Source organism: Streptomyces sp. P3 (assembly GCF_003032475.1).
GTDB lineage: Bacteria > Actinomycetota > Actinomycetes > Streptomycetales > Streptomycetaceae > Streptomyces.
The window spans coordinates 8,193,658-8,248,878 of sequence record NZ_CP028369.1 but is presented as its reverse complement, the minus strand read 5'-3'; the positions used below and the strand labels follow the sequence as shown (position 1 = coordinate 8,248,878).

The following is a 55,221-nucleotide window of genomic DNA, read 5'->3' as shown; positions in this document are numbered from 1 at the left end:
GAGGCCACGTGGCGGGTGAGCGCGTTGATGCCCGCCTTGGTCGCGGCGTACGCCGGCCGCTTGGCGTCACCCGTGAACGAGGCGATGGAGGAGGTGTAGACGATCGCGCCTCCGCCGCGGGCGAGGAGCGCGGGCACGGCGTGACGGGAGACCAGCATGTGACCGCGCAGGTTGACGGCGACGGTGCGGTCCCAGATCGCGAGGTCCATGTCGACGACATCGGTGTCCTTCTGGACCGCGCCCATGTCCCCGGCGTTGACGTGCACGGCGTCCAGACCGCCGTAGGTTCGCAGCGTGGCCTCGACCAGGTGCCCGACCGAGGTGTCGTCGGAGATGTCGAACTCCACCGCGACCGCCTCGCCGCCCCCGGCGCGGATGGCGTCGGCGGTCTCCTCGGCCCCGTCCGCGTTCAGATCGCCGACGACGACCCTGGCTCCTTCCCACGCCAGCCTGCGCGCCGAGGCGGCACCCAGCCCGGTGGCCGCACCCGCTACCAGGACGACCTTGTCCTTCAGACCTCGCACGATGTCCGCCTCCGCTCTCCTGGACGCCCCTGAGCAGGCGAGTGCCTGAACTTTCCGCGAACGCCCATCATCACAATGCGGGAATACTGTTCTACGATGACGAGAATACTAATCTCGCAGGAGTGCGCCAGGGAACGGGCGGCTTCGGGCACTTCAACAGGACGGGAATGGGATGGGGTACGTAGACGCGCTGTTCGACCTGACCGGCCGGGTGGTCCTCGTCACCGGCGGCAGCCGGGGGCTCGGACGCGCCATGGCGTTCGCGGCGGCACGCTGCGGAGCCGACGTCGTCGTCGCCAGCCGGACATACGACGCCTGCGCCGCGGTGAGTGCGGAGATCCAGAAGGAGACAGGGCGTGCGGCACTGCCGTACGCCGTACACGTGGGCCGCTGGGACGAACTGCCCGGTCTGGTCGACGCGGTCCACGAGCGGTTCGGCAGGATCGACGTACTGGTCAACAACGCGGGCATGTCCCCCGTGTACGAGGATCTGGGCGAGGTCACGGAGAAGATGTTCGACTCGGTGCTGGGCCTCAACCTCAAGGGTCCCTTCCGCCTGTCCGTGCTGGCCGGGAAGCGCATGGCTGAGGCCGGCGGCGGTGCGATCGTCAACGTCAGCTCCACCGGTTCGATCCGGCCGCGCCCGGCGATCGTGCCGTACGCGGCCGCCAAGGCCGGGCTGAACGCGGTGACCGTGGGTCTGGCACAGGCGCTCGGGCCGACGGTGCGGGTCAACACGCTGATGTGCGGCCCGTTCGCCACGTGGGCCACCCGGGGCTGGCAGGAGAACCCCGAGCAGCTCGCCGAGGGGGTGCGCCCGCACGCGCTGCAACGTGTCGGCGCCCCCGACGAAGTGGTGGGCGCCGCTCTGTACCTGATGTCGGACGCCTCGTCGTACACCAGTGGGGCGACGCTGCGGGTGGACGGCGGGATGCCGTAGCGGCCCCCCCCTGAGCCCGGGCGGCTTCTAAGCCGTGTCGTCGTGCTCCCCGAGGCGAGGCGGCGGGCCGTACGACGGCTGGTGCCCGGCGATCCGGAACGGGCTTGCGACCAGGCGGCGTTCGCCGGCCCGCACGACCGCGTCGGGAAATTCGACGAGTGCCTGGGGCAGCGTGCGTACGGCGGCGGCGGGAACGCCGAGCGGGCGCAGCCGGCGTTCCCAGCTCACCGCGAAGTCGGCGGCCAGCGCCTTCGTCACCGCGGCCACCACTTCTTCGCGGCGGGCCGCGCGCTCGGCCATCGTCAAGTAGCCCTCGATGCCGGCCTCCGCGGCGAAGGAGCGCCAGAAGCCGTCGTGGGTGATGAAGAGGGCCAGGTGTCCCTCGGCGGTGGGGAAGAGCTGGGCGGGGACGTAGTGGGCGTGGGCGCCTCCCAGGCGGCGCGGAGCCTTGCCGTCGTTGAGCCAGGCCGCGGCGTGGTAGTTCAGCTGCGAGAGCATCACGTCGCGCAGCGACACCTCGATCTGGCCGCCGCGTCCGGAGACGATCTGGGCCAGCAGGCCCAGCGCGGCCGCCATTCCGGCCGAGTTGTCGACCGAGGAGTAGCCGGGCAGCGCGGGCGGGCCGTCCGGGTCGCCCGTCATGGCCGCGATGCCGGTGGCGGCCTGAACGACGTAGTCGAAGGCGGGCATGTCGCCCGCGTCCATGCCCCAGCCGGTGAGGGCCACGCACACCAGGCGCTCGTTGTAGGGCTTCAGGGCCTCGTAGGTCAGGCCGAAGCGCTCGATGGCGGACGGCTTGAGGTTGACCAGCAGGGCGTCGGCGTCGCGCACCAGCTCGTGCAGGCGGTCCTGGCCGGCGGGGGCGCTCAGGTCCACGCGGACCGAGCGCTTGTTCCGGTTGAGGCTGGCGAAGTAGGCCTCGGAGACCTGCCGGGACAGGTCGCCGCCGGGCGGTTCGACCTTGGTGACCCGGGCGCCCAGGTCGGCGAGCAGCATGGTGGCGTACGGGCCGGCCAGGATGTGGCCGACCTCCAGCACGCGCAGGCCGGCCAGCGGGCCGTTCACCGCAGATCCGCCGCGATCGCGGCGACGGCGTCACGGGTGCGCAGCTTGGAGGCGACGAGTTCGTCGCGGCCGCTGCCAATGGGCAACAGGCGGACGGACAGGTCGGTCACGCCCGCGTCGGCGAAGCGCCGGAAGCGGGCCCTGATGGCCGCCTCGTCACCCGCCGCGCACAGGTCGCCGACGTCGCGGGCGTCGCCGTACTCCAGCAGGCGCTGGTAGTTGGGGGACACCTCGGCCTCGCCGAGGATGCGATTGGCGCGCTCGCGCGCGGCGTCGACCTCGTGCGGTGCGCACAGACACACCGGAATTCCCGCGACGATGCGGGGTGCCGGACGGCCCGCGGTCTCGGCAGCCTTGGTGATCGTCGGGACGACGTGCTCGGCGACCGACCGCTCGTCCGCCATCCACAGGACCGTGCCGTCGGTGTACTCCCCCGCGATGCGCAGCATCACCGGGCCCAGCGCGGCCATCAGGACCGGCAGGGGGGCGACCGGAGCGATGGTGAGCGGGTTGTGGACGCGGAAGAAGTCGTTCTCGACGTCCACCGAACCACCCCCGGACAGCGCCGAGTTGAGTACCGCCAGGTAGGCGCGGGTGTACGCCGCGGGCTTCTCGTACGGCAGGCCCAGCATGTCGCGGACGATCCAGTGGTGGGAGGCACCGACGCCGAGCGTGAGCCGTCCGCCCGCCGCAGCCTGCGTGGACACGGCCTGACGGGCCAGCGCGATGGGGTGCTGGGCGTGGACGGGGACGACGGCCGTGCCCAGTTCGACGCGCTCGGTGGCCTGGCCCATGAGGGCGATGGCGGTCAAGGCGTCGAAGTCGGTCGGTACCTGTGGCACCCACACGGTGTCGAAGCCGACCTCCTCCGCCCAGCGGGCGTCGTCGACCATGCGGGCCGCCTTGTGCGCGGCGTCGCCCCGTTCGGGGCCGCTCATCACTCCGACTCGCATGGCTAGTCCTCCGGGGCTGTCAGGACGCGGATGTCCGCGACGATCGCGTCGAGCGGGGTGCCCGTGGGGTACACCCCGGCGGCTCCGGCCTCCCGCAGCCGCGCCACGTCCGAGGCCGGGATGGTGCCGCCGACCACGACGGGGATGTCGTCGCCGCCTGCGGCGCGCAGCGCCTGGACCGTGCGGCGGGTGAGGGCGAGATGGGCGCCGGAAAGGATGGACAGGCCGACCAGGGCGACGTCCTCCTGCACGGCTGTGGCGGCGATGTCGTCCACGCGGTGCCGGATGCCGGTGAACACCACCTCGAAGCCGGCGTCACGCAGCCCGCGGGCGACCAGTTTGGCGCCACGGTCATGTCCGTCGAGCCCGGGCTTGGCGACGAGAACGCGCACAGGTGTGGTCATCAGAACACCACCGGCTGCCGGAACTCGCCCCACACCGCGCGCAGAGCGTCGGCCATCTCGCCGACCGTGCAGTAGGCGCCCGCGCACGCGACGAGCGGATCCATCAGGTTCGTGTCTCCTTCGGCGGCGCGCCGCAGATCGTCGAGGCGGGCGCGCACCTCAGCCGCGCTGCGCTCGGCCTTGACCCGTGCGAGCCGCTTGAGCTGGCGCTCTCGGCCCTCGGCGTCAAGTTCGTAGGTGGCGAGGTCGGGCGGGGGCTCGTCCACGGTGAACCGGTTGACGCCCACGACGGGCCGCTCGCCGGAGGCGGTCTCCTGGTGCAGCCGCCACGCCTCGTCGGCGATCAGCCCTTGGAGGTAGCCGTCCTCGATGCAGCGCACCATGCCGCCGTGCGCTTCCAGATCGGCCATGATCTCGACGATCCGCTCCTCGGTGGCGTCGGTGAGGGCCTCCACGAAGTACGAACCTCCCAGCGGGTCGGCGACCTTCGTCACGCCCGTCTCGTGCGCGAGCACCTGCTGGGTGCGCAGGGCGAGCGTCGTGGACTCCTCACTCGGCAGGGCGAACGGCTCGTCCCAGGCCGCGGTGAACATCGACTGCACCCCACCCAGCACCGAGGCGAGGGCCTCGTAGGCGACGCGCACGGTGTTGTTGCGGGCCTGCGGGGCGTAGAGGGAGGCTCCGCCGGCCACGACGCCGAAGCGGAACATGCACGCCTTGTCGGTGGTCGCACCGAACCGCTCGCGCACGATGGTCGCCCAGCGCCTGCGCCCCGCACGGTACTTGGCGACCTCCTCGAAGAAGTCGCCGTGCGTGTAGAAGAAGAAGGAGACCTGCGGGGCGAACTGGTCGATAGTCATCCGGCCGCGTTCCAGGACGGTCTCGCAGTACGTGACGCCGTCGGCGAGGGTGAACGCCATCTCCTGTACGGCGTTGGCGCCGGCGTCGCGGAAGTGCGCGCCCGCGACGGAGATCGCGTTGAAGCGGGGCACCTGCGCGGCACAGAACTCGATGGTGTCCGCGATGAGCCTCAGCGAGGGCTCCGGGGGCCAGATCCAGGTGCCGCGGGAGGCGTACTCCTTGAGGATGTCGTTCTGGATGGTGCCGGTGAGCTTCGCACGGGGGATACCGCGCTTCTCGGCCGCGGCGACGTAGAAGGCGAGCAGGATCGCCGCTGTGCCGTTGATGGTGAAGCTGGTGCTGATCCGGTCCAGCGGAAGGGCGTCGAAGAGGATCTCGGCGTCGGCGAGGGTGTCCAGCGCGACCCCGACCCGGCCGACCTCGTCGGCGTACTCCGGGTCGTCGGAGTCGTAGCCGCACTGGGTGGGCAGGTCGAGCGCCACCGACAGGCCCGTGCCGCCCTGGTCGAGGAGGTAGCGGTAGCGGCGGTTGGACTCCTCGGCGGTGCCGAAGCCGGAGTACTGGCGCAGGGTCCAGGTGCGGCCCCGGTAGCCGGTGGGATAGTTGCCGCGCGTGAAGGGGAACGTGCCTGGGTCGGGGGGTTCGGCGCGGCGGTCCCCGGGGCCGTACACCGGGTTGAGTGGGATGCCGGAGGGAGTGCGGAAGTCCTGGGTCATGTCAGTTGGTCCTTCATCACCTTTCCGGTGGCGTTCAGCGGCAGCTGCGTGCGGAACTCGACGTGGCGGGGCACCTTGAAGCCGGCCATCCGCTCGCGCGCCCAGGCGATCAGCTCGGCCTCCGTGATCCCGGCGAATTCGGTGCGCGGGACGACGAAGGCCTTGCCGACCTGGCCGAGCCGCTCGTCGGGCACGCCGATGACAGCGGCCTGGGCGACCGCCGGGTGCCTCAGCAGAAAGCCCTCGATCTCGGCGGGGTAGGCGTTGAAGCCGCCGACGACGAACATGTCCTTCTTGCGGCCGACGATCCGCAGGCGGCCCTCGGCGTCCAGTGCACCGAGGTCGCCGGTGTGCAGCCAGCCATCGGCGCCCACGGCCTCGGCGGTGGCCTCGGGGTCGTCGAGGTAGCCGCGCATGACGGAGTAGCCGCGCACGAGCACCTCCTGGTCCTCGGCGACGTGCACCTCGAAGCCCTCGCACGGTCTGCCCACGGTGGTGGCGACAGCCTCGTAGGGGTCCCCGGGCCGGGACGCGGTGACGGTGCCGGCCTCGGTGAGGCCGTAGCCAGTCATGAGGTGCGTGAACGGCAGTTCGGTGGTGATGCGCCGGACCAGCTCGACCGGGATGTCCGCCGCACCGGTCACCGCGACCCGCAGGGAGGACAGGTCGCGGCCCGCGCCGGCCTCCAGCAGGGCGTGGTACAGGGTCGGCGGTCCCGGCAGGACGGTCACCCGCTCCTTCTCCACGAGGTCCAGCACCCGGTCCACGTCGAAGACGGCCACCGGGAGGACGGTCGCGCCCCGGATCATCGACGCAACCAGGCCCGCCTTGTAGCCGAAGATGTGGAAGAACGGGTTGACGATCAGGTACCGGTCGCCCTGCCGGAGCTGGGCGAGATCGCACCACTCCGTGTACAGGCGCAGGGTCTGGCCGTGCGTCGTCATCACGCCCTTGGGCCGCCCTGTGGTACCGGAGGTGAAGACGATGTCCGCCAGGTCGTCCTCGTCGGCCTTGGGGTCAAGAGGATCGCCGGAGTCGAGGAAACCGGAGGCTTTCAGGTCGATGACCGGAACGCCGGGCGGGCCGGTGAACTCCCGTTCCAGGAAACCGTTCTGGACGAGCAGCGCCTTGGCGCCGCTGCGTACGACGATGTCGTGGGCCTCCTCGTCGAGGAAGCGGGTGTTCACCGGCACCAGCACCCCGCCGGCCGTGAGCAGTCCGAAGGCGGCGACGATCCACTCGGCCGAGTTGGGCGCCCACAGGGCCACCCGGTCGCCCGGGCCGACGCCCGCCGAGGCGAACGCCCCTGCGGTGCGGCGGACCCGGTCGGCCAGGTCGCGGAAGGTGAGGCGCAGTTCGCCGTCCACGACCGCCTCGGCGTCGCCGAACCGGTCGGCCGTGCTCAGCACCAGTTCGGGGATGGTGCGGGCGGTGGTCATGCGTCGATCAGCCGGGCCAGATTGCCGCCCATGACCCTGGCCTTGTCCTCCTCGGACAGCTTCGGGAGGTGGTCGACGTAGGTGACGGGGTCGGCGAGGCCCTCGGGGTGGGGGTAGTCGGAGCCGAACAGGACCCGCTCGATACCGATGAGGTTTCCGAGCTCGGCCATGTCCTCCTCCCAGAACGGGCTGATGTGGATGTGCCGCTTGAAGACATCCACCGGGTTCTCCCGGAACTCGTGGGGCATCTTCTTGTGGACGTCCGCGAGCCGGCTGAGCAGCGGTTCCACCCACGAGGCGCCGTTCTCGATGACAGCGACCTTCAGCTCGGGGAAACGGGACAGCGCGCCGTGGCAGATCAGCGAGGAGACGGCGTCCTCGATCGGCCGCCACTCGTTGACCTGCCGGAAGGCGTTGGGCTTGAAGGGCAGAAACTCGCGTCGCTGGCCCTCCCAGTCGTTGGCGTAGTTCGAGTAACCGCTGTCGGAGGAGTGGAGGGCGACCAGCACGCCGGTCTCCACCACCCGCTTCCAGAACGGGTCGAACTCGGGCAGCGCGAAGGACCGGGTGCCGCCGAAGCCGGGGACCGGTGCGGGGCGGATGAGGATGGCGCGGGCGCCGCGTTCCACGACCCAGTTCAGCTCCTCGATCGCCTTGTCGACGATCGGGAGGGTGATGACGGGGACGGTGAAGATGCGGTCCTTGTAGGTGAAGCCCCAGGTGTCGTGCAACCACTGGTTGAGGGAGTGGACGACGACGTGGATCAGCTCCGGGTCGTCCTTCATGCGCTCCTCGATGAGGCTCGCCAGCGTCGGGAACATCAGGCTGCGCTGGATGCCGAGCTCGTCCATCAGCTGAAGACGTGGCGCCGGTTCACGGAAGGCCGGGATGGAGCGCATGGGCTCGCCGAAGATCTCCCGGCGGGTCTTGCCGTCGGGGTTGCCGACCCGGAAGTACTCCTCCATCGCGCCGGGGCGGGCGACGACTTCGAAGGTGGGGTTCGGGATGTACTCGCTGATCTGCCCGCGTATCGCGATCTTGGTGCGACCGTCGACGTTCACGTACTGGATGGCGCCCTGGTACTCCTCAGGGAGGTACTTGGTGAGCGCTTCCTGCGTCTCGTAGAGGTGGTTGTCCGCGTCGAACAGCGGATACGCGAGTTCACGAGAGGGCATGAGATCCTCCTTCACCGTTTGCGAGAATCGTATTCTCACATCGTGGGAGTGGCAATGTGCTTGCGAAGGACGAACTTCTTCACCTTGCCGCTCGGGGTGCGCGGGAAGTCCTCGACCTTGTGGACCATCTCGGGCCACTTCTGCCGGGCCAAGCCCGCGCGGCCGAAGTGCAGGCGCACCTCGTCGAGGCTCGGCGCCGACCAGCCGGGCAGCATGCGCAGGACGGCGGCGGCCCGCTCCCCCAGTCGCGGGTCCGGCACGGCCACCACGGCCGCCTCCGCCACACCGTCCAGCCCCAGCAGGACCTCCTCGACCTCCAGGGCGCTGATGTTCTCCCCGCCCCGGATGATGACGTCGGCCTTGCGGTCGGTGACGGTCAGCCAGCCGTCGGCGTCGAGCACGCCTATATCGCCGGTGCGGTACCAGCCGTCGGCGTCGAAGGCGGCGGCGGTGAGCTCCGTGTCGGTGTATCCGAGGCAGAGGTCGGGACCGCGAGTGAGGATCTCACCGTCCTCGGCGAGCCGGACCTCCGCACCGGGCAACGGGAGGCCGTCGGTGTGCAGGCGTTTGGCGGCGGGGCCGTCGTACGGGGTGCAGGTCACCGAAGGGTGCTCGGTGGAGCCGTAGGCCCGGAAGACGGTGACGCCGAGGGACTCCAGCCGGTTCGTCACGGCGGAGGCGATGGAGGCGCCCCCCAGTCCGGCGTACTTCAGCCGCGCGACGTGTTCCTCGGTGCAGTCGGGGTGGTCGAGCAGACTGGTCATGTAGTACGTCGCACCGCCGCCGACGGTGAGACCCTCGTCCCGCATGAGGGCGAGCGCCCGGGCCGGGTCCCAGGAGTCGCCGAGGTTGACCGGGGTGCCGTCGAGGACCGGGATGAGAAACGCGTTGATCATGCCGATGAAGTGGCCGACCGGCGCCACCGTGAACTGCCGTCCCCGGTCCGGGGGATAGCTCGCGGCCAGCTGCCGGGTTTCATAGCCGAGGGTGCGGTGGCTGTGGATGACGCCCTTGGGGTCCCGGGTGGTGCCGGAGGTGAAGGCGACGAGGGCGTGGGTGTCCGGGTCCACCGGCAGGACACCGGCCAGCGACTCGTCGGCGAGCAGCTCGTCGAAGTCCCGCCCGACGACGCCGACGACCGGCACCTCGGCACACAGGTCCGGTCGGAACTCCGTCCGCCCGAAGCGCTCGGCGGCGAAGAAGGCCTTCGGGCGGGTGGCCTCGACGATGTAGCGGACCTCCTTGGGCCCGTAGAAGTGGACCACCGGGACGATGACGGCACCGAGGAAGGCCGAGGCCCAGAACACGGCCGCCGCCTCCATCCAGTTGGGCAGCTGCATGACCACCACGTCGCCCGGGCCGACTCCACGCGCCCGCAGACCTGCGGCCAGCCGCCGCGCCGTACGCTCCACGTCGGCGAACGTGCCCTGCCAGGGCCGCACCTCGGAGTGCACGCGGAACTCCACGTCCCCGGACTTGCCCAACCGGGCCGCCAGCAGGTCGCCCAGGGTCTCCCTGGTCCACCAGCCCTCGGCCTCGTAGCGCGCCGCGAGTCCGGGCGGGATCGACCGCAGGGCGCCGGGGGGAATCGCCGTCATGACAGATACTCCTCCCTCGTTTGGAGAATTGCACTCTCCCATATCGAGAAGGTAAGTTCCATACATGGCACGGGACCATGGCTTCCATCCGGTGCGGATCACCCGGGTCGTCGACGAGACACCGGACACCCGCACCTTCGCCCTCGACGCGCGCTTCCCCTACCGGGCCGGGCAGTTCCTGACCTTCAAGGTGTGCGGGACACTGCGGAGCTACTCGATGTCGTCCTCGCCCGACACAGACGGGGAGGTGTGTGTCACGGTCAAGCGCGTGCCGGGCGGGCTGGTCTCCGGCTGGATGCACGAGCAGCTGAGGCCCGGCGACTCGCTGGAGGCCACCCTGCCCGGCGGTTCGTTCTGCCTGCGCGGGGACGCCGGCGACCGGCCTCTCGTCGCGTACGCCGGCGGCAGCGGCATCACTCCGGTGTTCTCGCTGGTCAAGAGCACGCTGGCGACGACTCGCCGTGACGTCGGACTGCTGACCGCACATCAGAGCGCCGGGGCGGCCATCTTCCACCAGGCGCTGGACGCCCTCGCCGCGCGTCACCCCGGCCGGCTGGACCTGCGCCATCACTTCGACGACCGGGACGGGCTGGTCACCCCGGCGGAGATACGGGCCCTGGCCGACGAGGGGGCGGACTTCTACGTCTGCGGGCCGGAGCCGTTCATGGCCCTGGTCGAGCAGACCCTGACCGCCCACCGGATCGCTCCCGAGCGGATCCTGGTCGAGCGGTTCACCCCGACGGCACCCGTGGAGGCGGCCGAGGAGGCGCCCGCCGGGCCTTCGGAGCCCGTCGCCGGGACCGTCACCGTCGACCTGCGCGGTGAGCGTCGTACCGTGCCGCAACGGCCCGGCGAGACGCTGCTGCAGAGCGCCCGCCGGGCCGGCTTCACGCCGCCGTTCTCCTGCGAATCCGGGGACTGCGCCACCTGCATGGCCCGGCTGACCGACGGCGAGGCCAAGATGCAGGTGAACAACGCCCTGGACGCCGACGAGGTCGCCGAGGGCCATGTGCTCACCTGCCAGGCCGAGCCGACGACCCCCGACGTGACCGTCGTGTACGAGGACTGACCCGGCAGCATCCGCATCCGCATCCGCCCGACGACCGGAAGGCCGCACATGGTTGAGCTGGAGCTGGAGGACGGCCTGGCGGTCGTCACCATCGATCGTCCGCACGCCCGCAACGCCATCGACCCGCACACCATGGGCGAGCTGGAAAAGGCGCTGGAAGCGGCTGAGGGCGCGCGGGCCCTGGCGGTGACCGGGTCGGGCGAGAAGGCGTTCGTCTCCGGCGGCGACCTGAAGGAACTCGCTCGGCTCCGCACCGAGGGCGAGGCTTCGGACATGGCGCTGCGGATGCGGGCGCTGTGCGACCGGATCGCCGCGTTCCCCGGACCGGTGGTGGCAGCGCTCAACGGGCACGCGCTGGGCGGCGGCGCCGAGGTCGCGGTGGCTGCCGACATCCGCGTCGCCGCCGACGACATCCGGATCGGGTTCAACCAGACCAAGCTCGCCATCGTGCCCGCATGGGGCGGTGCCGAGCGGCTGGCGCGACTGGTGGGGCCCGGTCGGGCACTGCTGCTGGCCGGCACCGGGCGGGTCCTGGAGGCTGCCGAGGCCGAGCGGCTCGGGCTGGTCGATCTGGTCCTGCCCCGCACGCAGTTCGCCGACCGCTGGCGGGAGGTGGCCCACTCCCTCGCCACCCCGCAGGCCCGCGAGATCAAGAACCTCACCACCCGGACCCGTCCTGCACGCGAGGCCGCCGAGGCATTCGCCCGGCTGTGGGTGTCCGAGGAGCACTGGGAAGCAGCGGAGAAGGTGATGTCCCGTGGTAAGTGAAGTACGCGTCGACGAGGGGCCGTTCGGGCCGGAGGTCCGCCCCGAGGGCAGGGCCGTGGCACAGACGGTGCTGTATCTGCATGGCGATCCGCGGCTCGCGGGCACTCCGCAGGACGCACTGCCGACCGCCCGGGAACTGGCCCGGCTCACCGGGTACGCGGTCGTCTGCGCCCGCTACCGGCCTCGCTTCCCGCAGGCCTTGGAGGACGTGTGGGCGGCTTGGGAGCACTGCCACGCCGGCGGTCCGGCGACGGTGGCGGGCAAACGGCTCGGCGGGGCCCTCGCCGCCGGCCTACTGCTGCGGCTGCGCGACGCGGGCGCGACGCTGCCGACCTGCGCGGTGCTCTCCTCACCGGTACTGGACTTCACGCTGGACTCGCCCAGCCTGCTGCTCAACGCAGCCGCCGACCGCACCGTGGACGCGGAAGCGCTGCCGGTCCGGGCGGCCACGTACGCGGGGACGATTCCGCGCGACCATCCGCTGCTCAGTCCGCTGCACGGCAATCTCCACGGCCTGCCGCCGCTGCAACTGCACGCGGCCGGCACGGAGGTGCTGCTCGACGACACGCTGTCCTTCGCGACCCGGGCGGCGCACTCCGGCGTCGCGGTGGACATGCGGATCCACGAGGACTCCGCCGCGCAGGGCCTACGGCAGCTGGAGGCGACGGCGCAGTTCCTGCGGGCCTGGTGCCCGGACGGGGCGGTCGTGCCGCGTCGCGGATGAACTCCGCGGCGCGCCACGCCTTCGCGGCCCGTCGAGCACGCGCTGACGGCATGGATGCCGCAATAGCCGCTGTCGAGCGCCGAGCGGGCGAGATGATGGCCGGTGACCCCTCGGAGGTGGGCCGGAGAGGGCGGCGACGGACCCAGCAGGACCACGATGTCGGGCCGTTCCAGGTCAGCGCGCGACTTGCGGAAGGCCATCGCGTCGTAGGCCGGGCTGGCCGGCGGGTCCGGAGGGTAAGCAGCCGCGCGCGGTGCGGACCTGGGAGGCCGGGTGGCCAGGTTTCGGTGGGCGCCGGACGGAGCGTCGGGACGGAACCGCACCACCAGACAACGGAGTTCGCGCAGCCAGACACCGACGTGCGGACGGTCCAGTCATGCCGCCACGCCGACGGCACGCAGCAGCTGTCCGGCATGACGGGGCCCGTGGAACCGGAACCGTCAGGGAGGTGAACGGTCTCCAGCCCCGACGCCGGCGAGGGAGAGCCGGGCCGTCGTTGGCGGCCCGGCGACAACCACACCTACCGTGCAGCGAGTCCTGACCCCCACCACGGGACCCGGTCACCGACATCGTTGGCGGCGAAGAAGTCCCTGACAGCGGTCTTCTCACTCGCGTCTGGCTGATCGTTGACGCAGTCCGCTCCTCCCCAGGCGCCCGACATCACCTTGGAGCAGGGGCTGCCCGGGCCCAGGTCGGGAATCGACAGAATGTGACCCAGTTCGTGGACGACGATGCGGGAAGGCTTGTACAACTGGGCGTCCCCGACCTCCAGGTACACCCAGCCGCGTCCCGCGCCTTTGATGTTGACGTGGGATTGGACACCCCTGGCCGTCTTGTACTCCATGACCCGCAGCGCCGCCGGAGTGTCCTGCTCGACGAGCTTGATCGTCGGGACGGCTTTGTTCCAGATCGCGATCGCCTCGCGGGCCGCGTCGGTATAGGAGCCGGCCAGCAGCAGGTCGATCGAGATGACCTCCGGGGCGGGTTCGGCCGCGCCGGCCGGTGTGCTGACACCCAACAGGGCGCCACATGTGAGGACCGCGGTCGATAACAGGTTCAGTCTTCGGGCCACGGAATTCGCCTCCATTGCATTGACGGATGTGAACGCACGCCAGTGCCGGACCTGCCTGACGCGCTCTCAGTTGGGGTAGTCGTTCTCGCGCAGGTGCTGCACCAGCGCCGCGTAATTCTCGGGCCCGCCCGTCCAGCGCGTGATCCGCAGGTACGGGCACCGGTCGGCGCCGCCCGCCTCGACGAGCAGCACGAGGACCTGATGACTCGAGAGCCGTCCGGCCGGCACGCCGCTCTCGGCCACGGCGCCCGCGGCGGCGTAGTCGTACATCACGGTCCTTTGTGGGCGCGCGATGCCTCGACGGTGCCGCGCGGTCCCCTCCTCGGCTTCCCGTGCGGAGCCGGCCCGGTGGTTTCGGCGGGGTCAGGAGCCCGCTGTGTCGTCGCGGTACACCCGGCCACCCTTCATGACGAAGCACACCTTCCCGGTGACGGACAGGTCGGTGAGCGGGTCGCCGGGCACGGCGATGACGTCGGCGAGGAGTCCGGGGGCGATTCGGCCCCGGTCGTCGGCGTCGATCAGTTCGGCGGCGACGGTGGTCGCGGCGCGCAGGGCGTCGACCGGTCGCATGCCCCGGTCGGCGAGGGCGAGGAGTTCCATGACGCCCTTGCCGTGCGGAATGGCGGGGGCGTCGGTGCCGAGGGCGACCTTGACCCCGCGCCGGATCGCGCGGGCGGTGGACTCGCGGGCACGTGGGAAGACATCGGCGGCCTTCGCCCGGAGCGCCGGGTCCGCGTGCGCGGTGTCCATGCCCTCGGTGAGCGAGGTGGTGGCCACCAGGAAGGTGCCGCGCTCGATCATCAGGTCGAGGGTGGCGTCACTGGCCAGGAAGCCGTGCTCGATGCAGTCGATGCCGGCCTCCAGGGCGGCCCGGATCGCCGTGTCGCCCATGCAGTGCGCGGCGACCTTCAGCCCCGCGCGGTGTGCCTCGTCGACGATGGCGCACAGTTCCTCGTCGGAGTATTGCTGCGCACCGGCGGGGCCGGTGTGCGACATGACGCCGTTGGAGGCGCACACCTTGATGACCCGTGCCCCGTACTTGATCTGGTGGCGCACCGCCTTGCGCACCTCCGCCACCCCGTTGGCGATGCCCTCCTCCACGGTGAGCGGGAGCACGCCCGGCGCGAATGCCTGGAACATGGTCGGATCCAGGTGCCCGCCGGTCGGGGCGATCGCGTGCCCGGCGGGCACCACCCTCGGGCCCTCGACCCAGCCCAGGTCGATCGCCTTCTTCAGCGCGACGTCCAGCAGCACTCCCCCGGTCTGCACGAACAGGCCGAGGTTGCGCACGGTGGTGTAGCCGCGGCTCAGGGTGCGGCGGGCGTTGGCGGCGGCCCGCAGGGTCCGTACGGCCGGGTCCTCCTGGACGGGGATCAGCGGACTGCGGTGGTCGGGGCCGCCGAGGAAGAGGTTGACCTCCATGTCCATCAGGCCCGGCAGCAGGGTGACGTCGCCGAGGTCCCGGACGACGGTGCTCTGGGGCAGCCGGGAGGGCTGGATCTCGGCGATGCGCTCGCCCACCACCAGCACCTGCCCCGGCTCGACGATCTCGCCCTTGTCGACGTCCAGCAGGCGCGCCGCCCTCAGCAGCACGGGCGGCGACTGGGCTGTGTCCCGGGTCCGTTCCGGAGCGGTCATCACACGGCGGGTTCGACGACGGCGTCGATGCTGGACGGACCGCTGTCCGGGACGCGCGGCTGGCCCCAGGCCTCCACCGGGAAGGCGACGGTCACCAGGGCGCAGAACGCCCACAGCAGGCGCTTGTCCTCGTCGCTGATGCCGTCGAGGCTGAGGTTCTCCAGGTACTCGGTGTGCTGCTGGAGCAGCGGATACGCCACGTCGTAGAAGGCCTGGAGCTCCTCCATGGTGCTGCTGACGCGTTTGGCGTAGCGGGCCCGCTCACCGCGGACCGCCCAGTCCGCGAAGGGCTCCAGCGCGGCGAAGTCGGGGGGAAAGACGTTGCCCATGTCCAAGGTCTCCGTGTCTGTTCGGCGTGCGTCTTCGGGCGGTGGGCGTCTCAGGAGACGGGCGCCTCGGCGTTGCGCAGCTGGTGCTCGCGCACGTAGTTCTGCGTGGTGGTGTGCAGATGGCGGAGCAGGACCTCCTGGTCGCAGAGCGGGAACTGGTCCACCGTCCGCGACTCCAGCATCGTCTGGGTCGCTTCCAGGGTGTTGCCGTCCTGGAGGCCGTACTCCTTGAAGGTCACGGCGGCGAGTTCCTGCTGGAGCCGCTGGAAGCCGTTCTCCGGCGGAACGAAGTAGCAGGTCCCCTCGAAAATGTGGGTGTTGTACGACGTCGGCCAGTAGTGGTACGTCAGCACCCAGTTGGGCCGCCAGATCAGCAGCATGAAGTTCGGGAAGAACACGAACGAGTCCATGCCCCAGACCTCGTTGCGCGTCGGGTTGATCGCCGGCGGCAGCTCCTCGGTCGTCATGCCGATGTCGGGGGCGTCCCACGGCCCGAACAGGCCGCTGCGCAGCACTCGTTCGATGGGCTTGACCATGGCCTTCTCCTTGGGGGGCGCGATACCGCCCCACGAGGAGACCATGCTGTGCGGGCCGTCTATGTCGTACGACAGCGCCTCGTAGCCGTACTTCTTGATCTTGGCGGCCTCGCCGGACTCGTACTGGCCGGCATGGAGGATCGGCGCGTGGTAGAACTCGGCGAACGCGTCGATGAACAGCTTCCAGTTGCTGCCGATCTCGGCGCGGTACTTGTGCACCTGGGTCAGTTTGTGGAACGGGTAGCCGTCGATGCCCTGGGCGAACTTGCCGAGGTAGGTCTTGAGGGGCGTGGTGTTCTCCGGGTCGAGGTTGACGAAGATGAACCCCTCCCACACCTCCGTCTGTACCTGCATCAGCCCGTACTTCGACGTGTCGATGCCGAAGAACTCCGACTCCTGCTGGACGAAGATGAGCTTGCCCTCCAGGTCGTAGCGCCAGGCGTGGTACTTGCAGGTGAAGGCCCGGCAGGTGCCCTTGGTCTCCTCGCGCGGGTAGTCGTCCCACACGAGCTTGTTGCCGCGGTGGCGGCACACGTTGTGGAAGGCGCGCACCTCGCCGTCCGTGCCGCGGACCACGACGACGGACGCCCGCGCGGCGTCCAGCTCTTTGGTGAAGTAGCTTCCCTTGCGCGGGAGTTGCTCGACGCGCCCGACGTTCAGCCAGGTCCGGCGGAAGATGGCGTCCCGTTCCAGCTCGTAGAACTCCGGCGAGATCGAGTCCGCGTAGGAGACGGGACCGGTGTCGATCTTGAAGTGCTCGGTCCAACTGCCCTCGGAGGGCTTGGGGAAGTGCGCCATGGGTCGGAACCTCCACTCAGGGTGACCCGGCCACGATAACAACAGTCTCGGTAATGGAGAATAGCGTTTCCGAATCTGCCTAACGACTGCTGTCGCGTATGTTGATGTCATTCTGGCGGGTCGCTACGGTGGTGGCGTCCCGGACGGCCTCGATGGCGACGGTCCTGGACGGCCGCGTCCACGCCCAGCCGCCCTCGTGTTCCGGACGAGGCCCCGAGGACGGATCAGCTCATCACGGTCAGGCCCTGCCCCGCGCCGGGTCGGAGAAGGAGGGCGCGGATGTACGACGGCGAATGGCGGCGGGCCGCGGGCGCGGCTCGGGCGGAGGTTCTCGGCGACGACGGCACACGTCTGCCTCCGGGCGATCCCGTACCCGCCGAGTTCCATGACTACTTGGTATCCATGGCGTGGGGCGCGTGGGCGCGCGGCGGGCCCTTGAGTCACCGCGACCGCAGCCTGCTGGTGCCGGCCATGTCCGCTGCGCTCGGGCGGATGGACGAGTTCCGTCTTCACCTCGGTGCCGGGCCGCGCGCAAGGGTCACCGACGCCGAGGTCGACGAACTGCTGTTCCAGATCGCCGCCTACTGCGGCCCCCCGCCCGGGAACTCCGCCCGCACCGCCGTCCGCGAGGTCCGCGGCGCCCGGGAGGGGGAGTGAAGGGCCGTCCGGCCGTGGTCGGCTGCGTCGGGCTGGGCGCCATGGGTGGCGTGCTGGCGTCGAACCTGGTCCGGGCCGGGTTCGAGGTGGTGGCGTACGACGCCGCCGGTCCTGCGCGGACCCCACTGGGGGCCCGTTGGGCGCCGAGCCCGGCGGACGTGGCGCGGGCAGCGGCAACCGTGGTGCTCAGCCTGCCGGACGGAGAGGTCTGCCAGGAGGTGGTACGGGACCTCGGTGCCGCTCGGGACCGGCAGGTCACCCACGTCGTGGACACGTCCACAGTGGGGGTGGCGGCCGCCCGCCTGCTGTCCGCGATGGGGCTGGCGTACGTGGACGCGCCCGTGTCGGGCGGGGTGGCAGGGGCGCGTCGGCGCACCCTGATGGTCATGTACGCCGGGACGGACGAGGACTGCGCCCGGGTGGAGCCGGTCCTGGCCGGTCTCAGCGACCGGCGGCGCAGAGTCGGTGAACGGCCCGGGCAGGCGCAGGCGCTGAAGCTGGCCAACAACTTCCTCTCTGCGACCGCGCTCGTGGCGACCAGCGAGGCCGTAGCCTTCGGGCGGGCCGCCGGGCTGGACCCGGCCGTCATGCTGGAGGTGCTCAACGCCTCCAGCGGACGCAGCGGAGCCAGTGCGGACAAGTTCCCCAGCGAGGTGCTCACCGGCCGCTACGCCTCGGGGTTCAGCAACGCGCTGATGGTCAAGGACGTGCGGCTGTACCTGGAAGAGGTACGGCGGCTGAGCGGCGCCCGGACCATGGGGACGGTGACGGGCTCGGTGTGGGAGGCGTTCGCCGCCGCGGAACCCGACGCCGACTTCACCCGCATCTACCCCTTCGTCGCAGGGGACTGACCCTCCGTGGCAGTCGTGCCGGTGCCGAGGAGCACCGCCATGGCCTCCCGGACGATCTGCGGATAGCGCTCCGCCTCCGGGTCCACGAGCCAGAGCTGGTGGACGCCTTCGATCAGCGCCAGCACGGCGGCCGCGGCGGTCGGCGCGCTCAGCCCGCTGGGCAGACGCTCCCCGTACCGTTCGATCAGGCTCTCGACCAGGTGGTCCTGCACGGAGCGGCACCGCTGCCGGACGAAACCGGCGGCGGGTTCCTGGCCGGTGACGGCCTCGGCCAGCACCACGCTGTACACGGTGGCGAGCGACGGACGGCTCTGTTCGAAGGCGACGGTCTCGGCGAAGTCGGCGGCCCAGTCCTCGCCGACCCGCCGTCCTGCCAGGTTTGCCCGCGCGAGCTCCTCACGGAAACTGAGGATCTCCAGCAGTAACCGCTTCTTGCTGGGGAAGTAGTGCAGGACGCCCTGACGCGTAAGGCCGGCCCGCTCGGCCACCGCGTCGATCGAGGTGCCCCTGAAGCCGTGGGCGGCCATGACCTCAAGCGCGGCCTCCAGAATCTGCTCACGCCGGTCAGACACCATGTCCTGCCCCTTCCTGCGGTGGAGAGGTGCTCGCACACAGTACGCACGGGCGCGGCCCGGGGGCGAGAGTGCGTTCGTCTTCTTCCCCTCACCGTCCCATCGCGGCGAGAGCGGCCAGGGCGGCCCCCCGGAGTACCGCCCCCTCGCGCACGCCGGCCCTGTCCGCGATCTCGGCGAAGAGGCGCACGTCCTTGGCGAGCAGGCTCCCCGCGTGGGAAGCGATGCGGTCCAGGCCGCCGCCGGCATCGGCGACCCGGTCCAGCGCGAAGCTGGCCGCGCTGGAGCGTGACAGCACGCGGCTCAGCGCCGCTCGGTCGAGACCGAGGGTGGTCCCCAGCCCGAGCACGTCCGCGGCGAGCCCCAGGTGGGCCGTGAACAGCAGGTTGTTGAGGATCTTCGCCAACTGGCCGGAGCCGGTCGGGCCGAGGTGGACGACGGGGTCGCCGTAGGTGGCGAACACCGGGCGGCAGTAGGCGAAGACCTGCAGGTCCCCGCCCGCCATGACGACCAGGGAGCCCTGGTCGGCCGCCCGGCCGCCCCCGCTGACCGGCGCGTCCACGAGAGAGACGCCGCACGTGCGGGCCGACGTCTCCAGGCGGCGGCAGGTGTCGGGGTGCACCGTCGAATGGACGGCGATCACTCCGCCCCGGCGCAGCCCGGCGAGAACCCCGTCCGGTCCGGTGACCACCTGCTCGACATCGGCGTCATCGACGACGCACAGGCACACCAGGTCGCTGGTCATGGCCAGTTCGGCGGGCGAGGAGACCATCTTGGCACCACTGTCCGCGAACGGAATCAGCGTGGCGGGTCTGCGGGCCCACAGGGTCGTCTCGTGTCCGGCGGCGATGATGCGGCGTGCCATGGGCGCGCCCTGCCTGCCCAGTCCGATGAATCCCACGCGCAGCGAAGGTCTGCTCATGCAGTCCTCCGGGGGCGCCAGAACGCAGCGAGCAGTCCGGCGGTCGCCACCACGCCCAGTCCCAGTACGACGCCGGCGCCCGCCCACCCCGTGACCGCGGTGCCGGCCGCCGTGTCCACCGCGTACTCCCCCGGACCCCAGGCGCCGAGCGCGAGGGAGAGCACGGCCAGGACGAGGACGTACTCCCAGCCTTCCTTGAACACGAAGAACCCGTGCGGCCGGTGGGCGAGCAGCCCTGCGACCAGCATGACCGACAGCACCGCCGCGCAGGCCAGCGGCGTGAGCAGTCCGAGCACCAGGAGGGCGCCCGCGCCGATCTCGGTGACCACACTGAGCCACGCCTGCAGGCGCGGCCGGGTCAGCCCCAGGCCGGCGAACCAGCGCGCGGTGCCGGTGATGCCGCCCCCGCCCCGCCAGTGGTTCCAGCCGTGCGCCACCATGACCGCGCCCAGCACGAGCCGGACCACCAGCAGCGCGGCGTCGAAGGCCTCACCCATCGCGCCGTCCCCGTTCCGCGGGTAGCGCGGGCACGCCGAGCGCGCACTCCTCGACGAAGGCCAGGACGTGCAGGTGGTATGCGAGGGCGGTCCGCCCGACGCTGGTGTTGTGGCCCGCCCCCGCCTGTTCGTGGAGCACCACGCGAGGTGAGCCGGTGAACAGCGAGGCGAGGTCCGACAGGCCCTCCGGCCCGTTGATCCACACCTGTTCGTGCTCAGCGAGGGTGACGTGGACCGGCACTTCGACGCGCGCCGCCAGCCGCATCAGGTCCTCCTGCCAGCCCTCCCGGTGTCCCTCGTAGGCGGGCGAGGCCGCGCCGATGCGCTGTCCGCCGTGTACATCGGGCGGGTAGGCCTGCGGCGGGTACCACAGCGCCTGGCGCAGGCTGGGCCGGGTGCGGGTCGGGTCGCTCCGCCACTCCTCCATCGCCCGCACGGCCCGGGGGTGGTGCACCCGGCCCATTCCGGCCAGTTCCACGCCGAGCAGTTCCCCGGCCCGCGGGGCGCTTGCCATGCGCAGCGCGAGTTCGGAGCCCGCCGAGTGCGCCCACAGGAACACGCCCACACCGCGTGCACGGTCCTTCAGCAGCGCCTCGACGGCCCCGTACGCGAAGTCGGTGCGCTGATCGGGCATGCGCATATGGTCCTCGTGCCCGGCGGAACTGCCGTAACCGGGGCGGTCCGGGGCGAGGACGGTGAAGCCGGCCGCGGCGGCGGTGCGCAGCAGGGAGAGCCTCGGGTGCCCGGGGTGGTCGAAGTAGGCCGAGGTGGTGGCGCCACCGTGCAGGGCCACGATCACGGCCTGCGGTCGCGGCACCTCGGCCACCAGTGCGGAGGCGGGGACGCCGCGCACATCGACGACCTGCCGGCGTACGGCAGTGGTGAGTTCGGGTTCGAGTGAGGTCATGCCACGGTCCTGGAAGTCATGCGTCCGTCCTGAGCAGGAGTACGCCGCTGGGGGTGAGCCCGCCGCTGGAGACCACCGCGGTGCGCGCGCCCGCGACCTGCCGCTGCCCCGCCTGGCCGCGCAACTGGAGCACGGCCTCGTGGAGCAGGCCCATGCCGTGGGTGCGGCCGTGGGAGAGCTGACCACCGTGCGGGTTCAAGGGAAGCGGGCCGTCCGGGGCGATGTTCTTGCCTCCGTCCAGGAAGTCGCGGGCCTCGCCGATGCCGCAGAAGCCGAGCGCCTCGATCCAGGACAGGCAGTTGAAGGTGAAGCCGTCGTAGAGCAGTGCCAGGTCCACGTCGGCGGGACGCAGGTCCGTGCGCGTCCACAGGTGGGCTGCCTGGCCGAGCACCTGGGGTTCGTGCGTGAGGGTGGACTGATCCCATTCGGGGCGTTCGACGATCTGCGTGCCGACGGCCTCGACGCGCACCGGTGGCCCGGGGAGGTCGGGGGCGGTCTCGGCGGCGGAGACGACGACGGCGACGGAGGCGTCGCAGGGGACGTCGCAGTCGTAGAGGCCGAAGGGGGTGGTGACGGTGCGCGCGGTGAGGTAGTCGTCCATGGTGAGCGGGTCGCGGTAGATCGCGTCCGGGTGGCGGGCCGCGTTGGCGCGCTGGTTGAGGGCGATCCAGCCGAGGGTCTCCCGAGTGGTGCCGTAGCGGTGCATGTGCCGCTGGGCGTTCATCGCGAGCATGACGGCGGGCGAGACGGCGCCGAAGGGCTTGAACCAGCCTTCCGCGTCCGCCCGTCGGGGCACGGAGATCCTGCCCTGCCGGACGAGCTCTCCGTACGTCGCCTCCCACACCGTGCGGAAGCACAGCACGTGCCGAGCCAGGCCGCCCGCGACCGCGAGCATCGCGGCGATCACCGAACCGCCCGGGCCGGGGGTCTCCCCCGCGCCGTTGTGCCACACCGGGCGGATCCCGAGCGCGGACTCCAGCGCGGTCACACCGCCCTCGGCGAAGCCGCCGTAGGCGCCGCCGCCGGGGTAGGTGCACAGACCGTCGATGTCGTCGAGGGTGAGACCCGCGTCGGCGACGGCCTTCTCGCAGGCCTCGACGGTGAGGTCGAGGGGCGGGACCATCAGACGGCGGCCGATGCGCGAAGTGCCGGTGCCGCTGATGACCGCACGGTCCTCGAACCGGACTCCGCTCAGCGCCGGGCGCAGATGCCTGGCGACCGGGGGGTCCTCGGGCAGGGGTGCGGGCGGGGGCTGCTCGGCGCACGGCCGGAACAGGGGGAGCCATGCCTCGCCGGCCTGCTCGAACACCACCTCCATGCGCATGCCGATCCGCAGGTCCTCCGGCGCGCAGCCGACGACGTTGGTGGTCAGCCTGACGCGCGGGTCCTCCTCGATCGCCACCTGGGCGACGACGAACGGGCAGGGCAGGCCGGGGAACGGGAAACGGTGGTTGACGGTGAAGCCGATCAGGGTGGCGAAGCCCGAGACCTCCCCGACCCCGGTCTCGTGTCCCCGGCAGTGGCGGCAGACGGGCTCCGGCGGGTGGATCAGTGCCCGGCACGCGGTGCAGGTCTGGAAGCGGAGCCGTCCGTCCCGGCCGGATGTCCAGAAGAACTCGGTCTCCTGGCGGATCTCCGGCTGTGGACGGACGGTGCCCCCGGTCTCGCTCAACGGAGCTTCGCCTCCGCCTTGCGGACCGTGACCGGCTCCGCCAGTCCTTGCTCGTCACAGGCCTGTTGAAGGTTCTCCAGGGTTTCCGCCAGTCCGGGTCCGAGGCGGTTGCCCGGCGAGAAGGTCGCCGGGAGGTGGCGCATGCCCTGGATGACGCCGATGGTCTCGTAGTGGACGGTCCCCTCGGGGTCGCACACGAAGTCGGGCATCCGGTCGAGGACCTGGAGGAGCATCCTTTTGAAGACGGTCCGCGCGACGTTGGAGCCGATGCAGCGGTGGATGCCCAGGCCGAAGGCTGTGTGGCGGTTGCCGCCTCGGGCCAGGTCGACCTGGTCGGGGTCGGTGAAGACGCGCGGGTCGCGGTTGGCCATCGCCCAGGACAGCCACAGCCGGTCGCCCTCCTTGAGCTCGGCGCCCGCGATCTCGCAGTCCTCGGCGACGGTACGGCCGTCGCCGGGAGCGGGGGTGAAGTAGCGCAGGAACTCCTCGGTGGCGGTGTCCAGCAGGGTGTCGCGCTCCCGGCTCAGCCGGGTCCGCTCGCCGGGGTGCTGGGACAGCCACTCCAGGGCGTGCGCGGTGAGCGCGGTGGTGGTGTCGAAGCCGCCGCCGATAAGCAGGGCGAGGGCGCCGATCAGGTCCTCCTCGGGCGGGGCCTTGCCGTCGATCTGCAGACGGGCGAGTGCGTCGGCGAGGCCCGGCCGTGGGTGGGCGCGGACCTCCTGGAGCGTGGCGGCGATGTCCCGGATCATCGCCATGTGCCCCTCCACCACCCGTGCCATCTCGGGCGAGCGGGGCGGGGTGTAGACGCCGGCGTGGGCGGGTTCGTTGTACAGCTCCCACTTCTTCAGCGGGATGCCCATCATGGCGAGCGTGAAGACGGCCGGGACGATGTTGGCGAGGTCGTCGACGAAGTCGATCCGGCCCGTCTCGATCTTCTCGTCGATGCAGGCGCGGGCCACGTCATCGATGAACGGGACCCACCGCTGGACTGCCGCCGGGGACAGGTACGGGTTGAGGGCGGTGCGGTAGGCGCGCTGTTCGGGCGGGTCCATCTCCAGGAAGCCGCCGCGCAGGCCCCTGCCGCGGGGCGGAGCCGGGATACTGATGCCGCGGTAGCCGCGGCGCTCGCCGTGCACGTCGTGGTCGTTGGACAGCTTCTCACCGGCCCGGGCGAAGGCGAGCAGCTCACGGTTGCCGGCGGCAACCCAGTGTCCGTCGTAGGTGTCGGTCCAGGCGAGCGGGCAGCCTGAGTGAAACGCCCGGGTCTGCTCCTCGAATCGGTCGCGGTACTCCGGCGCGTGCCGGTCGAAGTGGACGCGGGGCTGTTTACGGGCCTCATCGCCGGTCGTGTCCGGTGCGGTCATGGGCTGTGCTTCCTCTCGGTCCGCCGCGTACGGCTCAGAACACGCCGATCGCGCGTTCGGGGCAGGATCGGACGGCCTCGACCACCGCGTCCTCCTGGTCACCGGGGACGTCCTCGGCGACCGGCGAGGAGTGTCCGTCGATCTCGCTGAGTTCGAAGACCTTGGGGGCGCGCATGGCGCACAGGGTGTGCCCCTGGCAGCGCTCGGGGTCGACGCGTACCTTCACGTCGCTCACCTCCGGTTCATATCAGGTCAGGTCGGCCAGGGACTTGCCGACGTCGGCGAGGGTGGCCGGCTTGCCGTAGTCGCCCTTGTACTTGTAGGTGGGGGCGTCACAGCGGTAGGCGCCGTGGTCGGGTCGGAAGTCGGCCGCCTGCCAGCCCTTGGCGGTCGCCTCGACGATGACGTAGCACTTGGGCGGCTCCTTCGAGGTGAGGTCGAAGGGGGCCTGCAGGCCACCGGCGGTGAAGGCGGTGTTCTTCATGGCGTTCTCGTACACGCACGTGCGGGTGAGCTCGGCGCAGTCACGGGCGGCGGTGGCGAACAGCAGCCAGGCGGAGAAGGCGCGCAGGGCCGGGTAGGTGACCTGCCTGCCGGGGGCGTACTTCTCGAACAGGTCGATCACCTGCTGGACGGCCGGGTTGTCCCCGGCGCTCTCCAGCGGGGCGGTGCCGAGGAGTTCGGCGTAGTTGTGCTGTGTGCCCAGGGCGGCGCCGGCCAGTTGCGGGAAGGCGGGGCCGTAGGCGTTGCTGTTGGCGTCGATCCAGTCGGGGGTGTATCCGATGCCGGTGAGGGCCTGCTCCAGTTTGGCCAGGCTCGCGAAGTCGCCCAGGAAGACGAGCCCCTTGACGCCGTCCTTCTTGAGCGACTGGGCGTAGGGCGTCCAGTCGGAGACTCCGGTCGCCGGGTACAGGTCGCTGTAGGAGACCTTGCCACCGAGACCAGCGACGGCCTCCTTGAACTGAGCTGCCATGACCTTGGTGACCGGAGAGTCGCCCGCGATCACACCGACCTTCCCAGCCGAGTCCGGGTACTTTTCCTTCAGCAGCCAGGAGTAGTAGCCGGCGTACTGGAAGTACCCGGCGGTGGGGCCGGAGGCGAGGACCTGGAGGTCGGAGCCGATGGCGCCGATCTGGCTGGACTGGGCGGGGAAGTTGGGCAGCAGGCACTTCAGCCGGTCCTTGACGCCGAGACTGTCCAGTGCCGAACCGCCGCCCACGAGCGCGAAGTCCGCCTTGCAGGCCTCCAGCACCCGCTGGCGGACCTCCATCAGCTTCGCGTCGCGGGTGACGGGCGCGAGGTCGCGGCCGTTGATGCCACCCGCATCGTTGCACCAGGACGTGAACACCTTCGCGGCGTCCACGAACTCGGACCGTTTGGTGAAGCCGATGTCGGACATGACGCCGACCTGGATCTCGTCGCCGGTGACGCCCTGGACGGAGGAGGACTTGTCGGTGCCGGGGCCGCACACGTCCTTCAGCGTGCCGAAGTCGGAGCTCTTCTCGGCGGCGGGGCTCGACCGCGGTGCGGAGTCGGTGTTGGGGCCGTCACCCGACCGGGTGGAGCAGCCGGCCAGCAGCAGCGCGACCACGGTGGCCGCGCCGATCAGCATCCTGCGCATGGTGCCTCCTCGGGGAGCTCGGACGCCGTCGTCCGAGGGAGGTGAGGGAGTGCGGGGCGGGGGTGGCGTGGGCCGGGCGCCCCGGCCCGACGGTCAGGTGATCGCGCCGCTCGCCTTGAGGGCGAGGATGCGGTCCCAGTCGTAGCCGAGCTCGGCGAGGATCTCCTCGGTCTGGGCGGCGAACTCCGGGGCGGCTTGGAGGCGGGTGTCCTCGACGTCGAACTGGACGGGACTGGTGACCAGTTCGAGCTCGCCGGCCTGCCCGATGTAGCCGTTGGCGCGGACCTGCTGGTCGGCGGCGGCCTGGAGGGTGTCCTGGACGGGTGCCCAGGGTCCGTCGAGCGCGGCGAGGTCCTTGGACCACTCGGTCAGGGTGCGGCTCGCGATCACCTCGCGGAGGATCTTCACCGCCTCCTTCGTGTGCTCGGCGATGGCCTCGGCGGTGGCGAAGCGGGGGTCGTCGGCGAGTTCCGGCCGGCCGATGCAGCGGCACACGTCGGGCCAGAACTTGGCCGGCTGGAGCATGACGAAGGCGATGAACCGGTGGTCGGCGGTGCGGTAGAGCCCGGAGAGCGGGTTGGTGGGTGAGCCGTGGGCACTGGGCGTCACCCCCTCCCAGGGGCGGTCCAGGTGGACGGAGACGGCGATGGTGTGGCCGAGCGCCCACAGGCCGCTGCCGAGGAGGGAGACGTCCACGACGGGGGCCTCGCCGGTACGCTCCCGGCGCAGCAGGGCGGCGGCGACGCCACCGGCGAGGTTGGTGCCGGAAACGGTGTCGCCGTAGGCGGGTCCGGGCGGGCTGATCATGCCGTCGCTGCCGGGCGGGGTGATGCTGGCGGCGGTGCCCGCGCGCGCCCAGAAGGCAGTCATGTCGTAGCCGCCCTTGTCCGCCTCGGGGCCGCGCGGGCCGAGGGCGGTGCCGCGGGCGTAGACGATGCGCGGGTTGACGGCGCGGATGTCGTCGACGTCGATGCCGAGGCGGGCGCGGGCGCCGGGCATGAGGCTGGTGAGGAAGACGTCGGAGCCCTTGACCAGTTCGTAGAGCACCTCGCGGCCCTCGGGTCGGGACATGTCCAGGCCCAGGGAGCGCTTGCCGCGGTTGGCGTGGGCGACGTTGGGGTTGGGGTCGCCCTCCACCCGGAACGAGCCGGTCTGGCGCAGCCCGCGCTGCGGGTCGCCGGTGACGGCGTGCTCGATCTTGACGACGTCGGCGCCCCAGTCGGCGAGCACGGCCCCGGCCGAGGGCACGAAGCCGTACATGGCGACTTCGAGGACGCGGATGCCTTCGAGCGGCTTCATGCCACCTCCTCGGGGGGTACGACGCGGCCGAAGGCCTTCTCCTCCAGAAACTCCTCGAACCCGGCGCGTCCGCTCTCCCGGCCGATGCCGGACTGTTTGAATCCGCCGAACGGCACGTCGGCGGAGAAGTAGTTGCCGCCGTTGATCGAGAAGGTGCCGGTGCGGATGCGGCGGGCGAGGCGGATGGCGCGCTCGTCGTCGGCGCTGTGCACGGCGCCGGACAGGCCGTACTTCGAGTGGTTGGCGATGCGGACGGCGTCGTCCTCGTCGTCGTAGGGGATGACCGCGAGGACGGGGCCGAAGACCTCCTCCTGGGCGATCTCGCTGTCGGGGTCGACACCGGCGAGGAGGGTGGGTTCGTAGAACCAGCCGGGGTCGACGCGCTTGCCGCCGCGGACGAGGGTCGCCCCTTCTTCGACGGCGCGTCGGACCATGGCGTCGACCTTGTCGCGCTGCTGCTCGCTGATGAGGGGACCCATCGCGGTCTCCGGGGCGGCCGGGTTGCCGACGCGGACGCGGCCCATGCCCGCGGCGACGAGCTGCACGATCCGGTCGTGGTCGGCCCGCGGGACGAGGAGGCGGGAGGTGAGGGCGCAGCCCTGGCCGGAGTGGGAGCAGATGGTGAAGGCGGCGAACATGGCGGCCTTGGTGTAATCCGCGTCGTCCAGGACGATCATGGCGGACTTGCCGCCGAGTTCGAGGAAGACCCGTTTCACGGTGTCGGCCGCGGCGGCCATGATGGCCCGCCCGGTGGTGGTGGCGCCGGTGAACGTGACCAGGTCCACGTCGGGGTGGGTGGTGAGCAGTTCGCCGACCTCGGTGCGCGAGGAGCTGAGGACGCTCACGACACCGGGTGGGATGTCGGTGTGCTCCGCGATGAGTTCACCGAGAGCGAGAGTGGTCAGCGGCGTCTGCGGGGCTGCCTTGAGGACGACCGTGCAGCCGGCCGCGAGCGCGGGGGCGAGCTTGGCGAGGGCGAGCTGGTTGGGGAAGTTGTACGGCAGGATGGCGGCGACCACCCCGGCCGCCTCCTTCTCCACCCAGCGGTGGTGGCGCTGGCCTCGGCTCTCCTTGACTCCGAGGTCCTCGGTGAACTCGTAGGTCTCCAGGAGGTCCGCGTAGTACGTCACGAGGCCGATCGGATCGTCCAGCTGAGGGCCGTGGGTGAGCTGGCGCGGTGCGCCGACCTCGGCGATGGTCAGCTCGCGCAGCTCCTCGCGGTGGTCGTCGAGGGCCTGGTGCAGCTGGCGCAGGCAGCGCAGCCGCAGTGCGGTGTCCGTGGCCCAGTCGGTGGTGTCGAAGGCGCGCCGGGCGGCGGCGACCGCGGTCTCGGCGTCTGCCTTCGTGGCGTCCGGAGCGTGGCCGAGCAGGTCGCCGTTGGCGGGGTTGTACGAGGGGAAGGTGCTGTCCGCGGCGACCAGCTTGCCGTCGATCAGCTGGGACTTGACGACGAGACCGCTCACAGCCGCACCACCGATCCACCGTCGACGGCGATGACCTGTCCGGTGACCCAGGCGGCCTCGTCGGAGAGCAGGAACTTCAGGGCGCCCGCCTGGTCGGTGGGCGTGCCCATGCGTTTGAGGGCGAAGGACTGCACCATGGCCGTGCGGTACTCCTCGGGGATGATGCTGCGGGCCGCCTCGGTGTCCGTCGGGCCCGGCGCGATCGCGTTGACGCGGATGCCGCGCGGGCCGAGTTCGGCGGCCAGGGAGGCGGTGAGGTGGTTGATGCCGGCCTTGGCGAGCCCGTAGAAGCCGGTGGCCTGCCAGGCCGCGGTGGAGGACTGGTTGACGACGGCCGCGCCCTCCTGAAGGTGCGGCAGGGCGGCGCGGGTGACGTGCAGGGCGCCGAGCAGGTTCACCTTCAGGAAGCGGTCGAGGTAGTCGTAGTCGACGGTGACGATGCCCTCGCGGCGCATGCCGTGGAAGATGGCCGCGTTGTTGACCAGGTGGTCGATGCGCCCGTACTCACGCATGACGGTGCCGGTGAGCTCCTCGGCCGAGGCGGGGTCGGCCACGTCGGTCCGCACGAACAGGGCGTCACCGATCTCCTTGGCGACCCGCTGCCCCTGCTCCTCGTTCAGCTCCGCGACCACCACGCGTGCGCCCTCGGCGGCCAGTGCCCGGGCGTACCCCTCGCCGATGCCCTGGCCGGCCCCGGTGACGATGATCACCTTGTCCTTGAACCGCATCCGAGCCTCCTCGCTCCGTTGCACGGAAACTACATTCTCTATTTACGCGAGGCAAGGATTCGGACACGAGAATCGGATACTCACAGCATCTGGGGTCAGCTTCCAACACCCCTGCACGCATAAGGGTTTCCGTCCCGCCCACATGAGAATACGATTCTCCAATTCGGAAGGGATGTTTTCATGATCGAATCGAAAGCCTTGAGCCCGGCGCTCGGGGCCGAGTTCACCGGGGTCACGGACCCGCTCGACGACTCCTTCGTCCACCGCTGCGCGGAGGCCCTCAAGTGGCGGGGCGTCCTGCTGGTGCGCGGGCTGCACCTCGACGACGAGCGGCAGCTGGCGTTCAGCCGCCGTCTGGGCGAGGTGGTGGCACTGAACGGCCAGGAGATCTTCCCGATCTCCATCAATCCGGAGAAGAGCAGGACCGCCAAGTACCTCAAGGGCGCGTTCTTCTGGCACCTCGACGGCACCACCGACGACGTGCCGGTCATGGCGACCACGCTCACCGCCCGCGAGGTCGCCATGACCGGCGGCGGCACCGACTTCGCCAGTACCTACGCGGCGTACGAGGCCCTGCCGGAGAAGGACCGGGAGCGCTACGCGTCACTGCGGGTGGTGCACAGCTTCGAGGCCGCCCAGCGGCTGGTGAACCCCGACCCCGGCGAGGAGGAGCTGGCCGCCTGGCGCACCCAGCCCACGCACGAGGTGTCCCTGGTGTGGCGGCGCCGTGACGGCCGCCGCTCCCTGGTCACCGGCGCCACCGCCGACCACGTCGTCGGCATGGACCCCGGCGACAGCCGCGCCCTGCTGGAGGAACTGCTCGACTGGACCACACAGGAGCGCTTCCGCCACACCCACGACTGGGCCGTCGGTGACCTGGTGGTCTGGGACAACACCGGCATCCTGCACCGGGCCCTGCCCTATGACGAGAACTCCGAGCGGCTGCTGCACCGCACGACCGTCGTCGGCGACGAGGCGTTCGCATGAGCGCCGCGCAGGCACCGACGGCCGTCGTGACCGGCGGGGCCTCCGGCATCGGCCGGGCGATCGCACAGCGGCTCATCGAGGACGGCCTGAACGTGTCCGTCCTCGACCTCTCCCCTGCCGAGGAGGGCTTCGGCCTGATCGTGGACGTCGCCGACCGCGCCCAGGTCGACAAGGCTATGGACGCGGTACGCGAGCGCTTCGGTCCCGTGGGCGTCCTGGTCAACGCGGCCGGCAAAGACGGCTTCACCCGTTTCGCGGACCTGCCCTTCGCCGACTGGCAGCGCGTGGTCGACATCAACCTCAACGGCGTCTTCCACTGCGTGCAGTCGGCCCTGCCGGACATGGTGCACGCCGGCTGGGGCCGGGTCGTCAACATCTCCTCCTCCAGCACCCACTCCGGCCAGCCGTTCATGGCGCACTACGTGGCGGCCAAGTCCGCCGTGAACGGACTCACCAAGTCCCTGGCCCTCGAACTCGGGCCGAAGGGCATCACGGTGAACGCGATCCCGCCAGGCTTCATCGACACCCCCATGCTGCGCACCGCCGAGCGGGAGCAGCGGCTCGGCGGCACCATCGAGGACCACATCGCGCGCACGCCGGTCCGCCGGGTCGGCCGCCCCGAGGACATCGCCGCGACCTGCTCCTTCCTGGTCAGCGAGGAGGCCGGTTACATCACCGGGCAGATCATCGGTGTGAACGGGGGCCGCAACACATGACGAGACTGCGCCCCGTCCCGTACGAGGAGTGGGACGGCGAGGTGCTGCGTCCGCTGACGGGCGGGCGCACCGTCCCGCCGTCCAACGCCCTCGGCCTGCTGCTGAACCACCCGCAGCTGGCCAAGGCGTTCCTGACCTTCAGCACCCACCTGCTGTACCGCAGCACACTGCCCGCCAGGACGCGCGAGCTGACGATCCTCAGGGTCGCCTGGCGTCACCGGTGCCGCTACGAGTGGGCCCACCACGTGCTGATCGCACGCGAGGCCGGCGTCACCGAGGAGGAGCTGGATGAGGTCCGCCAGGGTACCGGCACGTTGCTGAACCGGGCGGTGGACGAACTCGAGACCACCTCCTCCCTGTCCGACGAGGTGTACGAGGAGCTGGCGAAGCGGATGGACGAACGGCAGCTGATGGACTTCGTGTTCACGGTCGGCACGTACCGGATGCAGGCCCTGGCCTACAACACCTTCGAGGTGGAACCCGATCCGGGGATGGACAACGGGGGCATGAGCGACCGCGGACCGGCCGCCTAGCGGGGGGATGGACATGCCGCATTCCGTACACCCCGGCCAGCCGCTTCGCGTCGTCCAGTGGGCCACGGGGACCATAGGCGCGCGATCGCTGCGCGCCGTTGTCGACCATCCGCACATGGTGCTGGCGGGAGTTCACGTCCACTCCCCCGGCAAGGCCGGCCGTGACGCCGGCGAGCTGTGCGGGAGTGACCCCACGGGCGTCACTACCACCGACCGTCTCGACGATGTCCTCGCCCTGGGGGCCGACTGCGTGCTGTACATGCCGCGCACGGCCGACCTGGACGAGCTGTGCGCTCTGCTCGCGTCCGGCGCGAACGTCGTGGCCACGACCGGCGGGTTCCACCACCCGGCCGGCCTGGACCCCGCCGTCCGGTGCAGGGTCGAGGCGGCCTGCGAGCAGGGTGGCACCTCGCTCCACGACACCGGCAGCAGCCCCGGCTTCATCACCGAGGCCGTACCGCTCGTGCTGGCCTCGGTGCAGCGGCGGCTGGAGAACCTGACCGTCCACGAGTACGCCGATCTGTCCCGGCGGGACTCGCCGGAACTGCTGTTCGACATCATGGGTTTCGGCCGGGCTCCTGCCACTGTGTTCGACGAACGCCGCCTGGTACACGTCGAGGGCAGTTTCGGGCCCTCGCTGCGCCTGGTGGCCGACGCCCTGGGACTGCCCCTGGACGCGGTGGAGGCTCATGGGAGGTTCGCCACGGCGGCCCGCACGACCCGCGTCGCCGCCGGTGTCCTGCGCGCCGGGACCGTGGCGGCGCAGCGGATGACGGTGTCCGGCCGGCGCGACGGCCGCACGCTCCTGGAGTTCAACGCGACCTGGTACTGCACCGACGACCTCGACCCGGCCTGGGACCTGCGTCCCACCGGGTGGCATCTGACGGTCGACGGCGACACGCCCCTCGACGTCGCCATGAGGTTCCCGGTGCCGCTGGAGCGGCTGGCCGCGGTCTCCCCCGGCTACACCGCCCACCGGGCCGTCAACGCCGTTCCCGCCGTCTGCGCGGCGACCCCGGGACTACGGACCACGGCGGATCTTCCCCCGTTCACCGCGGTGCTCGGCTGAGCCGGGGCCGCCCCGGGGCTCAGCCCTGCTTCAGATGCTGCTTCATCTCGTCGAGGCGGGTCAGGATCGGGAAGCCGTCCACGCTGAGCGCGTTGCCGTGCCCGGTCTGGTGAATGTCGAAGACGGACTGGAGAGCGGTGTGGAAGCCCTGGACGTCGAGGGTCTGGTTGACGGCGCGCTTGGCCTGGCGCAGTCCGAACGGGGGCATCGCGGCGATCCGGTCGGCCAACTCGTAGGTTCCGCTGTCCAGTTCTTCGAGCGGCACCACCTTGTTCACCATGCCGACCTGCTCGGCCTCGCGGGCGGTCAGCGGCCGGCCGGTGAACAGGATCTCCTTGGCTTTGCGCGGGCCCAGCTCCCAGGTGTGGCCGTGGTACTCGACGCCGCCGATGCCCATGTGCACGACCGGGTCGGAGAACTCGGCGTTCTCGGCGGCCACGATCAGGTCGCACGGCCAGCAGAGCATCAGCCCGGCGGCGATGCACTTGCCCTGGACGGCGGCGATGGTCGGCTTGGGGATGTTGCGCCACTTCAGCGAGTACTCCAGATAGTGGCGGGTCTCGGTGTCGTAGATCCACTCCAGGGTGATCTCGCCGGGGCCGGGCCAGCGGTCCTTCAGGTCGTGCCCGGCCGAGAAGTGCCGGCCGTTCGCCCTGAGCACGACGACCCGTACGTGCGCGTCCCGCGCGGCCCGGGTGTAGGCCGCGTCGAGGTCGTCGAGGAGCGCCATGGTCTGGGCGTTGGCTGCCTCGGGGCGGTTGAGGGTGATCGTGGCGATGCCGTTCTGGGCCTCGTACAGGATCTGGTCCATGGCGGGTGTCCTCTGTCCCTCTTCTATCGCGGCAGGGTTCTGTCGCGGCGGGCTTCTATCGCGGCAGGCCGAGGATGCGCTCGGCGATGATGTTGCGCTGGATCTCGCTGGTGCCGCCGGCGATGGTGCCGGCGAAGCTGCGCGCGTACCGCTCGAACCAACTGGAGATGAAGTGCTCGTGGTGCATGTGGTGGTACGGGCCCGTGCGCTTGGGATGCTCGAGTCCCTCGGCGCCGTGGGCCTCCAGCGCGTGCAGGGAGGCGGACTGGACGGCCTCGGAGCCCAGCAGTTTGAGCACCGAGATCTCCGCAGGGTCGCGGTCCGGGCCGAGCTGGCGGTAACCGAGGAGCCGCAGTGCCGTCAGGTCCATGCGGAGGGTGGCGTACCACTCCTGGCCGGCGCCCGCGTCGGCCGCGTCGCGCAGGAGGTCCTCCAGGCGTTCGGCGTACGACAGCCACAACAGGGTGCGCTCGTGGCCGAGGGAGCCGTTCGCCACCCGCCAGCCCTCACCCACGTTCCCGATGAGGTTCCCGCGGGGCACCCGGACGTCGGTGAGGAACACCTCGTTGAAGTCGAGGTCGTCCTCGGCGGCGATCGACCCGAACGGGCGGCGTACGACGCCCTCGGCGCCGGTCGGGATCAGCAGGGCACTGATGCCCTTGTGCTTCGGGGCGTCCGGGTCGGTGCGGACGAAGGTGAGCAGGACGTCGGCGTCGTGGGCGCCGGAGGTCCAGATCTTCTGGCCGTTGACCACGAAGGCGTCCCGGTCCGCCACGGCACGAGTACGCAGGGAGGCGAGGTCGGAGCCGGCCTCGGGTTCGCTCATGCCGAGTGCGGCGGTGATCTCGGCGCGCAGGATCGGCACGGCCCAGCGGCGCTTCTGCTCCTCGGTGCCGAAGGTGAGCAGAGAGGCGGCGATGATGCCGAGGCCCTGGGGGTTGAAGCTGTGGTAGATCCGGCGGCGGGCCAGCTCCTCCAGGTGGGCGAGTTGCTGGGGCAGGCCGGCGTTGCGGCCGCCGTACTCGGGCGGCTGGCCCGGGAGCAGCCAGCCCGCGTCGAACAGCGTGCGCTGCCAGCGGCGGGCCCATGCGGGGACGTGGGCGCTGGAGCCGGCACGTTCGCGGGCCTCGGCCTCTTCGGGCAGGTGGGCGTCGAGGAAGGCGGCGAACTGTGCGCGGAACTCCTCCACCTCGGGGTCGTCGGCCAGCTTCATCACGCGAGCAGCGCCTTCCTGTGAACGGACGCGGTGCCGAGGAGCAAGTCGCAGGCCTGGGCACGTTTGAGGTGGTACTGCAGTTCGTTCTCCCAGGTGAAGCCCATGGCGCCGGAAAGCTGCAGCCCGTGCCGGAAGACCAGGCGCTGGCACTCGCCGGCCGCGGCCTTGGCCATGTGCGCGGCGTCGGCGCGGCGCGGGTCGTCCTCGGCGATGGTCAGGGCGCTGAAGTGGGTGAGGGCGCGGGCGCGTTCGATCGCCACGTGCATGTCGGCCGCCTTGTGCTTGACGGCCTGGAAGGAGCCGAGCGGCCGGCCGAACTGTACGCGCTGCTTCACGTGGTCCAGGACGAGGTCGAGGACCCGCCGGCAGGCGCCCACGCACGTGGCCGCGAGCCCCAGGAGGGCGAGGTCGGGCACTCCGGCGGCGAGGTCGTCGGCGCCGACGTGGGCAGCGTGCAGACGCGGGTCGAGCACGGAGACCCGTTCGGCCGCGACTTCCGCGCCCGGGACGACGGTGACGCCGCGGCGGGTGAGCAGGGCCACCTCGTCGGCCCGGTCGGCGTCCAGGACGTAGCGCCCGATGCCGTCGAAGACGGCGGTGCCGCTGCCCTCGGGGAGGCGGCCGGTGAGCGGCGCGAACCAGGTGGCGGTGGCCAGGAACGGCGTCGGGTCGGCGGCGTAGCCCAACTCCTCCAGAATGAGCGCGAGTTCCAGCGGGGGCGCCTCCAGCCAGCCGAGCCGAAGGTACGTGTCCCACTGCTGCTCCTCGGGCCGCCCGCGCGTCTTGGCGACCGTCTCGCGCACCGAACGCCGCAGCAGCAGCTGCTCCTCGTCGAGTTCGAACTCCACGCCCGGCCCCCTCCGCCGTACCGGTGGCTGCACACCGGGCGTGGGCCCGGATCAGATGCGAGAATACCATTCTCTGTATCAGCGAGTAAGGCTCTTGCTTTTGGCAGAGCGTGATTCGGTAGGGCGTGGGGCTCCTCTTCCCGCCTGCGTGGAGTACCGTTCTTCCATGAGTGCCGTCCCCGCAGAATCCGTCGAGACCCCCGAGCCCGCCTGGCGGCAGCGCGCCGTCGAGCGCTCCACCCGGGCGGCGAAGCTGCGCGCCGAGCAGCGCGTGCAGCGCTTCCTGGACGCCGCCCAGGAGCTCATCGCCGACAAGGGCACCACCGACTTCACCGTGCAGGAGGTCGTGGAGCGTTCCCGCCAGTCGCTGCGCAGCTTCTACCAGCACTTCGACGGCAAGCACGAGCTCCTGCTCGCCCTGTTCGAGGACGCGCTGTCGAAGTCCGCCGCCGCCGTACGGGAACAGGTCGCCGCGGGGCAGGAGCCGCTGGAGCGTCTGAAGATCGCGGTCGAGTGGCTCTACGACGCCTCCACACCCCGCGAGGGCCGGCAGTCCCCGCTCTTCACCGACTTCGCCGTCCAGCTGCTGGTCACTCACCCGGACCAGGTGGCCAGCGCCCATGTGCCGCTGGTCGACTTCTTCACCGAGATGGTGGAAGAGGCCGTCGAGGCCGGCCAGGCCGTGGCCCCGAAGCCGCGGCGCACCGCCTCCCTGATCATGCAGACGGCGATGTTCACGGCCCAGGCCCCCTCGGCCCGGGTCGGCGCCCACCCGTCGCCGATCACGGTGGAGGAGGTGTGGGCCTTCTGTCTGGGCGGCATCAGTGGCGGCCCGGCGCCCGACCGCGCTCCGGCGACTGCGCCCCCGGCGAAGAAGGCCGCCGCGAGGACCGGCACGAAGAAGGCGTCCGCCAAGAAGTCAGCCTCGGCCACGACCGCCGCCACGAAGACGGGCGCGGCATCCAGTCCGCGCAGGCGCGGGTGACGGTGCGCTGCTCAGGGTGACGACCGAGGGCGGGAGTCACCCGGCTCTCGGCCCCTCCTCTCAGGCAGCTCCCGTGCCGCAGGGCTGCCCGGCAGTCAGGCCGTGCCCGAGGTTCGGGCGCCCGGGGACTCGACCGGCACCACCTTCATCCCACCCGCGGCCCTCCCCAGCAGCGCCGGCGTCACGTCGACCGGCCCCGCCGGTGTCGCCCCGTCGGACAGCACCGCCAGAGCCGGCGTGACATCGAGTGGTAGACCTTCGGCCAGGCCACCTCGACGTCCGCCGCGCGGTCCAGCTTCGCCAGGTCGGGCACGCCGACGGCGGGCATGCGCCCGATGCGTCGGCCGCCGCGGCTGCGGGCACGACGGTCGCGGGCAAGGTCGGGCCGAAGTCGGCTGCGAGGGTGGCGAATGTGAGCCTGGTCGGCCCCGGCTGGACCCCCGCGGCGGCTCTTTGAAGCAGTCATTGGACATTCCGAACGACGTCCGCACGTGTGGACCAGAACCCGCCCCCCTCCCGGGGGCGGTCAGTCCGGCCGCACATTGGCGAAGGACCGCAGATCCTTGACGCTATCGGTCTGACCTTTGATATGGTTCGCAACTCTCACCAGCCTCCCGACAGAGAGGTCCCCCGCTGTGGACTTCGAGCTGACCGAGGACCAGGAGACGATCCGCAAGGCCGTGGCCGGTCTCCTGCGTGACTTCGACGACCGGTACTGGATGGAGAAGGACCGGGACCACACGTTCCCCGAGGAGTTCTACGCCGCCGTCGCCGATGGCGGCTGGCTCGGCATCACGATCCCGGAGGAGTACGGCGGCCACGGACTCGGCATCACCGAGGCGACACTGCTGCTGGAGGAGGTCGCGCGCTCCGGCGGGGGCATGAACGCCGCCAGCGCGATCCACATGTCGATCTTCGGCATGCATCCGGTGGTCGTGCACGGCTCCGACGAGCTGAAGCGCCGCACCCTGCCGCGCATCGCAAGCGGCGACCTGCACGTGTGCTTCGGGGTGACGGAACCGGGCGCCGGGCTCGACACGACGAGCATCACCACGTTCGCCCGCCGGGCCGGCGACCACTACGTCGTCAGCGGACGCAAGGTATGGATCTCCAAGGCCCTGGAGTCCGAGAAGATCCTGCTGCTGACCCGCACGGCCCGGCGCGACGAGGTCGAGAAGCCGACCGACGGCATGACACTGTTCCTCACCGATCTGAACCGCGACCGGGTGGACATCCGCCCGATCCCGAAGATGGGCCGCAACGCCGTCTCCTCCAACGAGGTGTTCATCGACGACCTGCAGGTGCCGGTCGAGGACCGGGTCGGCGAGGAGGGCCAGGGGTTCCGCTACCTCCTCGACGGCCTCAACCCGGAGCGGATGCTGATCGCCGCCGAGGCCCTCGGCATCGGCCGGGTGGCCCTGGACCGGGCCGTGCGCTACGGACGCGAGCGGGAGGTGTTCGGGCGGCCCATCGGCATGAACCAGGGCATCCAGTTCCCGCTGGCCGACGCCCTCGCCCACCTCGACGCGGCGGAACTCGTGCTGCGCAAGGCGACCTGGCTGTACGACCAGGGCCGGCCGTGCGGGCGGGAGGCCAACACCGCCAAGTACCTGTGCGCGGACGCCGGGTTCACGGCCGCGGACCGGGCCCTGCAGACACACGGCGGGATGGGCTACTCCGAGGAGTATCCCGTGGCCCGCTTCTTCCGCGAGGCACGGCTGATGCGGATCGCGCCGGTCAGCCAGGAGATGGTCCTGAACTACCTGGGGTCCCACACCCTGGGCCTGCCGAGAAGCTACTGAGGAGCCGGTCGTGACCGAGGGAACGGGACTGTTCGATCTCACCGGGCGTTCGGCGCTGGTGACCGGGGCGGCCGGCGGCATCGGCTCGGCGGTGGCCGGGGCGCTCGCCCGGGCCGGTGCCGCGGTGCTCGTCACCGACGTCGACGAGGCGGCGGCAACGGCCGTGGCCGGGAAGCTGACCGCCGCGGGACTGCACGCCGAGGGCGCCGCCCTGGATGTGGGGGACCGGGCGGCAGCCGATGCCGCGGCATCCCGGGCCGCCGGACTCACCGGCGGGACACTGCACATCCTCGTCAACAACGCGGGAGTCACCGCGCCCGCGATGTTCGAGAAGCTCGACGAGGAGTCGTTCCGGCGCCTCCTCGACATCCATGTGCTGGGAGCGTTCCACTGCGCCCAGGCCGCGCTGCCGTTCCTGCCGACGGACGGGACCGGTCGGATCATCAACGTCACGTCGTCGGCCGGCCTGACCGGCACCCTGGGCCAGGTGAACTACTCGGCGGCCAAGGCTGGCATCATCGGACTCACCAAATCGCTGGCTCGTGAGCTGGCCCGGAAGAACATCCTGGTCAACGCGCTCGCACCACTGGCGGCGACGCCGATGACCGAGACCATCCGCACCGACCCGAAGTTCGCGGAGCGGATGCTCGCCCGGATCCCGCTGGGCCGCTGGGCGGAGCCGGAGGAGGTCGCGGGCGCGTTCGTCTTCCTGGCCTCCGACGCGGCGTCCTTCATCACCGGGCAGGTGCTGCCGGTGGACGGCGGACTGGTCATCTGACGGACCGCGGGGTGCGGTGTTGAATGGTCCGGCCGAAACGGATGCACGACGAGAGGCCTGAACCCGTGCCCAGCGCTCACTCCACGCCCCCCACCCCGCGCTTCGACACGCTCACCGTCCCCAAGGCCTCGGACGTGCTGGCGTCCGAGGTGCGTGAGCGCATCCTGTCCGGGGAGTTCGCGGAGGGCACACCCCTGCCGCCGGAACGACAACTGGTGGAGCAGACGGGACTGAGCCGGGCGACCGTGCGGGAGGCGTTGCGCATCCTGGAGGTCGAGCGGCTGGTGGAGATCCGGCCGGGACGCGGAGGCGGGGCCTTCGCGCGTCGGCCGGGCCGCGAATCCCTGGCGAACACCGTGCAGTTGGTCATCCGGGGCCAGCAGATTCGGCTGGAGGCCCTGCACGAGACCCGAGAGGCGATCGAGCCGGCGTGCGCCGCGCTCGCGGCCGGCCGGCGCACCGAGCGGGATCTGGCCGACCTGGACACCGCCCATGCCGAGCTGGTCGACGCCGGTGACGACATCCGGCGTTTCCTGCGGGCCAACGTCCGCTGGCACAACGCGGTGGCGAGGGCGTGCGGCAACGAGCTGCTCGTCGGGTTCCTCAGCGCGCTGTCGGAGTCGATCTACGCCGCAACGAACCTGGAAAGGTTCATGGACACCCGTATCCGCGAGGTCACCGCCCAGGCACACGTGAAGATCACCGAAGCCATCCGGTCAGGTGACGCGGCGGCGGCCCGGCGGCGGATGAGCCGCCATGTGTGCGGGTTCGCACGGGCCGCCGCCGAGGTGGACGGCCGGGAACGCGTCGAACTGACCGAGCCCGAAGACTGATCCGGCCCTGGCAGGATGAGAACGAGATTCTCAAATTGACGCAACACCATTGACACATTCGGCCTGACCTTTAATAACATCGCGACATGACCGACGTGAGCCCCGTCCTGACCGTGGCCGCCGACGGAGATGTCCGCATCGTCACGCTGAACCGCCCCGACCGCCTCAACGGCGTCTCGGCGGAGCTCCACTTCCGGCTGTCCCAGGTCTGGCGCGAGCTCGCGGAGGACGCCGGAGCGCGGGCGGTCGTCCTCACCGGGGCGGGCCGGGCGTTCAGCGCGGGCGGCGACTTCGACCATCTGCTGCGCCATCACGACGACCCGGAGCTGCGCGAGCGGTCCATCCGGCTCGACCGGACCATCCAGACGGACATGATCCGCTTCCCGCTTCCCGTCGTCGCGGCCGTCAACGGCCCCGCGGTGGGCCTGGGCTGCTCTCTCGCGCTGGGGTGCGACCTCGTGCTCATGGCCGAGGACGCCTACCTCGCGGACCCGCACATCTCGGTGGGCCTGGTGGCAGGCGACGGCGGAGTGACCCTCTGGCCGCTGCTGACGAGCCTGCTGCGCGTGAAGGAGTACCTGTTCACCGGGGACCGCATCCCGGCCGCCACCGCCGTCGAACTCGGCCTGGCCAACCGGACCGTCCCGGGCCCCGATCTCATGGGCGAGGCCCTGGCACTGGCCCACCGGCTCGCCGCGCAGCCCCCGGAGGCGCTGCGCGCCACCAAGGCGGCGCTCGCGGCGGTGGTCGAGCAGGTCTCGCGGGGCGGCATGGAGGCGGCGCTGCTGGCCGAGCGCTCCACCATGACCAGCCCCGACCACATCCGCATCGTGAGCGACCTCGCCGCCCGGGCTAGCCGCCGCCCCAGCGCCGCCGAGGAGGGCTGAGCGTGGAACGCGACGAGTTCACGCTGGTTCGCGACATGCTGCGGGCGTTCGCGACCCGCTTCCGCAGCGGCTCGGCCGGCGACATCAAGGCCCAGACTCGCACGGACGCACAGCGGGCCTTGGACGAGCTCGGCCTGTCCGGCCTCCGCCGCACCTCCCCGCCGGCCGCCACCGTGCAGGAGTGCGCCCTGCTCGCCGAGGAGCACGGCCGGCAGCCCCTGACCACGTCCTTGCTCGGCACGGCGCTGCTCGCCCCCGAGCTGCTGCGTCTCCTCGACCTCGGCGAGCGGGCCGGGCCCGTCTACGGCGACCGCCCCACCGTCGCCCTCGCCGGCGACCTGCGCTTCCCGGACCGCGATGCGGTCGGCCTCGTCGCCTGGGACTGCGACGGCGCGGACACGGCGCTCTTCGTACATGGCGAAGGCCGCGTGACCGAGCACGAGTTGGGGGCCCCGGCACCGACCGCGGACCTGCTGCGCGGTGTGCGGCGGGCCTCGGCCGAGGGCCGGCCCGTCGGCCGGCTCACCCCGGGCGCGCACCAGTGCTGGCAGGCGTACGCCCTGGTCGTGGTGGCGAGCGAACTCGTGGGGGCGGCCCGTTCGTTCGTCGAGCAGAGCGTGGACTACGCCCGCGAACGCCACCAGTACGGACAGCCGATCGGCTCCTTCCAGGCCGTGCAGCACCAGCTCGCCGACGCCACCGTCCTCGTGGAGGCCTGCACCAGCGCCACCCGCTACGCCGCGTGGTGCCTGGACAGCGAAACGCCGGGCCGTGCGCTGACCGCGGCCCGCGTGGCCAAGGCGGAGGTCAACTCCTCGGCCGTGGAAGCCGTGTACGCCGGGATGCAGGTGTTCGGCGGGATCGCCCAGACCTGGGAGCACGTGGCCCACCTGTACCTGCGCCGGGTCCTCGTCGGAGCCACCACGCTCGCGACCACGCCGGACCTGCTGACCGTCCTGGCCGCACCGGAGGCGACGCGATGACGGACACTCCCCTGGACTTCGGCGACCCTGAGGACCTGGAACGCCTACGCAACGACTTCCGCGCCTGGCTGGCCGGCCACCCGCTGCCCGAACGGCCCGCCGACGAACCGCTCCCCGTGTTCCTGCACCGCTGGCACCGCCAACTGCACTCCGGCGGCTGGGTCGGCCTCGACGTCCCGGAGCAGTACGGCGGCCGGGGTCTGACCGCGCTGCACCAGGTCACGGTCAGCGACGAACTGGGGGCGCGGGGTGCGCCCGGTGTCCCCCGCATCGGCTATCTCGCCCACGCCCTGCTGCGGTTCGGCTCCGAGGAGCAGCGCCGCCGGCTGTTGCCGCGCATGCTCTCCGGTGACGACGTGTGGTGCCAGGGCTTCAGCGAGCCCGGCGCCGGCTCGGACCTGGCCGGCATGAGCACCTACGCCGAGCGCCGCCCGGAGGGCCACTACATCGTCAACGGCCAGAAGCTCTGGACGAGTTACGCCCAGTATTCCGGCCTCTGCCTGCTCCTGGCCCGCACGGATCGCGCCGCTCCGGCCCACGCCTCCATCTCGGCCTTCGTGCTGCCTCTGGACCGCCCCGGCGTGACCGTACGGCCGCTGCGTGCGGCGAACGGCGACGACGAGTTCTGCGAACTGTTCCTCGACGACGTGCGCCTGGAGGAGTCCGAACGGATCGGCGCCGAGGGCGACGGCTGGCCTCTGGCGATGACTACGGTGGCGTACGAGCGCAACGCGCTGGACACCGGTCACCTGTCGAAGTACGGGCTGCTGATCGAACGGCTGCGCCGCGCCGCGCACGAGCGGCGCAAGCTCCCGGACGGGCTGCTGTCGGACATCGGGCGCTGTGCCGTCGACTACCAGGTCCTTGTCGCCCACGCGCGGCGCCGCACCGCCGAGCGCCTCGCCGGGCAGAGCGCGGGACCGGAGTCCTCCGTGGACAAGTTGCTCATGACCCGCGCCGAACAGCGCCTGTACGAGACGGCGTTGAAGGTCTTCCCCGAGGAACTGTACGGGGAGGGCGGCGAGGTCCTGGGCGACTACTTCTACTCGCGGGCCGCGTCCGTGTACGGCGGCACGTCCCAGATCCAGCGGAACATCATCGCCAAGCGGCTGCTGGGCCTGCCCGTCGGCCCTCGTGCCTGATCGGAGCCCCCGTCATGCGACACGACCTGGAATTTCTCTCCATTCCGAACGTGGTGAGAGTCGCCGCGCGGCGGTTCGGCGACGCCCCGGCCCTCATCGACGGCGAACTACGCCTCACCTTCCGGGAACTGGAAGCCCGGATGGTCCAGGCGGTGCGTTCGGCGCTCGCGCTCGGCATCGGCCCGGGTGACCGGGTCGGCCTGTGCGCACCGAACTCGGTCGAGTGGATCGTGACAGCCCTCGGCATCCAGGGCGCGGGAGGGGTCGTCGTACCGCTCAACACCCGCTTCAAGGCGACCGAGATCTCCTACATCCTGCGGAAGTCCGGTGCGAAGGCGCTGTTCGCGGCCGCCTCGTTCCTCGGCACCGACTACATCGCGGACTTGAGACGCGCCGACCCCGAACTGCCCGCGCTGCGGACCGCGGTGTCGATGCCGGGTGGCGCGGAAGGCCTGTACTGGAGTCAGTTCCTCGCGCATGGCGAGGAGTGCCCCAAGGCTGCCGCCCAGGAGTCCATCGACCGGCTCACCCCGGATCACGTCTCCGACGTGATGTTCACCTCCGGCACAACCGGCCACCCCAAGGGCGTGATCCTCACCCACGGGCAGACACTGCGGGCGTACGGCTGGATGTCCACCGAGTACACCTTCGACGCCTCCGACAGCTTCCTGGTCATCCCGCCGTTCTTCCACTGCTTCGGCTACAAGGCGGGCTGGCTCGCCTCGCTGATGCACGGGGTGACCGTGATCCCCATGGCCGTCTTCGACGCGGGGCGCGCCCTCGAAATCGTTCAAGGAGAGCGGGTGAGCATCGTCCTCGGCCCGCCGACCATCTTCCACGACCTGCTGAACCATCCGCAGCGGTCCTTGTACGACCTGTCGTCCCTGCGGGTGTCCATGACGGGCGGCACGACCGTCCCACAGTCGCTGATCCGGGCGATGAAGAAGGATCTGTCCTTCGACATCGTGCTGAGCGCCTACGGGCTCACGGAGTCGACGGCGCTGGTCACCACGACCAGGGTCGGGGACAGCGAGGAGACGGTGGCCCGCACCACCGGGCGTCCGATCCCGGACGTCGAGGTCCGGATCGCCGACGAAACCGGGCAGGACGTGCCGGCGGGCGAGGAGGGGGAGGTCCTGGTTCGCGGCTACAACGTCACGCGCGGCTACTGGGACGACCCCGCGGCCACCGCCGAGACGATCGACCGCGACGGCTGGCTGCACACCGGCGACATCGGCCGCCTGGACCCGGACGGCAACCTGGCGATCGTCGACCGGAAGAAGGAGATGTTCATCGTGGGCGGCTTCAACGCCTACCCGGCCGAGATCGAGAAGCTGCTCCTCGACTACGAGCCGATAGCGCAGGCGGCGGTGATCGGGGTTCCGGACGAGCGGCTCGGCGAGGTCGGCTGCGCCTTCGTCGTGCCGAGGCCGGGCGCGGACGTCACGGCGGAGGACGTGATCGCCTGGGCCCGGGACCACATGGCCAACTTCAAGGTGCCCCGCCGGGTGCGCTTCGTGGACCACCTGCCGCGCAATGCCAGCCAGAAGGTGCTCAAGCACGAGCTGCGCGCACGGCTGGGGAGTTGACCCGGTGACGAACGGCGGCCCCCTCGCGGGGATCACGGTGGTGGCACTGGAGCAGGCCGTCTCGGCCCCGATGTGCACGCGCACGCTCGGCGACTTCGGTGCCCGGGTGATCAAGGTGGAGAACCCGAAGGGCGGTGACTTCGCACGGCACTACGACGACGTGGTCGGCGGCCTCGCGGCCCACTTCGTCTGGGCCAACCGGGGCAAGGAGTCGGTGGCCCTGGACCTGAAGTCGGACGGCGGGCAGGCGGTCCTGCACCGGCTGCTGGAGCGCACCGACGTCCTGGTCTCCAACCTCACCCCCGGCACGACGGCCAAGCTGGGCCTGGCCCCCGCCGACCTGGAGGTGCGCCACCCGAACCTGATCGCCGTGGAGATCGACGGATACGGCCCCGGCGGGCCCCTCTCCCACAAACGCGCCTACGACCTCCTGGTCCAGGCAGAGTCCGGAGCCTGCTCGGTGACCGGCCGGGAGGGTGCTCCCGCCAAGCCGGGCCCTCCGGTCGCGGACGTGTGCAGTGGGCTGTACGCGGCGCTGTCGGTGCTGGCGCTGCTGTACGCCCGGCGGCCGGGGCAGGTGGCGGTAAGCCTGTTCGACACCATGGCCGAGCTGATGGGCTACCCGCTGACCTACACCCGCCACTCGGGGGTCGAGCAGCAGCCGCTCGGCATGAGTTCGCCCGCCGTGTCCCCCTACGGCGCCTACCGCACGGCCGACGGCCAGACGGTCGTGCTCGGCACCACGAACGACCGCGAATGGCAGCGGCTGGCGAGGGAGTTGCTCGGCCGGCCCGACCTGGCGGACGACGAGCGGTTCCGCACGAACGCCGGCCGGGTGGAGCACCGCGAGGTTCTCGACGCCGCGATCGGCGCCTGGTGCGCACGGCACGACTTGGTGCACGTCCAGGAGCGGGCCGACGCGGCCGGGATCGGCAACTCCCGCTACAACACGGTCACCGATGTTCTCGACCATCCCCATCTGGCCGCCCGCGACCGCTGGCGGAAGGTCGGCACACCGTCGGGGCCGGTGCCCGCGCTGCTGCCGCCGCCCGTGATCGCCGGGTTCGACCCGCCGATGGGCGCGGTCCCCGGGCTCGGCGAACACACGGACGCCCTGCTGGCCGAACTCGGCTACACACAGCCGGAGATCGCCGCCCTGCGGGCGCGGGGGGCGGTCCGGTGAGCGTGCTGCTGACGAGCGACGCCGGCGGCGTGCGGACACTGACCCTGAACCGGCCGCACCGCAGGAACGCCATCGACGCCGAGCTGTGGGAGGCCCTGCGTGAAGCCCTCGCGGCGGCGGGCGGCGACCGGTCCGTCCGGGCACTCGTCCTGACCGGGGCGGGCGGCGCGTTCTGCTCCGGCGCGGACATTCCCGAGCGGGTCAGCAGCGCCCACCCGCTGTACCGGATGCGGCCCCTGACCGAGGTGACGCTGCTGCTGCACGAACTGCCCGTGCCCACGGTGGCCAAGGTGACGGGGGCGGCGGTGGGAGCGGGCTGGAACCTGGCGCTCGGCTGCGATCTGGTGGTCGCCACACCCGAGGCGCGCTTCTCGCAGATCTTCGCCCGGCGCGGGCTGTCCCCGGACTGCGGTGGCTCCTGGCTGCTGCCGAGACTCGTCGGGTTGCAGCAGGCCAAGCGGCTCGCGCTGCTCGCGGAGACGATCGACGCGGCGGAGGCGAAGGCGCTGGGCCTGGTGACCTGGGTGACGGACACCGACGAGGTGGACACCTTCGTCGACGACCTGACCGCCCGGCTGGTGGCCGGTCCCCCGGTGGCCCATGCCCAGACCAAGGCCCTGCTGAACGAGGGCACCGACCGCACCTTGCGGGACGCCCTGGCGAACGAGGCGAAGGCGCAGGCGGTGAACTTCGCGGGCGCGGACGTCCGCGAGGCGTACGCCGCGTTCGCCGCGCGACGCGAACCACTCTTCACGGGCCGCTGGGCCGTGCCGAGCCGACCGGAGGACGACACGTGATACGAGAAGCGGTGATCGCGGCAGCGGTCCGCACCGCGGTGGGAAAGCGCAACGGCGGACTGGCCGGCATCCATCCGGCCGACCTGTCCGGTGCGGTGCTGAACGCGCTCGTCGAGCGGGCCGGGGTCGATCCGGAGGCCGTCGACGACGTGATCTGGGGGTGCGTCTCCCAGATCGGCGACCAGTCGAGCAACATCGGCCGCTACGCGGTGCTGGCCGCGGGCTGGCCCGAGAGCATCCCCGGGACGACGGTCAACCGGGCCTGTGGATCGAGCCAGCAGGCGCTGGAGTTCGCCGTGCAGGCGGTGCTGTCCGGGCAGCAGGACGTGGTCGTGGCGGGCGGGGTGGAGGTCATGAGCCGGGTCCCGCTGGGCTCGGCCAGGGCGAGCGGAATGCCGTACGGCCCTCAAGTCCTCGGCCGGTACCAGGACTTCTCCTTCAACCAGGGCGTCTCGGCGGAGAAGATCGCACAGAAGTGGGGCTTCACCCGGGCCCGGCTCGACGCGTACGGGGCGCTGTCGCACGAGCGGGCCGCCGCCGCACAGGACAGCGGGGTCTTCGAGGAGCAGATCGTGCCGGTGGTGGGGGTGACCGCCGACGAGGGCGTTCGCCGGGGCACCAGTGTGGAGACGCTCGCGAAGCTCAGGCCGTCCTTCCTGGAGGACGACGGCGTGATCCACGCCGGCAACTCCTCCCAGATCTCCGACGGTGCGGCGGCGCTGTTGGTCACCACCCCGGACAGAGCACGGGAGTTGGGACTGACGCCGCTCGTGCGCCACCGGGCGGGCGCGGTGGTCGGCTCGGACCCGGTGCTGATGCTGACCGGGCCGATCCCGGCCACCGAGAAGGTGCTGGGGAAGGCCGGGGTGGCGCTGTCGGAGGTCGGGGTCTTCGAGGTGAACGAGGCCTTCGCGCCCGTTCCGCTCGCCTGGCTCGCCGAGACGGGTGCCGACCCGGAGCTGGTCAACCCGCTCGGCGGCGCCATCGCGCTCGGCCATCCGCTCGGTGCCTCGGGAGCCGTCCTGATGACCCGCATGATCCACCACATGCGTGACCGCGGCATCCGCTACGGCCTCCAGACCATGTGCGAGGGCGGCGGGACAGCGAACGCCACACTCGTCGAACTCGTCGGCTGACGGGGGGCGTTGACGTGCGCCGCGATGTCTTCACCGCCGACCACGAGGCGTTCCGGGAGCTGGTCCGGGACGTCGTGGCCAAGGAGGTGGTCCCGCACTACACCGAGTGGGAGAAGGCCGGGCGGCTGCCCCGGTCGTTCTTCGAACGGCTCGGCTCGCTCGGGCTGCTGGGCGTGGCCGTCCCGGAGGAGTACGGCGGAGGCGGGCAGCCCGACTACCGCTACAACGTCGTCCTCCAGGAGGAGGCCGCCCGCGCACTGGTCACGCTGGGTACAGTCCGCACCCAACTCGACGTCGTCCTGCCGTACTTCCTCGCCTATGCGAGCGAGGAGCAGCGCCGGCGCTGGTTCCCCGGGCTGGCCTCCGGCCGGCTGCTGACCGCGATCGCGATGACCGAGCCCGGCACCGGCTCCGACCTCGCGGGAATCCGTACGACCGCCGTGCGCGACGGCGACCACTACACAGTGAGCGGGGCCAAGACCTTCATCACCGGAGGGCTGCTCGCCGACCTGGTGATCGTGGTGGCGCGTACGTCGACCGACCCGGACGACCGCCGGGCGGGGCTCACGCTGCTGGTCGTGGAGGACGGCATGCCGGGCTTCACGCGCGGCAGAGTGCTGGACAAGATGGGCATCAAGGTCCAGGACACCGTGGAGCTCGCCTTCGACGAGGTCCGGGTGCCCGTCGCCAACCGGCTCGGCGAGGAGGGCAGGGCCTTCGCCTACCTCGGGCACAACCTCCCCCAGGAGCGGATGACCGTCGCCGTCGGTTCGGTCGCGCAGGCGCGGGCCGCGCTCGACACGACGATCGCGTACGTCAGGGAACGCAACGTGTTCGGGACGCCGGTCGCGTCGTTCCAGAACACCAAGTTCGAACTCGCCGCCGTCGACGCGGAGATCGAGGCCGCGCAGGCCGTGCTCGACCGGGCCGTGCTGGAGCTGGTCGACGGGCGGCTGTCCGGCGCGGACGCCGCGAGGGTCAAGCTGTTCTGCACCGAGATGCAGGCTCGCGCAGTCGACCGGTGTCTTCAACTCTTCGGCGGTTACGGCTACATGCTGGAGTACCCGATAGCCCGGCTGTACGCGGACGCCCGCATCACCCGTATCTACGCCGGGACGAGCGAGGTCATGAAGGTCATCATCGCCAAGTCCCTGGGGTTGTGACACATGTCCATGGAGGACTTCTCCGCCAGGCCGGGCGCGGCCTTCGTGGCCGGTGGTACCGGTGGCATCGGCGCCGCGATCGTGAGGACGCTGGCCGAACGCGGCAGCGACGTCGTGTTCACCTACCGCTCCTCCCAGGGAGCCGCGGAGAACCTTGTCCGGCAGATGAAGAGCCACGGCCGTCAGGTCACCGCCGTCCGGTTGGACCTGACCGACGAGGCGGAGACGGCCCGGGTGGTGCGCGGATGCGGCGGTGTGCACACGCTGGTGTACGCGGCCGGGCCGCACGTGCCCATGACCCACCTGAGCAAGGTCACGCCCAGCCGGTACCGCGCCCAGCTGGAGGCCGACGCGGTGGCGTTCTTCAACCTCGTCCATCCCGCGCTGCCGCTGCTGCGGGAGAGCAGCGGCAGCATCGTCGCCGTCACCACCGTCGCCACGCGCCGCTACCCCGTCCGCGACGGGCTCTCCTCGGGCGCCAAGGGGGCGGTCGAGGCCGTCGCCCGTGCCCTGGCCGCCGAGGAGGGCCGCTACGGCGTCCGCGTCAACTGCGTCGCCCCGGGCATGCTCACGGACGGCATCGCGGGCCGGCTGATCGACACGGGCGAACTCGACGAGGAGGCCCTCGCCGTCACCCGCCGCAACATCCCCCTGGGCCGGTTCGGGCAGGCCCAGGACATCGCTGAGGCGGTCGCGTTCCTCGCCTCGGACCGGGCCGGGTTCGTCACGGGGCAGGCGCTGGGGGTCGACGGCGGGTACAGCGTCTGAAGCGGCGGGGCGAGGGCGCCGCCCCGCGGGCACTGCTGTGGAGGCCCTCCACAGCAGTGCCGTCAGCGGTTGCGGCCAGGGGTAGGGCCGTCCGTGCCGACGACGACCACACGGACCCGGGCTACGGCTTGCGGAAGTCCTCGTCGGGCGTCTCGTTCACTGCGCTCCTTCGTTGTCCGGCGCGGGCTCGGTGATCGGCCGGCCCTGTACGTAGGCGGCCCGTACGGTGTCGGCGGTGAGCGCGTCGAGCGCCTCCCGCAGGGGCACATGAAGCAGGCACAGGTCGGCCGGCGAGCCGACCTGCACCCGTCGGGGGCGTTCCGGCCGGTGCGGGTTGCCCAGGAACAGTCCCAGTGCCGCGCGCGGGGTGAGGCGCTCTGCCGCGTCGCGTGCGACGGCGGCCCGTATGACGGCCCAGGGGTCGTGGGTGCCGTACGGCGCGTCGGTGCCGGCGGCGACCGGGACGCCCGCTTCGGCGAGGCTCCGGCAGCGGTAGAGGTGCGGCCGGTCGTCGGGATGTACCTCGGTGGCGTAGGCCCGGGCCCGCTCGACCGGGAAGTGGGGCTGCGTCACCACGGTCACGCCGAGCCGGCGAAGGCGGGGGAGAGCCTCGGCCGGGATCACGGACCCGTGCTCGATCCGGTCTCCCTCGACCGCGCCCGCCTCCTCCAGTGCGAGGAGTGTGACGAGCAACTGCACACGGGTGACGCAGTGCACGGCGACGGGCCGGGGCCGTATCGCGGCCACCGTGGCGGCCAGATCTGCGGGGATGGGCAGGGTCGGGTCGTCGAGCATCAGCTTCACCGGCGGGTCGACGCCCATGACGACGAGCCGCTGGGGCAGGACGGACAGCGTCTGCGTGAGACCGTCGGCGGGGTGCGGGTCGGCGTTGGTGAACCCGGTGACGCCGAGGGCCGCGGCGCGGCGCCCGACGCCGGCCAGGTCGAGCGGCACAGGCCGGAGGAGGGCGCGCAGGCGGCTGTCCTCACGCCACAGGCGCCCGTCGGCGCTCTCCAACCCGGCCGCCCGCAGCGCGGCGCTGTTCAGGACCCACATGGCGCCGCTGCGGTGCTGCACCCGGACCGGCCGGTCGGGGACGAGGGCGTCCAGCGTCCACCGGTCCAGCTCACCCGCGACGCTCTCGTGGTAGCCGACGGCCCGGACCCACTCCCCCGGCGCCCCGGCCCGCAAGCACTCGGCGAGTTCGTCGCGTCCGTGCACCTCGGCAGGCCCCACCCGCACCGAGGCCGCCTCCGCGGCCAGCGCCGTGAGATGGACGTGGTGGTCGTGGAGCCCGGGCAGCAGCGCCGCGCCACGTCCCTCGACCTGCGCGTCCCCGGACAGTCGGCGTCCGATCCCGGCGACCCGGCCGCTCTCGACACGGACGTCCACCCGTCCCCGCCCCTCGACCTCCACGTCTCTGATCAGCATGTCGCCGCCGGTGTCTCGGCCTGTGCCGCGGTGCAGGCCGCCATGGACACGCACAGCAGTTCTCCGCCGCCCCGGGCCAGTGAGCGGGCGACGGCGTGGGCGGCGTACAGGCCGGTGACGGGATCGGCGAGCGCGTCGCCGAGGAACATTGGGTCGCCGTGCCGGTCGCGGCCCGCCAGGCCGCCGGCGATGGCCGCGTCGTCGCCGAAGGCGATCCGGCCGTCGTCGCGGCCGTACCCGGTGATGCTCACCCACACTCGGCCGGGGCGGGCGGCGAGGAACTCCTCCGCATGCACGCCGAACCGCCGCAGTGCCCGCGGCCGGGACGCCTCCACGACCACGTCGGCGTCCGCGAGCGCCCCGGCGAGTGCGCCGGATGCGAAGTCCAGCACCAGGCTCGCGTGTCCCTCGTGCAGGCGTCGGTAAAAGTCCGGGTGGCCGAAGCGGACCCCGTCCGGCCGGGTGGTGCTCTCCACCTTCACGACCCGGGCGCCGGCCAGACCCAGCAGCCGTGCACACAGAGGGCCCGCCCACAGCGCGGACAGGTCGACGACCTTCAGACCGGTGAGGTCGCGCGGGCGGGGCTGCCCGTGCCGTTCGGCGCGCACCGGCGCGCGGTCGCCGCGCTCAGATCCGAGTGCCGCGGCGGCCATGCCCAGCATCTGGGCTGATCGCACCAGTTCGGTCGCGCCGGTCCGGCGCGCGGCGGTCCGCAGCCCGGCGCGGGGTGCGCCGAGGAGCGCGAGGAGGGCCGGGAGGGCGGCATGGTCGTCGGGGCGGGCCAGATTGACCGCGGCCCAGCCGTCGGCGGTGGCGAGGAGCTGGCAGGAGCCGCCTGCCGAAACTCTGGCCGGGAGGCGGAATCCGGCGAGCTCGGCCCGCTCGAAGAGCGCAGCGGCGAGGTCGACGGGTACGCCGGTCAGGGTGGCGAAGTCGTCGGCGACGGCGGTCAGGGGCCCGAGTCTGCCCTCCACGGTTGCCATCCAGTGGGCGAGAGCGGCATTCTTCATCACGCAAACACCCTTCTCGTCAAAGGTGAAGCAAGGTTACACTGCGAGCGTCATGGAGCCACCCTTCCTCCTGGTCGACCTCGACGGCCCGACCTCCCACTTCTCACGGGAAACCTCCTGTGTGCGCGTCGCCGTGGCGGCAGAACCCGCGGAAACGGCCGGGGAGTTCGACCTGCTGCTCACCGCGTCGCCCGACCCGCCCCGACCCTGGGTCGGGTGCGCCGATCCGTACGCAACCGCGCGGCGGCTCCGGGACATCGTCACCGCCCGCCCCGACGCCTGCCTGGCCCTCGTACAGGTGCTCCGCATGGGCCCCAGCCTGCCGCCGCCCGGCCGGCTGGTCATCGAGTCCCTCGCCTACTCCACCCTCCAGGCAGGGGCCGCCTTCCGGTCCTGGCTCGCCGGGAAGCGCCCGCACGCAGCCCGTCCGTCCACCGAGCCGGTCCTGCTCGACCGGGACGGCGACCGGCTGACCATCACACTGAACCGCCCCCGGGTGCACAACGCCTTCGACGCCGCCACGCGGGACGCCCTGTGCGAGGCAATGGAGGTCGCCGTGTCCGACCCGACGGTCACCCGCGTCGACCTGCGCGGCAACGGCCCCTCCTTCTGCAGCGGCGGCGATCTCGCCGAGTTCGGCTCCTCGACCGACCCGGCGCGGGCCCACCACGTGCGCGTGCACCGCAGCCCCGCCGCCCTGCTCCAGCGGTGCGGGGCCGAGGTGACCGCGCATCTGCACGGCGCCTGTGTCGGCGCGGGCATCGAACTGGCCGCCTTCGCCGACCGGGTGACGGCTGCGCCTGACACGGTGATCCGCCTGCCCGAGATCGGCATGGGTCTGATCCCGGGGGCGGGCGGAACAGCGAGCCTGCCGACGCGCATCGGCCGCGAACGGACCGCCTACCTGGCCTTGACCGGTGCCGCGCTCAGCGCGACGGAGGCCCGGCGCTGGGGTCTGGCCGACGAGATCGCGAGCGGTCACGCCGACTCAGGTGGGGCACTAGCCATACACAGTAGCGAGAACTAGATTCTCGCACACGAGAAGAATAGTCACGTTCCTCGCTCACGAAGGAGACCGGCCAGTGGCCCACGACGAGCCGCCCGAGGACATCGACGCGATCGACTTCTTTCGGGACGACAGCACCGTGGCGGACCCGTACCCCTACTTCGACGCCCTGCGCGCACGCTGCCCGGTCGCCCGGGAACCCCACCACGGCGTGATGATGGTGACCGGGTACGACGAGGCGGTCCAGATCGCCCAGGACCCGCGGACCTTCTCGTCCTGCCTGTCGGTGACGGGCCCCTTCCCGGGTTTTCCGGTTCCGCTGGAGGGTGACGACGTCAGCGAGCTCATCGAGCGGCACCGCGACGAGCTGCCGATGAGCGATCAGCTGCCGACCCTCGATCCGCCCGTGCACACCGCGCACCGCGGGCTGCTGATGCGGCTGATCACCCCGAAGCGGCTCAAGGAGAACGAAGCGGCCGTCCGGGAGATCGCCGACCGCATGCTCGACACCTTCCTGACCCGGCCGGAGGGCGAGTTCATCAGCGAGTTCGCCGGTCCGTTCACGCTGCTCGTCATCGCGGACCTGCTCGGCGTGCCCGAGGAGGACCGGGAGGAGTTCCTCGACAAGCTCCAACGCCAGCCGCGGGCCGGGGGCGGCATCGGCAGCACCGGCGAGGACTCCCTCGCCCACTCGCCGCTGGAGTTCCTGTACGGGCGGTTCTCGGACTACATCGAGGACCGGCGCCGGGAGCCGCGCGAGGACGTTCTGACCGGCCTGGCCACCGCCACGTTCCCCGACGGCTCCCTGCCGGAGGTCGCCGACGCCGTCCGGGTGGCCGCCAACCTGTTCTCGGCCGGGCAGGAGACCACAGTCCGCCTGCTCAGCTCCGCGTTCAAGGTCATCGCCGAACGCCCCGACATTCAGACGCTGTTGCGCACGGAGCCGGACCGCATTCCGAATTTTGTCGAGGAGACGCTCCGGATGGAGAGCCCGGTCAAGGGCGACTTCCGGCTCTCCCGCGTCCCGGCCGCGGTAGGCGGGGTGGAGATCCCGGCGGGCACCACGCTGATGGTGGTCAACGGCGCGGCCAACCGCGACCCGCGCCGCTTCGAGGACCCGGCGACCTTCGACCCCGCCCGCCCGAACGCCCGCCACCACATCGCCTTCGGCCGCGGCATCCACACCTGCCCCGGCGCACCGCTCGCCCGGGCCGAGGCACGGATCGGCATCGAGCGTCTCCTGGCCCGCACCGGCGACATCCGGATCTCCGAGCGCGTGCACGGACCGGCCCACGCGCGCCGCTACCAATACCTCCCGACCTACATCCTGCGGGGCCTGACCCACCTCAACCTGGAGTTCACACCCGCCGAGGGGAGCACGCCATGAAGATCACCATCGATGAGGACCGCTGCCGCGGTCACGGCGTCTGCTGCACCGTCAGTCCCAAGGTGTTCGACCTGAGCGACGACGGCTACGCCGTGACCGAACAGCCCGACGTACCGCAGGAGTTCGAGCAGGCGGCGCGCGCGGCGGCGATGAGCTGCCCCGAGCGCGCCATCACCTGCCACTGACGCGATTCAGGTCGGCCGTGGTGGCATCTCGAACCCGGCGACCAGTACGGCATTGGTCTCCGCCGCCGCGTGCCGCAGCGGCTTGGCCTTCGCGTACTCGGCCGACTCGTACCACTCCCGCGCCGCCTCGACCGACTCGAACTCGAGGACGACCGTCCGGTCGCCGTGCCACTGACCCTCCAGCACCTCGGGCTCTCCTTCGACGGCAAGCACGCGGGCGCCCGCCTCGGCCATCGACCGGGCGGCCGCCCGGCTGTAGGCGTTCATCCCGGCCTGGTCGCGGATGGCCTCGGTCAGGATCACGTACCCCTTGGGCATGGACATCTCCAATACATATGAAAATGAATGGGTGGTATACGTTTTATGAGCGTCATTCGCCTTATGCGGTATATGCGTTATAACACAACTCCATTCAACTCGGATGCCGCGCACACGAGTTGGGTCCCTGCGGCCCTCGCTTCGGGCTCTGCGGGCGCCCGGTGAGTGTCCCCGAGTTGTCGTGCGGCCTCCCTCCCGGCCCCGACTTCGCCGATCTGGCCGTTCTCGCCGAGGAACTCGGCTACGCCCGGGTGTGGATCTACGATTCCGCGCCCTTGTGGGAGGACCCCTTCGTCCACCTGGCCCTGGCGGCCCGCCGGACGACCCGCATCGGCCTGGCCACCTCGGTGCTCGTGCCGGACGAGCGCTCAGTGATGTCCATGGCGTCCGGGATCGCCACCCTCGCCCGGCTGGCGCCCGGCCGCTTCCGGGCCTGTTTCGGCACCGGCTTCACGGCCCGACTGGCCCTGGGGCAGCCGCCGATGCGGCTCGACGC

General features: G+C 71.4%; 57 protein-coding genes (2 of these 57 cut by a window edge). 27 read left to right on the top strand and 30 right to left on the bottom strand.

Features of this window, described 5'->3' with window-relative positions; translation table 11 throughout:
- Nucleotides 1-524 carry the 5' portion of an SDR family NAD(P)-dependent oxidoreductase gene (locus C6376_RS36410; RefSeq protein WP_107447309.1) on the bottom strand. It extends 238 nt beyond the left edge of the window, so the window shows 524 of its 762 coding nt (coding positions 1-524); its start codon is at nt 522-524; its stop codon lies off the left edge, out of view.
- 172 nt (nt 525-696) lie between these two features.
- Here C6376_RS36410 and C6376_RS36405 point away from each other — a divergent pair, with 172 nt between their 5' ends.
- Nucleotides 697-1,464 (top strand): SDR family NAD(P)-dependent oxidoreductase, encoded by a 768-nt coding sequence (locus C6376_RS36405; RefSeq protein WP_107447308.1) that lies wholly within the window; start codon nt 697-699, stop codon nt 1,462-1,464.
- Between the two features lie 27 nt (nt 1,465-1,491).
- On the opposite strand, the gene C6376_RS36400 is transcribed toward C6376_RS36405, so the two are convergent.
- The 7 genes from C6376_RS36400 to C6376_RS36370 are packed head-to-tail and all read right to left on the bottom strand — an operon-like array spanning nt 1,492 to nt 9,675.
- On the bottom strand, nt 1,492-2,529 hold the full coding sequence (locus C6376_RS36400) for a CaiB/BaiF CoA-transferase family protein (protein WP_107447307.1): 1,038 nt from the start codon (nt 2,527-2,529) through the stop codon (nt 1,492-1,494).
- The gene (locus C6376_RS36395; RefSeq protein ID WP_107447306.1) at nt 2,526-3,482 is read right to left on the bottom strand and encodes a TIGR03564 family F420-dependent LLM class oxidoreductase; all 957 of its coding nucleotides are present in this window, start codon (nt 3,480-3,482) and stop codon (nt 2,526-2,528) included. Before C6376_RS36395 ends, C6376_RS36400 begins: the two co-directional genes overlap by 4 nt.
- 2 nt (nt 3,483-3,484) lie before the next feature.
- Nucleotides 3,485-3,886, bottom strand: a complete 402-nt coding sequence (locus C6376_RS36390; RefSeq protein ID WP_037678968.1) for a cobalamin B12-binding domain-containing protein — start codon at nt 3,884-3,886, stop codon at nt 3,485-3,487.
- Nucleotides 3,886-5,463, bottom strand: a complete 1,578-nt coding sequence (locus C6376_RS36385; RefSeq protein ID WP_107447305.1) for a methylmalonyl-CoA mutase family protein — start codon at nt 5,461-5,463, stop codon at nt 3,886-3,888. The genes C6376_RS36390 and C6376_RS36385 overlap by 1 nt, the downstream gene beginning before the upstream one ends.
- A complete protein-coding gene (locus C6376_RS36380) occupies nt 5,460-6,902 on the bottom strand; it encodes a FadD3 family acyl-CoA ligase (RefSeq protein ID WP_107447304.1) in 1,443 nt (480 codons plus the stop codon). The genes C6376_RS36385 and C6376_RS36380 overlap by 4 nt, the downstream gene beginning before the upstream one ends.
- Complete coding sequence (locus C6376_RS36375; RefSeq protein ID WP_107447303.1) at nt 6,899-8,077, bottom strand: amidohydrolase family protein; 1,179 nt, start codon at nt 8,075-8,077, stop codon at nt 6,899-6,901. The genes C6376_RS36380 and C6376_RS36375 overlap by 4 nt, the downstream gene beginning before the upstream one ends.
- A 35-nt stretch (nt 8,078-8,112) precedes the next feature.
- Nucleotides 8,113-9,675 (bottom strand): AMP-binding protein, encoded by a 1,563-nt coding sequence (locus C6376_RS36370; protein ID WP_216825650.1) that lies wholly within the window; start codon nt 9,673-9,675, stop codon nt 8,113-8,115.
- Nucleotides 9,676-9,739: 64 nt separating this feature from the next.
- Here C6376_RS36370 and C6376_RS36365 point away from each other — a divergent pair, with 64 nt between their 5' ends.
- The 3 genes from C6376_RS36365 to C6376_RS36355 are packed head-to-tail and all read left to right on the top strand — an operon-like array spanning nt 9,740 to nt 12,236.
- Nucleotides 9,740-10,744: a ferredoxin--NADP reductase gene (locus C6376_RS36365; RefSeq protein WP_107447302.1), complete on the top strand. Its 1,005-nt coding sequence runs from the start codon at nt 9,740-9,742 to the stop codon at nt 10,742-10,744.
- A gap of 48 nt (nt 10,745-10,792) precedes the next feature.
- Nucleotides 10,793-11,512, top strand: coding sequence for an enoyl-CoA hydratase/isomerase family protein (locus C6376_RS36360; RefSeq protein WP_107447301.1), 720 nt, complete (start codon nt 10,793-10,795; stop codon nt 11,510-11,512).
- A complete protein-coding gene (locus C6376_RS36355; RefSeq protein ID WP_107447300.1) occupies nt 11,502-12,236 on the top strand; it encodes an alpha/beta hydrolase fold domain-containing protein in 735 nt (244 codons plus the stop codon). Before C6376_RS36360 ends, C6376_RS36355 begins: the two co-directional genes overlap by 11 nt.
- A gap of 520 nt (nt 12,237-12,756) precedes the next feature.
- On the opposite strand, the gene C6376_RS36350 is transcribed toward C6376_RS36355, so the two are convergent.
- The 5 genes from C6376_RS36350 to C6376_RS36330 all read right to left on the bottom strand — a co-directional run bounded on the left by C6376_RS36350 (nt 12,757) and on the right by C6376_RS36330 (nt 16,609).
- A complete protein-coding gene (locus C6376_RS36350) occupies nt 12,757-13,308 on the bottom strand; it encodes a snapalysin family zinc-dependent metalloprotease (RefSeq protein ID WP_107447299.1) in 552 nt (183 codons plus the stop codon).
- A 66-nt stretch (nt 13,309-13,374) separates the two neighbouring features.
- Nucleotides 13,375-13,578: a hypothetical protein gene (locus tag C6376_RS36345; RefSeq protein ID WP_107447298.1), complete on the bottom strand. Its 204-nt coding sequence runs from the start codon at nt 13,576-13,578 to the stop codon at nt 13,375-13,377.
- Nucleotides 13,579-13,671: 93 nt separating this feature from the next.
- Nucleotides 13,672-14,946, bottom strand: coding sequence for an amidohydrolase family protein (locus C6376_RS36340; protein ID WP_107447297.1), 1,275 nt, complete (start codon nt 14,944-14,946; stop codon nt 13,672-13,674).
- Nucleotides 14,946-15,275 carry a hypothetical protein gene (locus tag C6376_RS36335; RefSeq protein ID WP_107447296.1) on the bottom strand — a complete coding sequence of 110 codons (330 nt, stop codon included), beginning with the start codon at nt 15,273-15,275 and terminating at the stop codon, nt 14,946-14,948. The genes C6376_RS36340 and C6376_RS36335 overlap by 1 nt, the downstream gene beginning before the upstream one ends.
- 50 nt (nt 15,276-15,325) lie before the next feature.
- Nucleotides 15,326-16,609, bottom strand: a complete 1,284-nt coding sequence (locus C6376_RS36330) for an aromatic ring-hydroxylating dioxygenase subunit alpha (protein WP_107447295.1) — start codon at nt 16,607-16,609, stop codon at nt 15,326-15,328.
- A gap of 279 nt (nt 16,610-16,888) precedes the next feature.
- On the opposite strand from C6376_RS36330, the gene C6376_RS36325 reads away from it, so the two are divergent.
- Nucleotides 16,889-17,266: a carboxymuconolactone decarboxylase family protein gene (locus C6376_RS36325; RefSeq protein ID WP_107447294.1), complete on the top strand. Its 378-nt coding sequence runs from the start codon at nt 16,889-16,891 to the stop codon at nt 17,264-17,266.
- Entirely contained in the window at nt 17,263-18,117 is an 855-nt protein-coding gene (locus C6376_RS36320; protein WP_107447293.1) for an NAD(P)-dependent oxidoreductase, read from the top strand. The genes C6376_RS36325 and C6376_RS36320 overlap by 4 nt, the downstream gene beginning before the upstream one ends.
- On the opposite strand, the gene C6376_RS36315 is transcribed toward C6376_RS36320, so the two are convergent.
- The 11 genes from C6376_RS36315 to C6376_RS36265 form a co-directional block, all read right to left on the bottom strand.
- Complete coding sequence (locus tag C6376_RS36315; RefSeq protein WP_107447292.1) at nt 18,093-18,692, bottom strand: TetR/AcrR family transcriptional regulator; 600 nt, start codon at nt 18,690-18,692, stop codon at nt 18,093-18,095. The genes C6376_RS36320 and C6376_RS36315 overlap by 25 nt on opposite strands.
- Nucleotides 18,693-18,780: 88 nt before the next feature.
- A complete protein-coding gene (locus tag C6376_RS36310) occupies nt 18,781-19,611 on the bottom strand; it encodes an NAD(P)-dependent oxidoreductase (RefSeq protein ID WP_254076208.1) in 831 nt (276 codons plus the stop codon).
- Nucleotides 19,608-20,108 (bottom strand): DoxX family protein, encoded by a 501-nt coding sequence (locus tag C6376_RS36305; RefSeq protein WP_107447291.1) that lies wholly within the window; start codon nt 20,106-20,108, stop codon nt 19,608-19,610. The genes C6376_RS36310 and C6376_RS36305 overlap by 4 nt, the downstream gene beginning before the upstream one ends.
- On the bottom strand, nt 20,101-21,015 hold the full coding sequence (locus tag C6376_RS36300) for an alpha/beta hydrolase (RefSeq protein WP_107447290.1): 915 nt from the start codon (nt 21,013-21,015) through the stop codon (nt 20,101-20,103). Before C6376_RS36300 ends, C6376_RS36305 begins: the two co-directional genes overlap by 8 nt.
- A gap of 16 nt (nt 21,016-21,031) precedes the next feature.
- Nucleotides 21,032-22,687 (bottom strand): OB-fold domain-containing protein, encoded by a 1,656-nt coding sequence (locus C6376_RS36295; protein ID WP_107447289.1) that lies wholly within the window; start codon nt 22,685-22,687, stop codon nt 21,032-21,034.
- Nucleotides 22,684-24,051, bottom strand: coding sequence for a cytochrome P450 (locus C6376_RS36290; protein ID WP_107447288.1), 1,368 nt, complete (start codon nt 24,049-24,051; stop codon nt 22,684-22,686). Before C6376_RS36290 ends, C6376_RS36295 begins: the two co-directional genes overlap by 4 nt.
- Nucleotides 24,052-24,085: 34 nt before the next feature.
- Entirely contained in the window at nt 24,086-24,286 is a 201-nt protein-coding gene (locus C6376_RS36285) for a ferredoxin (protein ID WP_234311998.1), read from the bottom strand.
- Nucleotides 24,287-24,298: 12 nt separating this feature from the next.
- Nucleotides 24,299-25,672, bottom strand: coding sequence for an ABC transporter substrate-binding protein (locus tag C6376_RS36280; RefSeq protein ID WP_107447287.1), 1,374 nt, complete (start codon nt 25,670-25,672; stop codon nt 24,299-24,301).
- A 93-nt stretch (nt 25,673-25,765) separates the two neighbouring features.
- Complete coding sequence (locus C6376_RS36275; RefSeq protein ID WP_107447286.1) at nt 25,766-26,971, bottom strand: CaiB/BaiF CoA-transferase family protein; 1,206 nt, start codon at nt 26,969-26,971, stop codon at nt 25,766-25,768.
- Nucleotides 26,968-28,434 (bottom strand): aldehyde dehydrogenase family protein, encoded by a 1,467-nt coding sequence (locus C6376_RS36270; protein WP_216825649.1) that lies wholly within the window; start codon nt 28,432-28,434, stop codon nt 26,968-26,970. Before C6376_RS36270 ends, C6376_RS36275 begins: the two co-directional genes overlap by 4 nt.
- A complete protein-coding gene (locus C6376_RS36265; protein ID WP_107447285.1) occupies nt 28,431-29,162 on the bottom strand; it encodes an SDR family oxidoreductase in 732 nt (243 codons plus the stop codon). The genes C6376_RS36270 and C6376_RS36265 overlap by 4 nt, the downstream gene beginning before the upstream one ends.
- Nucleotides 29,163-29,342: 180 nt before the next feature.
- On the opposite strand from C6376_RS36265, the gene C6376_RS36260 reads away from it, so the two are divergent.
- The 4 genes from C6376_RS36260 to C6376_RS36245 are packed head-to-tail and all read left to right on the top strand — an operon-like array spanning nt 29,343 to nt 32,467.
- Nucleotides 29,343-30,149, top strand: a complete 807-nt coding sequence (locus tag C6376_RS36260; protein WP_107447284.1) for a TauD/TfdA family dioxygenase — start codon at nt 29,343-29,345, stop codon at nt 30,147-30,149.
- Nucleotides 30,146-30,865 carry an SDR family NAD(P)-dependent oxidoreductase gene (locus C6376_RS36255; RefSeq protein ID WP_107447283.1) on the top strand — a complete coding sequence of 240 codons (720 nt, stop codon included), beginning with the start codon at nt 30,146-30,148 and terminating at the stop codon, nt 30,863-30,865. The genes C6376_RS36260 and C6376_RS36255 overlap by 4 nt, the downstream gene beginning before the upstream one ends.
- Nucleotides 30,862-31,398: a carboxymuconolactone decarboxylase family protein gene (locus C6376_RS36250; protein ID WP_107447282.1), complete on the top strand. Its 537-nt coding sequence runs from the start codon at nt 30,862-30,864 to the stop codon at nt 31,396-31,398. Before C6376_RS36255 ends, C6376_RS36250 begins: the two co-directional genes overlap by 4 nt.
- A 13-nt stretch (nt 31,399-31,411) precedes the next feature.
- Nucleotides 31,412-32,467, top strand: a complete 1,056-nt coding sequence (locus C6376_RS36245; RefSeq protein ID WP_107449395.1) for a dihydrodipicolinate reductase — start codon at nt 31,412-31,414, stop codon at nt 32,465-32,467.
- Between the two features lie 19 nt (nt 32,468-32,486).
- Here C6376_RS36245 and C6376_RS36240 read toward each other — a convergent pair whose 3' ends face one another.
- Genes C6376_RS36240 through C6376_RS36230 form a run of 3 tightly spaced genes read right to left on the bottom strand, consistent with a single transcriptional unit; the run spans nt 32,487 to nt 35,342 of the window.
- Nucleotides 32,487-33,278: an enoyl-CoA hydratase gene (locus C6376_RS36240; RefSeq protein ID WP_107447281.1), complete on the bottom strand. Its 792-nt coding sequence runs from the start codon at nt 33,276-33,278 to the stop codon at nt 32,487-32,489.
- A gap of 55 nt (nt 33,279-33,333) precedes the next feature.
- Nucleotides 33,334-34,491 carry an acyl-CoA dehydrogenase family protein gene (locus C6376_RS36235; RefSeq protein ID WP_107447280.1) on the bottom strand — a complete coding sequence of 386 codons (1,158 nt, stop codon included), beginning with the start codon at nt 34,489-34,491 and terminating at the stop codon, nt 33,334-33,336.
- Complete coding sequence (locus tag C6376_RS36230; RefSeq protein WP_107447279.1) at nt 34,491-35,342, bottom strand: acyl-CoA dehydrogenase family protein; 852 nt, start codon at nt 35,340-35,342, stop codon at nt 34,491-34,493. The genes C6376_RS36235 and C6376_RS36230 overlap by 1 nt, the downstream gene beginning before the upstream one ends.
- Before the next feature lie 166 nt (nt 35,343-35,508).
- Here C6376_RS36230 and C6376_RS36225 point away from each other — a divergent pair, with 166 nt between their 5' ends.
- The 13 genes from C6376_RS36225 (at nt 35,509) to C6376_RS36165 (ending at nt 49,388) form a co-directional block, all read left to right on the top strand.
- Nucleotides 35,509-36,327: a TetR/AcrR family transcriptional regulator gene (locus C6376_RS36225; protein ID WP_107447278.1), complete on the top strand. Its 819-nt coding sequence runs from the start codon at nt 35,509-35,511 to the stop codon at nt 36,325-36,327.
- 635 nt (nt 36,328-36,962) lie between these two features.
- Complete coding sequence (locus C6376_RS36220) at nt 36,963-38,129, top strand: acyl-CoA dehydrogenase family protein (protein WP_107447277.1); 1,167 nt, start codon at nt 36,963-36,965, stop codon at nt 38,127-38,129.
- A gap of 10 nt (nt 38,130-38,139) precedes the next feature.
- Nucleotides 38,140-38,907 carry an SDR family NAD(P)-dependent oxidoreductase gene (locus tag C6376_RS36215; RefSeq protein WP_107447276.1) on the top strand — a complete coding sequence of 256 codons (768 nt, stop codon included), beginning with the start codon at nt 38,140-38,142 and terminating at the stop codon, nt 38,905-38,907.
- A gap of 65 nt (nt 38,908-38,972) precedes the next feature.
- Nucleotides 38,973-39,740 (top strand): FadR/GntR family transcriptional regulator, encoded by a 768-nt coding sequence (locus C6376_RS36210; RefSeq protein WP_254076207.1) that lies wholly within the window; start codon nt 38,973-38,975, stop codon nt 39,738-39,740.
- Nucleotides 39,741-39,826: 86 nt separating this feature from the next.
- Nucleotides 39,827-40,627, top strand: a complete 801-nt coding sequence (locus tag C6376_RS36205) for an enoyl-CoA hydratase/isomerase family protein (protein WP_107447275.1) — start codon at nt 39,827-39,829, stop codon at nt 40,625-40,627.
- Between the two features lie 2 nt (nt 40,628-40,629).
- On the top strand, nt 40,630-41,610 hold the full coding sequence (locus C6376_RS36200) for an acyl-CoA dehydrogenase family protein (RefSeq protein WP_107447274.1): 981 nt from the start codon (nt 40,630-40,632) through the stop codon (nt 41,608-41,610).
- Nucleotides 41,607-42,752: an acyl-CoA dehydrogenase family protein gene (locus C6376_RS36195; RefSeq protein ID WP_107447273.1), complete on the top strand. Its 1,146-nt coding sequence runs from the start codon at nt 41,607-41,609 to the stop codon at nt 42,750-42,752. The genes C6376_RS36200 and C6376_RS36195 overlap by 4 nt, the downstream gene beginning before the upstream one ends.
- 14 nt (nt 42,753-42,766) lie before the next feature.
- Complete coding sequence (locus C6376_RS36190; RefSeq protein WP_107447272.1) at nt 42,767-44,341, top strand: FadD3 family acyl-CoA ligase; 1,575 nt, start codon at nt 42,767-42,769, stop codon at nt 44,339-44,341.
- Between the two features lie 4 nt (nt 44,342-44,345).
- A complete protein-coding gene (locus C6376_RS36185; RefSeq protein ID WP_367881069.1) occupies nt 44,346-45,524 on the top strand; it encodes a CaiB/BaiF CoA transferase family protein in 1,179 nt (392 codons plus the stop codon).
- Nucleotides 45,521-46,321 carry an enoyl-CoA hydratase/isomerase family protein gene (locus C6376_RS36180; RefSeq protein ID WP_254076206.1) on the top strand — a complete coding sequence of 267 codons (801 nt, stop codon included), beginning with the start codon at nt 45,521-45,523 and terminating at the stop codon, nt 46,319-46,321. The genes C6376_RS36185 and C6376_RS36180 overlap by 4 nt, the downstream gene beginning before the upstream one ends.
- A complete protein-coding gene (locus tag C6376_RS36175) occupies nt 46,321-47,457 on the top strand; it encodes a thiolase family protein (RefSeq protein WP_107449392.1) in 1,137 nt (378 codons plus the stop codon). The genes C6376_RS36180 and C6376_RS36175 overlap by 1 nt, the downstream gene beginning before the upstream one ends.
- Before the next feature lie 14 nt (nt 47,458-47,471).
- Nucleotides 47,472-48,620 (top strand): acyl-CoA dehydrogenase family protein, encoded by a 1,149-nt coding sequence (locus tag C6376_RS36170; protein WP_107447270.1) that lies wholly within the window; start codon nt 47,472-47,474, stop codon nt 48,618-48,620.
- Nucleotides 48,621-48,629: 9 nt separating this feature from the next.
- Nucleotides 48,630-49,388 carry an SDR family NAD(P)-dependent oxidoreductase gene (locus C6376_RS36165; RefSeq protein ID WP_173985951.1) on the top strand — a complete coding sequence of 253 codons (759 nt, stop codon included), beginning with the start codon at nt 48,630-48,632 and terminating at the stop codon, nt 49,386-49,388.
- Nucleotides 49,389-49,544: 156 nt separating this feature from the next.
- Here C6376_RS36165 and C6376_RS36160 read toward each other — a convergent pair whose 3' ends face one another.
- Complete coding sequence (locus C6376_RS36160) at nt 49,545-50,819, bottom strand: amidohydrolase family protein (RefSeq protein WP_107449389.1); 1,275 nt, start codon at nt 50,817-50,819, stop codon at nt 49,545-49,547.
- The gene (locus tag C6376_RS36155) at nt 50,813-51,829 is read right to left on the bottom strand and encodes a CoA transferase (RefSeq protein WP_254076205.1); all 1,017 of its coding nucleotides are present in this window, start codon (nt 51,827-51,829) and stop codon (nt 50,813-50,815) included. The genes C6376_RS36160 and C6376_RS36155 overlap by 7 nt, the downstream gene beginning before the upstream one ends.
- A gap of 52 nt (nt 51,830-51,881) precedes the next feature.
- Here C6376_RS36155 and C6376_RS36150 point away from each other — a divergent pair, with 52 nt between their 5' ends.
- The 3 genes from C6376_RS36150 to C6376_RS36140 are packed head-to-tail and all read left to right on the top strand — an operon-like array spanning nt 51,882 to nt 54,407.
- Nucleotides 51,882-52,856, top strand: coding sequence for an enoyl-CoA hydratase/isomerase family protein (locus C6376_RS36150; protein WP_107447269.1), 975 nt, complete (start codon nt 51,882-51,884; stop codon nt 52,854-52,856).
- A 55-nt stretch (nt 52,857-52,911) separates the two neighbouring features.
- A complete protein-coding gene (locus C6376_RS36145; RefSeq protein WP_107447268.1) occupies nt 52,912-54,222 on the top strand; it encodes a cytochrome P450 in 1,311 nt (436 codons plus the stop codon).
- Nucleotides 54,219-54,407, top strand: coding sequence for a ferredoxin (locus C6376_RS36140; protein ID WP_107447267.1), 189 nt, complete (start codon nt 54,219-54,221; stop codon nt 54,405-54,407). Before C6376_RS36145 ends, C6376_RS36140 begins: the two co-directional genes overlap by 4 nt.
- Before the next feature lie 6 nt (nt 54,408-54,413).
- Here the strand turns inward: C6376_RS36140 and C6376_RS36135 are convergent, their stop codons facing one another.
- Nucleotides 54,414-54,731, bottom strand: a complete 318-nt coding sequence (locus tag C6376_RS36135) for a DUF1330 domain-containing protein (protein WP_107447266.1) — start codon at nt 54,729-54,731, stop codon at nt 54,414-54,416.
- 155 nt (nt 54,732-54,886) lie between these two features.
- On the opposite strand from C6376_RS36135, the gene C6376_RS36130 reads away from it, so the two are divergent.
- A protein-coding gene (locus tag C6376_RS36130) for an LLM class flavin-dependent oxidoreductase (protein ID WP_107447265.1) crosses the window boundary here: on the top strand, nt 54,887-55,221 show its start. Its footprint extends 628 nt past the window's final position; the window shows 335 of its 963 coding nt (coding positions 1-335); the start codon lies at nt 54,887-54,889; its stop codon lies off the right edge, out of view.

What these genes read in the sequence shown, in the direction of transcription:
- C6376_RS36275 (WP_107447286.1), bottom strand. Translation starts at nt 26,971, where the DNA reads ATGAAGCCGCTCGAAGGCATCCGCGTCCTCGAAGTCGCCATGTACGGC.
- C6376_RS36380 (WP_107447304.1), bottom strand. Translation starts at nt 6,902, where the DNA reads ATGACCACCGCCCGCACCATCCCCGAACTGGTGCTGAGCACGGCCGAC.
- C6376_RS36305 (WP_107447291.1), bottom strand. Translation starts at nt 20,108, where the DNA reads ATGGGTGAGGCCTTCGACGCCGCGCTGCTGGTGGTCCGGCTCGTGCTG.
- C6376_RS36300 (WP_107447290.1), bottom strand. Translation starts at nt 21,015, where the DNA reads ATGACCTCACTCGAACCCGAACTCACCACTGCCGTACGCCGGCAGGTC.
- C6376_RS36190 (WP_107447272.1), top strand. Translation starts at nt 42,767, where the DNA reads ATGCGACACGACCTGGAATTTCTCTCCATTCCGAACGTGGTGAGAGTC.
- C6376_RS36235 (WP_107447280.1), bottom strand. Translation starts at nt 34,491, where the DNA reads ATGAAGCTGGCCGACGACCCCGAGGTGGAGGAGTTCCGCGCACAGTTC.
- C6376_RS36135 (WP_107447266.1), bottom strand. Translation starts at nt 54,731, where the DNA reads ATGTCCATGCCCAAGGGGTACGTGATCCTGACCGAGGCCATCCGCGAC.
- C6376_RS36390 (WP_037678968.1), bottom strand. Translation starts at nt 3,886, where the DNA reads ATGACCACACCTGTGCGCGTTCTCGTCGCCAAGCCCGGGCTCGACGGA.
- C6376_RS36365 (WP_107447302.1), top strand. Translation starts at nt 9,740, where the DNA reads ATGGCACGGGACCATGGCTTCCATCCGGTGCGGATCACCCGGGTCGTC.
- C6376_RS36385 (WP_107447305.1), bottom strand. Translation starts at nt 5,463, where the DNA reads ATGACCCAGGACTTCCGCACTCCCTCCGGCATCCCACTCAACCCGGTG.
- C6376_RS36245 (WP_107449395.1), top strand. Translation starts at nt 31,412, where the DNA reads ATGCCGCATTCCGTACACCCCGGCCAGCCGCTTCGCGTCGTCCAGTGG.
- C6376_RS36280 (WP_107447287.1), bottom strand. Translation starts at nt 25,672, where the DNA reads ATGCGCAGGATGCTGATCGGCGCGGCCACCGTGGTCGCGCTGCTGCTG.
- C6376_RS36310 (WP_254076208.1), bottom strand. Translation starts at nt 19,611, where the DNA reads ATGAGCAGACCTTCGCTGCGCGTGGGATTCATCGGACTGGGCAGGCAG.
- C6376_RS36255 (WP_107447283.1), top strand. Translation starts at nt 30,146, where the DNA reads ATGAGCGCCGCGCAGGCACCGACGGCCGTCGTGACCGGCGGGGCCTCC.
- C6376_RS36290 (WP_107447288.1), bottom strand. Translation starts at nt 24,051, where the DNA reads ATGACCGCACCGGACACGACCGGCGATGAGGCCCGTAAACAGCCCCGC.
- C6376_RS36225 (WP_107447278.1), top strand. Translation starts at nt 35,509, where the DNA reads ATGAGTGCCGTCCCCGCAGAATCCGTCGAGACCCCCGAGCCCGCCTGG.
- C6376_RS36345 (WP_107447298.1), bottom strand. Translation starts at nt 13,578, where the DNA reads ATGTACGACTACGCCGCCGCGGGCGCCGTGGCCGAGAGCGGCGTGCCG.
- C6376_RS36260 (WP_107447284.1), top strand. Translation starts at nt 29,343, where the DNA reads ATGATCGAATCGAAAGCCTTGAGCCCGGCGCTCGGGGCCGAGTTCACC.
- C6376_RS36325 (WP_107447294.1), top strand. Translation starts at nt 16,889, where the DNA reads ATGTACGACGGCGAATGGCGGCGGGCCGCGGGCGCGGCTCGGGCGGAG.
- C6376_RS36395 (WP_107447306.1), bottom strand. Translation starts at nt 3,482, where the DNA reads ATGCGAGTCGGAGTGATGAGCGGCCCCGAACGGGGCGACGCCGCGCAC.
- C6376_RS36160 (WP_107449389.1), bottom strand. Translation starts at nt 50,819, where the DNA reads ATGCTGATCAGAGACGTGGAGGTCGAGGGGCGGGGACGGGTGGACGTC.
- C6376_RS36140 (WP_107447267.1), top strand. Translation starts at nt 54,219, where the DNA reads ATGAAGATCACCATCGATGAGGACCGCTGCCGCGGTCACGGCGTCTGC.
- C6376_RS36405 (WP_107447308.1), top strand. Translation starts at nt 697, where the DNA reads ATGGGGTACGTAGACGCGCTGTTCGACCTGACCGGCCGGGTGGTCCTC.
- C6376_RS36195 (WP_107447273.1), top strand. Translation starts at nt 41,607, where the DNA reads ATGACGGACACTCCCCTGGACTTCGGCGACCCTGAGGACCTGGAACGC.
- C6376_RS36150 (WP_107447269.1), top strand. Translation starts at nt 51,882, where the DNA reads ATGGAGCCACCCTTCCTCCTGGTCGACCTCGACGGCCCGACCTCCCAC.
- C6376_RS36360 (WP_107447301.1), top strand. Translation starts at nt 10,793, where the DNA reads ATGGTTGAGCTGGAGCTGGAGGACGGCCTGGCGGTCGTCACCATCGAT.
- C6376_RS36335 (WP_107447296.1), bottom strand. Translation starts at nt 15,275, where the DNA reads ATGGGCAACGTCTTTCCCCCCGACTTCGCCGCGCTGGAGCCCTTCGCG.
- C6376_RS36340 (WP_107447297.1), bottom strand. Translation starts at nt 14,946, where the DNA reads ATGACCGCTCCGGAACGGACCCGGGACACAGCCCAGTCGCCGCCCGTG.
- C6376_RS36265 (WP_107447285.1), bottom strand. Translation starts at nt 29,162, where the DNA reads ATGCGGTTCAAGGACAAGGTGATCATCGTCACCGGGGCCGGCCAGGGC.
- C6376_RS36375 (WP_107447303.1), bottom strand. Translation starts at nt 8,077, where the DNA reads ATGCCCTCTCGTGAACTCGCGTATCCGCTGTTCGACGCGGACAACCAC.
- C6376_RS36240 (WP_107447281.1), bottom strand. Translation starts at nt 33,278, where the DNA reads ATGGACCAGATCCTGTACGAGGCCCAGAACGGCATCGCCACGATCACC.
- C6376_RS36250 (WP_107447282.1), top strand. Translation starts at nt 30,862, where the DNA reads ATGACGAGACTGCGCCCCGTCCCGTACGAGGAGTGGGACGGCGAGGTG.
- C6376_RS36205 (WP_107447275.1), top strand. Translation starts at nt 39,827, where the DNA reads ATGACCGACGTGAGCCCCGTCCTGACCGTGGCCGCCGACGGAGATGTC.
- C6376_RS36315 (WP_107447292.1), bottom strand. Translation starts at nt 18,692, where the DNA reads ATGGTGTCTGACCGGCGTGAGCAGATTCTGGAGGCCGCGCTTGAGGTC.
- C6376_RS36165 (WP_173985951.1), top strand. Translation starts at nt 48,630, where the DNA reads ATGGAGGACTTCTCCGCCAGGCCGGGCGCGGCCTTCGTGGCCGGTGGT.
- C6376_RS36155 (WP_254076205.1), bottom strand. Translation starts at nt 51,829, where the DNA reads ATGAAGAATGCCGCTCTCGCCCACTGGATGGCAACCGTGGAGGGCAGA.
- C6376_RS36330 (WP_107447295.1), bottom strand. Translation starts at nt 16,609, where the DNA reads ATGGCGCACTTCCCCAAGCCCTCCGAGGGCAGTTGGACCGAGCACTTC.
- C6376_RS36370 (WP_216825650.1), bottom strand. Translation starts at nt 9,675, where the DNA reads ATGACGGCGATTCCCCCCGGCGCCCTGCGGTCGATCCCGCCCGGACTC.